We start from the raw sequence: 56788 nt of genomic DNA on the forward strand, positions 1-56788 counted from the left end.
AGGGTCGTCAGGGTGGTGGCGACGACGTCGTCGTCGATCTCCATCTGCTCGAACGCATGACGCAGGCCGCTGCGAGCGGCGCCTGCCTGCGGACTCGACCCCAGATGCGCCATCGACAGGGCGAGGGCGGCGATCTCGGCGGCTGTCAGCGGGGTGGTGAGCTTCATGACGCTAGTCATACCCAGATAATACGTCCGAGCACTGACATTTTTTCGAACCTCCTATCGGGTAAGGCATCTCTACCCGATAGGAAGCCCAGGTCAGCGTGACAGCTGTGACAGGTCGCGCGAGGCACCGGTGGAGGCGGAGGTGGTAAGCGCGGCGTACGCCTGCAGCGCGGCGCTCACCGGGCGCTGGCGCGTCCGCGGCCGGTAACCGCCCAGGTCGGCCAGGAGCTTCTCCCGGCGGGCGGCCAGTTCCTCCTCGGAGACCTTCAGCTCGATCGAGCGGCCGGGGATGTCGATCGTGACGAGGTCGCCGTTCTCGACGAGCGCGATGATGCCGCCCTCGGCCGCCTCGGGGGAGGCGTGACCGATGGACAGTCCGCTCGTGCCGCCGGAGAAACGGCCGTCGGTGACCAGCGCGCAGTCCTTGCCCAGCCCCTTGCCCTTGAGGAAGGAGGTGGGGTACAGCATCTCCTGCATGCCGGGCCCGCCCTTCGGCCCCTCGTAGCGGATCACCACGACGTCGCCGGCCTTGACCTTGTTGTTGAGGATGCCCTCGACCGCGTCGTCCTGCGACTCGAAGACCACCGCGGGGCCCTCGAACCTCCAGATCGACTCGTCGACCCCGGCGGTCTTGACGATGCAGCCCTCGGTGGCGATGTTGCCGTAGAGGACGGCCAGGCCGCCGTCGCGGGTGTAGGCGTGCTCGATGTCACGCACGCAGCCCTCGGACCGGTCGAGGTCCAGCTCCTCCCAGCGGGCGCCCTGGGAGAAGGGCTTCACGGTGCGGGCGTTGCCGGGGCCCGCGTGCCACAGCTCAAGGGCCTCGGGCAGCGCACGCGGCGACTGCGGGTCCCAGGCGTCGAGGTAGTCGCCCAGGGTGCCGCCGTTGACCGTGTAGGCGTCGCGGTGGAGCAGACCGCCCCGGTCGAGCTCGCCCAGGATCGCCGGGATGCCGCCGGCGCGGTGGACGTCCTCGACGTGGTACTTCGCGGTGGCGGGGGCGACCTTGCACAGGCAGGGCACCCGCAGTGAGATCTCGTTGATCTCCTTCAGCCCGAAGTCGACCTGGGCCTCGCGGGCCGCGGCGAGGATGTGCAGGATCGTGTTGGTCGAGCCGCCCATCGCCACGTCCAGCGCCATGGCGTTCTCGAACGCGTCCTTGGTCGCGATGGCGCGCGGCAGGACCGTCTCGTCGTCCTGCTCGTAGTAGCGGCGGGTGATCTCCACGAGCCGGCGTCCGGCGTCTTCGAACAGCTTCCTGCGTGCCTTGTGCGTGGCCAGGATCGTGCCGTTGCCCGGGAGCGCGAGGCCGATGGCCTCGGCGAGGCAGTTCATCGAGTTGGCGGTGAACATGCCGCTGCACGAACCACAGGTCGGGCAGGCGTTCTCCTCCATCTCCAGCAGCTCCGCGTCGGAGACGGCGTCGTTGGCCGCGGCGATCATCGGGTCGATCAGGTCGAGCTTCCCGTTGGGGGTCTTGCCCGCCTCCATCGGACCGCCGGAGACGAAGACCGTGGGGATGTTCAGCCGGAAGGCGGCGAGCAGCATGCCCGGAGTGATCTTGTCGCAGTTGGAGACGCAGATCAGCGCGTCGGCACAGTGCGCGTTGACCATGTACTCGACCGCGTCCGCGATCAGTTCGCGGCTGGGCAGCGAGTACAGCATGCCGCCGTGACCCATCGCGATGCCGTCGTCGACCGCGATCGTGTTGAACTCGCGAGGGATCGCCCCCGCCTCGCGGATCGCGCCGGCCACGACGTCGCCGACCTCGCGCAGGTGGACGTGCCCAGGGACGAACTGGGTGAAGCTGTTGGCCACCGCGATGATCGGTTTCCCGAAGTCCTCGCCGGCCACGCCCGTCGCCCGGAGTAGGGCCCGGGCCCCGGCCATGTTCCTGCCGTGAGTGACCGTACGAGACCTGAGGGCGGGCATGAGGCTTCTCCCATCATCGAAACCGTGGTCTATGAATGGTACGGCCACCGCTCAGCGCGTGAGACGACTGCCCATGCCATGAGACATCGGGTTCGTGACCACAGGTTCCGCGAACACCGCCGCTTCGCGGACACCGTGTGGGAGAGCCGGTGAGGACGGCCGAGGTCAGTTCTCCGGGTAGCGCGCGGGCAGGACCTGCGCGGCGACCTCGTAGATTCTGTCGATCTCGGTGTCGGTGAGTGAGCGCTCCCGCTTGGTGATCCATTTACGGACACGACTGCCGTCGAATACGTCGACCTCGCGGACGTTGAGGACCTTCCAGGGGATGGCCGGGCCGTAGATCGCCAGGGACGGCACGATCGCGATCTCACGGCCGAGCTCCGCACCGATCAGCTCGGCGGCCTGGGACGCCTCCCAGCGCGCCTCGTCGAGACGGGGCTTCTGGTTGAACGGGCCGTGGAACAGCTTGCGGTGCGACTGGACGCGGACGGGCAGGCGCTTGTCCCACTTCTCGGAGTCGACCGCGTAGACACCGGTGGGACCCACGACCAGGTGGTCGATCTGGGCCTCGCTGCCGGGGATCGCGCGGGCGTGCAGGGTGCGGTAGCCCCCGCGCTCCAGCCGTTTCAACTGCATCTCCGTCCGCCGTTCCGCGACCGAGGAGCGCCGCCAGGCGGGCACCGACGAGTTGGAACGGGCGTGAAGCGCCGTGTCGACGATCGCGGCCACCACGGCGGCGGTGAAGCCCAGCTGCCAGCTGGCCAGCAGGATGGCCGCGAGCACGCCCACACCGACCGCGACGAGAACGCGTCGGCGCAGGTGGCGGTACTTGGGGTGATCGAGCAGGCTGCGCAGCGCGGCGCGCTCGACGGGTGCGTACGTAGACGCTGGTGCGGTGGGTCGAGACGTCGGCCGATCCTCGGCCTGTCGGTCACTGACCCAAATCGGTGACGTAGTGTTACCGTCTTCTGGTACCTGACCGGAATCCACGTAACTCACGGTAGCTGACGTCCTCGGGGGGTGCCTAGTATTGCGTATCTCATACTTTTGTGACCGCCGTCACCCGCTTGGCGCTGCTATGAACCGGGTATCTACGGGCTTCCACTCTGGATAACCGCGCGCTCTGCGCCTACTGTGCGGGGCGTGGCTCACATTCACGATCTTAACGCTCTGGAGCAGGCGGCAGCCGTGCGGCGCAGGGAGGTCTCGCCCGTCGAGATCACCGAGCACTACCTCGACCGGATCGCCCGCCTGGACCCCCAGATCGGCGCGTACGTAACGGTGACCCCCGAACTCGCCCTGGAGCAGGCGCACAAGGTCGAGGCGAGGGTGCTCGCCGGAGACGATCCTTCGCCCCTGGCCGGGGTGCCGATCCCGATCAAGGACCTCAACCTCGTCAAGGGCGTGCCGATCCACTTCGGTTCGGCCACCTACGAGGACTTCGTCGCGCCGGTGGACGACAGCGTGGTCGAGCGGCTCAGGGACGCCGGGACGATCATGCTCGGCAAGACCGCGACGCCCGAGTTCGGGCTGCCGTGCTACACCGAGACCGCCGTCTCGGCGCCCAGCCGCACCCCGTGGGATCTCTCCCGGTCGGCCGGCGGGTCCAGCGGCGGCGCGGCGGCGGCGGTCGCCGCGGGCCTGGCCCCCGCCGCGCAGGGCAGCGACGGCGCCGGGTCGATCCGCATCCCCGCCTCGGTCTGCGGGCTGTTCGGTATCAAGCCCTCCCGGGGCAGGATCAGCTTCGCACCGATAGTTCCCGACCTGGCCGGCCTGTCGACCAACGGCCCGATCACCAGAACCGTCGCCGACGCCGCCGCGCTGCTCGACGTGATGGCCCACCACAATCCCGGCGACCTCTATCACGCGCCGCCGCCGGAACTCGGCTCCTTCCACGCGTACGTGGGCCGCGACCCCGGTCGCCTGCGGATCGCCCGCTACGCCGAGCCGCTGGTCCCCGGCGTCGTGGTGGACCCCGAGGTGCTCGCCGCCTACGAGCACGCCTCGGCGGAACTGGCGGCACTCGGACACGAGGTGGTCGACATCGCCCCGCCGTTCGGGCCGGACACGGTGCCGCAGTTCGTGACGCTCTGGTACGCGTTCTCGTGCATGCACCCGGTCGATCTGACCAAGCAGGACAGGCTCCGGCCGCTGACCGCCTGGCTGCGCGAGCGCGGCTTCGCCACCCCGGCCCCCGACTTCCTGCAGGCCCAGTCGGCGCTGCAGCTTGCCACCCGGTTCGGCCTGCTGGCGACCGACCCATTCGACGCGGTGCTCACCCCGACCGTGACGCAACCGCCCAGGCCCGTGGGCTGGTTCGAGGACGTCGAGGGCCCCGAGGAGACCTTCGAGCGGATGAAGCGGTTCGCCGCCTTCCCCGCCGTCTACAACGTCAGCGGCCAGCCCGCGGTCAACCTGCCGCTGCACTGGAGCGCGGACGGCCTCCCGATCGGCGTGATGCTGGCCGGCAGGTTCGGCGGCGAGGGCACCCTGATCTCCGTGTCGTCGCAGATCGAGGCCGCTCGCGGGGGTTTCTGGGGTGAGCGCAGGCCCACCACCTGGTAGTCCTCGACGGGCCGTCGGCCTGGGGTTACTTTTGAGACATGGACAGCGCGATCGAGGTCCTGGGCTTTCTCATCGGGGTCTCCGGTGGCCTGTTCCTGCTCATCGTCCTGCTTGTGACGATGCCCGGCAGGATGCGCGACAGGGCCGCGAGGAGCACATCGGCGGGTGCGGTCTGGCTGGGGGGACCGTTCGGCAGCGAGCGCGGGGTCAGCGATGCCGTCCTGGTGCTGACGGAGCGGCCTCCGAGCCTGCCTGCGGCGCCTGAGGCAGACTGGGTCTCGCTCGCGGAGACCGCCGAGCCGGGGCGGCACACCGGTGGAGCGTCGGCGGCCTGGTGAGGCCCGGCGAGGGCCGGCGAAGGCGAGGTACGGAGATGCTGACCCTGACCTCGACAGAGGGGGACGACGTCCGCGGGGCCCTGCGCACCGCGGAGCGGCTCACCGGACTGCGCTTCGCCGCCTACCTCGGGCCGGCGATCGGCCCGCGCCGTCACTTCTCGGAGCGGCTGCACGCCGCGCTGGGAGAGGAGGCCGACAGGGCGGTGCTCGTCTTCGTGGACCATCGCGGGAGGGCGCTGGAGATCGTCACAGGTCCGCGGGCCAGGGCGTGGCTGCCCGACGCCGAATGCCGCGCGGCCGCGATGTCGATGGCCGCGATCCTCGGCCTGGGCGACCTGGTGGGCGGGGTGGTCACCGGAGTCCTGCTGCTGGCGGACCGGGCGTCGCGGCGCGGATGATCCGTTCGCGCTGAGCGAAGATGATTTTCCCGGATAATCGGCTCGTGCTGAGGATCAGGTGGGACGCGCTGCTGGGTCGCTCTTCCAGGGGGTTCACGGCGGCGCGGGAGCCCGACATGATCATCGGCTACGTGCAGGAGGCATTCGCCGATGTCCGGGCGAGGGTCCGCAGGGAGGATGAGACGGCGGTCATCCTGCTGGTCACGACGGGCGCGGCAGCCGGTGCCGTCGTCGTCGGGCTGCTGAACGGGTACTGGAGGCCCGGCGAGCTGTCCAGCAAGATCGAATGGCTCTGGTGGACCGGCATGTTCTTCTGGCTGATGGGGATCCTCATGCTCGTCGGAGCCCTCTACCGCCGTACCGCGAGGCTGGCGGGCAGGACGCTGGAGAGACGCCGGTTCTATCCCGGGGGGTTCGGCGGCGAGGTACGGCCGGGATCGAGGCCCGGCGACAGGGTCGACCTGCTCGTCCTGGAGATCAGGAGGCTCAGCGCCGTCGGAGACGCCAAGCAGCGCTACATCCGCCGGGGCGTCTGGCTGATGCTGCTCTCCATCGCCTGCTGCGCGCTGTCGGTGTTCGTCAGCCGGTTGCTCTGATCCACCCCGCCATCAGCGTCGGTTCAGGGCCGGTTCAGGGCCGGTTCAGGAATGGAGAAGCCGCACCAGGTGGCTGCTGATGTCCGTCAGCAGCGTCGAGGGCGTCACCGGGGCGCTCGCGACGGCGGAGAACAGGGCCGGCAGCCCCGGCAGGGGGAAGCCGTCGTCACCGGACGCCTCGGCGCCCACCTCGTTCTTGGCCAGGATGGTCCGGCTGCGCTCCCAGGCCTCGATGACCTCCTCGGGAGAGGGCACGCCGAACCCGTGGCCCACCGGAGCGGCGTGACGCAGCCGCACCAGCGGGGTCTCGGCGAAGGCCAGCGCCACACCGGCACGCAGGGCGAGGTCGTCGCGGCGGTCCGCTCGCACCCAGTCCATCGCGGTGCAGGGGTTGCGGCAGTCGGCCACGCAGGTGGCCAGCGCCCCGGCGACCTGGCTGTGCTGGCGGTCGAAGTAGGCGCGCCACCCCTCGGCGGGCTCTCCCGCCACGCGCAGTGTCCGGTTGACCGCCGACTGCTCGGCCTTCGTGTGATCGCACTCGCGGTCGCCGATCACCCCGAACCTGCTGTCCGGCGCGGTCAGGCCCTCCGGCCAGCGCGCGGGATCACCGGCGTTGCCGAGTACCGGCTCGAATGCGAGCAGCGGGAGATACTCGCTGGCGATGTGGATGGCGGCGACCATGGGGCTCAGCTCGCGACGGTGCCACCTGACCGCGATGACCTCCAGCAGCAGCCCGTACGCGGGCCGCAGCGACTCCAGCGCGCCGCGTGGCTGCTCGCGGGGTGTCTGCGGCATCGTGCAGGCCCGAGCCCGCCGCCGCAGGTCACTCGGTACGGCCCGCGCCTCGGCGGCGAAGTCCTCCGCGTCGAGTGAGAGCAGCCGCTGGCCGAACTCGCACGCCGCCTCGATGTCGCCCGCCTTCTCCACGACACCGGAGGCGAGGGCTCCGACATCACCAAAGGCGTACCTCCTGGCCAGGGAGATGAGCAGATCACGTGCCGATTCCACGGGGATGCCCTCTCTTGACTTCGCTTTCCGGGGCCGGAGCCCGGAGTCCTCACCCCCGGCGAGATCTCGATGACCGGACGGAGCCGGACATGGGGTGTTTCTTGCGGTTGACACCTATCTCTACCAGCGTTCGCCCCGAGGTGCTCAGGGCCGCCCGGCCTCAGCGGCCCGTGACGGCGCACCGGACGGACACCCCTCGCCCGTCCTGGTGGGGAGTGTCCGTCCGGTCTCAGCGGCGAGGTCAGCCCGTGGAGGCGTCCTTGGCCTGGGCGCGCAGGGCGCGGCCGATACCGTCGGCGCCCTCGAGCAGCAGGCGCCGCAGGGCGTGCGGCGGCTGGTCGGCCGAGATGAAGTCCTGGGTCCTGGCGACCGTCTCGGGGGAGATGACCAGAGCCGGGTAGCAGCCGTTGGCGAAGTTCTGAGCGCTGTCGGAGGTCCAGGACTTCCAGATCCTGCCGATCTCCTCGAAGTACTTCGCCGCGTACGGCTCCAGCAGCTCCGGGTGGCGTGCGTCCATGAAGCCGAGGATCGTCGAGCGGAGCAGCGCGCCGCTCAGCTTGCCCTCGATGATCGCGGCCCAGGCGTTCGCCTTGCCCTGGACCGTCGGGATCGAGGCACGGGAGAGCGCGGCGGAACGCTCGCCCGTCGCGGTGGCGTCGCGCAGCAGTTCCTGAGCGATGTCCTCCTCGCCGAGCAGGCCGCCGGAGACCAGGGCGCCGGTCAGTGTCCAGCGCAGGTCGGCGTCGACGGTGAGGCCGTCGAGCACGGTCTCACCGTCCAGCAGCCCCTTCAGGAACGCCAGGTCCTCGGTTGAGGTGGCGGTGGCGGCCAGCGCGTTCAGGTAGGCGAGCTGGTAGTCGGAGCCGGGAGCGGCACCGGTGACCAGGGCGCGCAGCGCGGAGGTCAGCCGGGCCATGCCCTGGGCGCGCCAGGCGGGATCGGCGTACTGCTGGAGGGCCAGGCGGGTCTGGCGGAGCACGGTCTGGGCGACCGTGATGTCGGTGATCGACTTGATCCCGGAGACGACCAGGGCGAGATAGTCGCGGGCGGACATCTCGGCGTCCCGGGTCATGTCCCAGGCGGCCGACCAGCACAGCGCACGGGGCAGGGACTCGGTGAACTTGCCGATGCCGCCGTTCACCACGGTCTGCAGCGACCGCTCGTCGAGCCTGACCTTGGCGTAGGTCAGGTCGTCGTCGTTGATCAGGATCAGGTCCGGCTGTACCTCGCCGACCAGCTCGGCCACCGCGGTGCGCGCGCCGACCACGTCCAGCTCGACTCGCCTCACCCGGACCAGCCTGTCGTCCCGCAGGGAGTACAGGCCGATGGCCACGCGGTGCGAGCGCAGCGTCGGGTAGTCGGCGGGGGCCTCCTGGAGCACGTCGAACTCGATGAAACGGCCCTCGGGGTCGGTGGTGAACGACGGGCGCAGCGTGTTGACCCAGGAGGTCTCCAGCCACTCCTTCGACCAGGAGGACAGGTCGCGCCCCGAGGTGCGCTCCAGCGCGCCGAGCAGGTCCGCGAGCGTGGTGTTGCCCCAGGCGTGCTCGCGGAAGTAGTCGCGTACCCCGGCCAGGAAGTTGTCCAGCCCCACGTAGGCGACGAGCTGCTTGAGGACCGAGGCGCCCTTGGCGTACGTGATCCCGTCGAAATTGACCTCGACCGCGTGCATGTCGACGATGTCGGCGGCGATCGGGTGGGTCGAGGGCAGCTGGTCCTGGCGGTAGGCCCAGGACTTCTCGACGTTGGCGAAGGTGGTCCAGGCGCTCTGGCCCCAGCGGGTGGCCTCGGCCTGGCAGAGCACCGAGGCGTAGGTGGCGAACGACTCGTTCAGCCACAGGTCGTCCCACCAGCGCATGGTGACCAGGTCACCGAACCACATGTGCGCCATCTCGTGCAGGAGCGTCTCGGCGCGGCGCTCGATCATCGCGCCGGTGACACGCGAACGGAAGACGTAGTCCTCCAGGAAGGTCACGCAGCCCGCGTTCTCCATCGCCCCGGCGTTGAACTCGGGGACGAAGAGCTGGTCGTACTTCCCGAACGGGTAGCGGACGCCGAAGATCTCGTGGAAGAAGTCGAAGCCCTGCCTGGTCACCTCGAAGAGGTTCTCCGGGTCGAGGTGCTCGGCGAGCGAGGCCCGGCAGTACAGGCCCAGCGGGATGCCGTCGTGCTCGGAGGTCACCTTGTGGTACGGCCCGGCGCACAGCGCGGTGATGTAGGTCGACATCACCGGGGTGGGCGGGAAGTGCCAGCGCTTGGCCGCCTGGAGCGCACCGTGCTTGCCGTGGTGCTCCGCCAGCTCCTCGGCCGAGTCGGGCGCCGCGTTGGAGATGACCTCCCAGTGGGACGGTGCGAGCACGGTCAGCTCGAAGGTGGCCTTCAGGTCGGGCTGGTCGAAGCACGCGTACATCCGGTGCGCGTCGGCCGTCTCGAACTGGCTGTACAGATAGACGCTCTTGTCGACCGGATCGACGAAGCGGTGCAGGCCCTCGCCGGTGCGGGTGTAGGAACAGTCGGCGTCCACGCGCAGCTCGTTGGTCTCGGCCAGACCCGGCAGCGGCAGCCGCCCGGTCTCCAGGTCATAGCCGCTCACGTCCAGCTCGACGCCGTTCAGGACCGCCTTGCGCACTTTCGCGCCGGCCAGGTCGACGAACGTCTCGGCACCCGGGCGGGTGCTGGTGAAGCGGACCGTGGTGACGCTCTCGAAGCGCTCCTCACCCTCGGTCAGGTCGAGCTCCACCGCATAGGACTGCACACTGAGCAGCCGTGCGCGCTCGCGCGCCTCATCACGGGTCAGATTGCCTGCCACTACCGCTCCCTCTTCACAGCTTCCCCCGCTCCGTTGCTAGGGGGTGACTGAATCCTGCCATGTAAGGCCGCGACGCGCGGCGTTGGCACAACCTGTGGGCTGATCATTAAATTTGAGAATAAAGCCACATGTAAAGGTATTAATTCGCCCATGGAATAGGGAACTCGGCTGTCCGGGTTGTCGCTGTCGACGAAGTCTTACGATCAGGAAGCCGAGAAGATGACTGAGCGAGTCCCCGTTGACCTCTGGTTTGACCCCTTCTGCCCGTTCGCGTGGATGACCTCTCGCTGGCTGCTGGAAGTGGAGAAGGTGCGGCCGATCGAGCCGCGCTGGCACATCATGAGCCTCAACGTGCTGAACGAGGACAAGGAGGTCCCCGACAGCTACCGCGAGATGATCGCCAAGGCCATCGGCCCGGTCCGAGTGGTCACCGCGGTGCAGGAGAAGTACGACTCCGAGACGGTGGGCCGCCTCTACACCGAGCTTGGCACCCGCTTTCACAACCAGGGCAGGGTCAAGGAGCTCGACACGCTCCGCGAGACCGTCGAGGAGGCCCTGGAGGCCGCCGGGCTCGACCGCGCGTTCGCCGACGCGATGGACTCGACGGAGTTCGACGAGGCACTGCGCGCCTCGCACAACGACGGCATCGACCGGGTCGGCCAGGAGGTCGGCACCCCGGTGATCTCGGTCGAGGGCGTCGCCTTCTTCGGCCCGGTCATCTCGCCCGCGCCCAAGGGCGAGGACGCGGGCAAGCTCTGGGACGGGGTACGGCTGGTCGCGGCCACCGACGGCTTCTTCGAGCTCAAGCGGTCCAGGGACCGGCGTCCGATCTTCGACTGATCCGCGGCTCCGTCCTTTCCCCAGGCCCGCCGGGCGTGACCGCGGCGGGCCGGGGCCGGGCACGCCCGGCCTCCCCGGAGCCGTGGTCCGCCGGGCCGGTGGAATCGCGGTTATGTCCCCGTACAACGATGATCTCTGTGTGATCGCGGTACCCGCCGCACCCTCGCGAAACAGGGGCACGCGCGCAAAGATGAGGGGCATGCGTCACCTTTATCTGAATGGAGCCTGGCAGCCCTCCGCGTCGGGCGAGAGCATTGACGTGATCAACCCGGCGACCGAGGAGCTGATCGACAGGGTGCCCGCCGGGACGCCCGCCGACGTCGAGGTCGCCGTGGCCGCCGCCCGTGAGGCCTTTCCCTCCTGGTCGGCGACGGCTCCCGCCGAGCGAGGCCGGATCCTCGCCGCCGCCGCCGGGCTGATACGAGAACGCTCCGACCAGATAGCCAGGATCATCGCCACGGACATGGGCGCGCCGTACGGCGTGGCGATGAGGGTGCAGACGCTGATGCCGGCCGGGGTGCTGGCCTCCTACGCCCAGCTGGCCGAGACCTACGACTTCGAGGGCGGACAGGTCGGCAACTCCCGCGTCTTCAGGGAGCCGGTCGGGGTGGTCGCCGCCATCACCCCCTGGAACTACCCCCTTCACCAGGTCGTCTGCAAGGTGGGCGCCGCGCTCGCCGCGGGCTGCACCGTCGTGCTGAAGCCCAGCGAGGTGGCTCCGCTGGCGGCCTTCGCGCTCGCCGGGATCTTCGACGAGGTCGGGTTGCCCGCCGGGGTCTTCAACATGCTCAGCGGTTACGGCCCGGTGGTGGGTGAGGCCCTGGTCACCCACCCGGAGGTGGACATGGTGTCGTTCACCGGTTCCACCGGGGCCGGGCGCCGGGTCGCCTCGCTCGCGGCCGAGACGATCAAGCGGGTGGCCCTGGAGCTCGGTGGCAAGTCCGCCAGCCTGGTCCTGCCGGACGCGGACCTTCCGGCGGCGGCCAAGGCGACGGTGGCCAACGCCTTCCTCAACTCCGGCCAGACCTGCTCCGCCTGGACCCGCATGATCGTCCACCGGGACCAGTACGACGAGGTGGTCCGTCTCGTCGTCGACGCCGCGCGGAAGTACACGGTCGGCGATCCCTTCGACGAGGCGACCCGGCTCGGCCCGCTCGTGTCGGCGGCCCAGCGTGACCGGGTGATCCGCTACATCAACCGAGGCCAGGAGGAAGGTGCCCGGCTGGTCACCGGAGGCACCGACCGGCCGATGGAGCGCGGTTTCTACGTGGAGCCCACGGTGTTCGCCGGGGTGGAGCCGGGGATGGTGATCGAGCAGGAGGAGATCTTCGGCCCGGTCCTCACGATCATTCCCTACACCCGGGGTGAGGACGAGGCCGTCGCCATCGCCAACGGCACCCCGTACGGCCTGGCCGGTGCGGTGTGGGCGGGTGGCGAGCAGCGCGCGGTCGAGGTCGCACGACGGCTGCGCACCGGCCAGGTGGCGATCAACGGCGGTCAGTTCAATCCGCGAGCCCCCTTCGGCGGCTACAAGCAGTCGGGCCTCGGCCGCGAGCTGGGCGAGTTCGGCCTTGAGGAGTATCTGGAGATCAAGGCGATCCAGCTCTGAGGGCGCCGGGCGCGGCTGTCCGCGCCCGGCCGGCCCCGCCGGATCAGGGCGCCTGGAGCAGGACCTTCCTGGCGGCGTCCTTGGCCAGCCGGTCCACGTAGAGCATGCCGTCGAGGTGGTCGGTCTCGTGCTGGAAGCAGCGTGCCAGCAGGCCGCGGGCCCTGAGCCGGATCGGCCGCCCCAGCCGGTCCAGGCCGCTTACCGTCACGCCGGCGGCCCGGGGCGTTCTGGCGTAGAGCGGGGTGCCGGTCTCGCGGCTGGGAACGGACAGGCAGCCCTCCTCGTCGAGGACCTCGGAGTCGTCGTCCACGGTCAGCTCAGGGTTGATCACGTGCCCCTTGCGGTTGCTGCAGTCGTAGACGAAGATCCTTTTCGACACGCCGATCTGCGGGCCCGCCAGGCCGACGCCCTGCGCGGCGTACATCACGTCGAACATCTCGTCGATCATGCGCCGCAGGTCGCGGTCGAACTCGGTGATCGGCTCGGCGGGCGTGCGCAGGACGGGGTCACCGACCACTCGGATGTCACGCATGTGGAGTTCTCTCTTGTAAGGGTTGAGTGAGCATAGGGACTATTACTCTAGCCGGGGCCGGGTAAAGCCGCCCGCGCACACCTGCGAAACTGGGTGGGTGCGCGTCTACATCGGTGCCGACCATGCCGGCTATGAGCTCAAAAACCACATCGTCTCCTGGCTGAAGGAGCACGGCCACGATGTCGTGGACTGCGGTCCCTTCGTCTACGACGCGGAGGACGACTACCCGCCGTTCGTGCTGCGCGCGGCCCAGGGCGTCGTGGACGACCCGGGCAGCCTGGGGGTCGTCATCGGTGGTTCGGGCAACGGCGAGCAGATCGCGGCCAACAAGGTACGCGGCATCCGCGCCGCCCTGGCCTGGAGCGAGGAGACCGCCAGGCTCGCCCGCGAGCACAACAACGCCAACGTCGTCAGCGTCGGCGCGCGGATGCACCCGGAGGAGGAGGCGACCCGGTTCGTCGAGGTCTTCCTCAACACCTCGTACTCCGGGGCCGAGCGCCACAACCGCCGGATCGCACAGCTCACCTCGTACGAGACCATCGGCCAGCTCCCGCCGCTGCCGTAGTCCTCACCGCCTGCGCGTGGGCTCCTTGCGGGGCGCCTCGTCGCGCAGCGGGCGGCGGTCCGCGCTGTCCTGCTGCTCCTGTGTCGGGCGCGAGACATCTCGCGCCCGCATCGCGGTGATCGCGTTGATCTGCAAGCTCTGCAGTGCCATGCCGCAACCATAACCCGCCCGGCCCGTCCGGGCGGGTCCACTCCGGGCCCGGCCCGATCTGCGGGCTGGGCGGCCGTGGTCAGAAGATCATGCCGCCCCAGGGGGCGGGACCCCACGACATCGCGGTGGACAGCTCCCGCAGGGCCCCCGCGCGCGACTCGCGTACCACCCCCGCCGCCAGCAGGGCCGCCAGCGGGCGCCCGCCCAGGTAGGCCGCGCCCAGCACGGAGACCGGCAGTGCCAGGTCGGCCGGATCGTCGCAGGGCACGCAGCGGGCGGCGGAGGTGTCGGCGGTCAGCCGCCAGCGGCGCGCGTTCCATGGGCAGACGTCGTCCTCGACGTCGATCACCACGTCCACGGGCGCGGAGTAGCGGCGGGCCGGAAGGGCCCGCTCGACGTCCACGACGCGGATCCACAGCTCGTCCAGCCAGCGCGCGTGGAGCATCCGAGGTTCGGCCAGCAGGTGGATCAGCGGGTCGTCCGAGGGACGGTTCCTGGCGGTGACGTGCGAGACCAGGTCGCGGTCCAGGACGTGCCGCCAGAGCAGTGCGTAGGCGGCGGGATCGAGACCGAACAGCTCCTTGATCTGCAGTTCGCCGTCGGGGACGTCATCCTCGGTCCAGCTCTGCCTGATCCTGAAGAGCGCGTAGCCCCGCGGACCGGCGTCGTCCTCGACGATCACGGCGCGCAGCGGTCCGGCGCCGCCCTGGTCGGCCTCGTGGTCGCTCAGCGCCGTGTCCCAGCGCCCGGGCGTGCGGGCGTACAGTCCCGGACGCTCGCCGAGCACCGACTCGTAGACCTTCTCGAAGGTGGCCCTGGCGTCCTCGGGCCTGACGACGCGCAGCCGCAGGCCCGGATCGACGGGGGCGTGCCGGGTGAAGGCCGCCTTCGCCGTGGGGATCCGGAAGACCAGGCTGTCCGCGGCCCTGCCGTAGCCGTAACGTCCGTAGATCGCGGCCTCGGAGGCGTAGAGCGCGGCGACCGCCTCACCCCGCTCGTGCAGGTCGGACAGCTGGCGGGTCATCAGCGAGGAGAGGACTCCCCGGCGGCGATGGGAGGGCAGCACGCCGACGGCGGTGATGCCGCCGACCGGGATCGGGCCGCCGGGCACGGTCATGGTGAAACTGCACACCGCCGTGGTGCCCACGAGCAGATCGCCGTCGAACACCCCGAGCGAGCGGTCGAACTCGGTGACACCTCTGTACAGCTCCGCCCGGTGCGGGGGGACGGGAGCGCCGAACGCCTCCTCGTCGACGGTCATCCAACCTGACCACTCGGCTTCGGTGATCGGACGCAGGCTAAGAGTCATTTTTCACACGGTAGATGGGACAAACAGTTCCGGCCAGCTAATATCCACGCTTAGTGATCAAGGCATTGGTCAAGTCGGCTGCCCAAATGGGGGATAGCCAGATACAGTCAGGCGCATCATGAGTTCCCGTCCGGTGCCGCTGCTTCCCCCGGCGCTCCGTGCGTTCCTGGTCCGCATCCCGCTTCTCGTCCCCATCGTGCGTCTGCTGCGCCGGGGCCCTCTGGCGCGCGACAGAAACCTGCTCATCACGCTGATCCTGCTGACCCTGTTGATCGGTGTGCTGGCCGCGAGGGTCTCCATGGAGTGGTTCTCCCCGGCGCTCATGATCCCGATCACCCTGGTGGCCGGGCTTCAACTCCGGCTGAACAGCCTTGTCAAGCTGCTGTGCGCGGTCGCGGCCTCGCTGATCTACGTGGCCGTGGTGCGAGGGGTGGACTACATCGGCCCCGGCCTGCTGGTCACCTTCGGTTTCACCGCCGTGCTGGCCGCGCTGATGGCCCGTACCCGGGGCAAGCTCGGCGTGCAGGGCCTGCGCGGCGACGCGATGCTGCTGGAACTGCGCGACCGTCTCAAGAGCCAGAGCGACCTGCCCTCGCTGCCCAAGGAGTGGGGCTCCAAGGTGGTGCTCAAGCAGGCCGGAGGATCCTCCTTCGGCGGTGACTTCCTGGTCTCCATCCGCGAGGGCGACACGATGGAGCTCGCCCTGGTCGACGTGTCGGGCAAGGGCGTCGACGCGGGCACCCGGGCACTGCTGCTGTCGGGCACCTTCGGCGGGCTGCTCGGCTCGGTCGACGACTTCCTGCCCGCCTGCAACACCTACCTGCACCGCCAGCGCGAGGCCGAGGGTTTCGTCACCGCGGTCCATCTGCGGCTCAACCTCGCGACGGGCGAGTACGTCATCACCTCGGCCGGTCATCCCCCGGTGGTCAAGTACGAGTCGGGCGCGGGAACGTGGCGGGTCTCCACGGCCAAGGGCGTCGTCCTCGGCGTCGTGCCCGACCTGCACTGCGAGGCGGACCAGGGGATGCTCCGCAAGGGCGACGCGCTCATGCTCTACACCGACGGCCTGATCGAGCAGCCGGGGCGCGACATCGACGCGGGCCTCGACCGCCTGCTGGGAGAGGCCGAGCGTCTGGTGCCCTCCGGGTTCCGCGATGGTGCCCGTAACCTGGTCACCTCCATGTCGGCAGGGCACAACGACGACTGCGCCCTCATCCTCATCTGGCGCCCCTGAGGTGTGAGAGGCGTCAGAGCCAACCGGAGTCGGCGGCGATGCGCACGGCGTCGAGACGGTTGCGGGCCTGGGTCTTGCACATGATCCGTGACAGGTGGTTGCGGACCGTTCCCACGGAGAGGAACAGCTGGTCGGCGACCTCGCCGGACCTGGCGCCCCGCGCGACCAGCCGGAGCACGTCGAGCTCCCGGCGGGTCAGGGGGTTGTCCGCCGACCTCAGGGCCGCCACCGCGAGTTCGGAGTCGACCGCGCGGCGGCCGGCCGCGACCCGGCGGACGCCGTCGGCCAGCTGCCCGGGGTCGGCCTCCAGGCTCATGAAACCGAGCGCGTGGGCGGCGAAGGCGCGGCGGACCTGGCCCGGGTTCGGGGCGCGGGAGAGCAGCAGGACACTGCAGCGGGGAGCCTCCTCGTACAGCCGGAGGGCGGTGGTGAAACCGTCGGCCCCCGGCAGGTCGAGGTCGATGACCGCGGCCTCGGGCGCGTGCCGCAGAACGGCGGGGACGACCTCCTCGCCGTCGGCCACGTCGGCCACCACCCGCATGTCGCTCTCGCCCTCCAGCGACGCCACCAGCCCGCGCCGTATCAGGGGTAGGTGTTCGGCAACCAAAATTCCGATCAAAACGCTCCGATCTCTCGTCCTCACCATCATCAAAGAGTGATTGTGTGATCGCTTAATGTCAATGAAATGTGGCCGATCGGCAAAGTGCCCGCACGTGACTCGATGAGGAACGGGACCGTGAAGGCCGGATACTTCGGCTAATCTCTTATGGGGCATTGTCGGTGAAACCGCGATGGGAGTATGAACCTGTGAGCTGGCTCTCCGTGGTCGGAGTCGTTGTGTTCCTGGTGGGACTGATGGTGTCGATCGGGTTGCACGAGATCGGCCACCTGGTGCCGGCCAAGCTGTTCGGCGTCAAGGTCACCCAGTACATGGTCGGTTTCGGTCCGACGATGTGGTCGCGCCGCAAGGGCGAGACCGAGTACGGGATCAAGTGGCTCCCGCTCGGCGGCTACATCCGGATGATCGGCATGCTGCCGCCCCGGCCCACCGACGCCCCGGGCAAGGTGCGCTCGGTCTCCACCGGGCCATGGCAGGGCCTGATCGAGAACGCGCGTGACGTGGCCCTGGAGGACGTGCAGCCGGGCGACGAGAACCGGGTGTTCTACCGCAAGCCCTGGTGGCAGAAGGTCATCATCATGTCCGGCGGTCCGGCGATGAACTTCGTGCTGGCGTTCATCCTGTTCGGCGTCGTGCTCATGGGGTTCGGCATCCCCGTGCAGAAGACCGAGATCGCCTCGATCCCGCAGTGCGTGAAGACCGCGGCCGACTACGCCAAGAACCAGGAGTGCACCGCGGTCGACAGGCCCAGCCCGGCCAGCGTGGCGGGGCTGAGGCCGGGGGACGTCATCGTGGCCGTGGCGGGCAGGCCCGCCGCGAGCTGGGACGCCGCGACGCGGGCCATCCGCGACCACGGCGCGGGGCCGATCGCGATCGGTATCAGGCGCGGGGAGCAGGAGCTGACCGTCAACGCCACCCTCATCGCCCAGGACCGCGAGTCGCTCGACGAGCCCGGAAAGATCGAAAAGGGTGTCGGATACCTCGGGGTCAGCCCGAAGATCGCCATAGAGCAGCAGAGCTTCGGCGCCGTGACCGAGCACATGTGGGACCTCACCTCGGCCACCGCCTCCGCGCTGCTCAGGTTCCCCGAGAAGATGGTGGGCGTCTGGAACGCCGCCTTCTCCGGTGACGAGCGTGACAAGAACGGCCCGATCGGCGTCATCGGCGTCAGCCGCATCGGCGGTGAGATCGCCGCCTCCGCGATCCCGCTGGAGAACAAGATCGTCGTCTTCATCAACCTGCTGGCGGGCTTCAACCTGGCGATCGGCCTGTTCAACCTGATCCCGCTGCTCCCGTTGGACGGCGGCCACGTCGCCGGTGGCCTCTGGGAGGGTCTCAAGCGCGGCTTCGCGCGCGTCGCCCGCCGCCCCACCCCCGGCCACGTCGACATCGCCAAGGCGCTTCCGCTCACGTACGCGATCGCCTTCCTGATGGTCATCATGGCGGGCCTGCTGATGTACGCCGATCTGGTCAACCCGGTCCGCCTGGCCGGCTGACCGTCTTCTGGCGGGGGCGCCCGTCGCCCCCCGCAGGCGTTAGGGTGGCGCCGTGAACGAGGGGACGCCCGGAGCGGTGATCGATGTGGCCCTGTTTCGGCTCCGCCGGATCTGGTCGCGGCCACTGCGCGCGCGCAGGGCCGAAGAGCCGCAGCGGCCGGTGCACATGTCGAACGTCATGGTTGTGCACGCCGTGCACAAGCTGAGCCTGGACGTGCCCGAGGTGACCGTGGGTGCCGTGGCCGAGCAGTTGGACGTCGATCCCTCCACCGCCAGCAGGCTGGTCAACGACGCGATCGGCGCGGGGCTCGTGGAGCGCGAGGAGTCGGCCGTGGACGCCAGGCGGGCCAGGCTCGTGCTGAGCGAGCGGGGCCGCCGCGTGCTGGAGGTGGTGGTCCGCCACCGGCGCACCTACCTGGACGGCCTGATGGCCGACTGGGACGAGCAGGACCGCGAGGTCTTCGCCCGGCTCCTGGCCCGTTTCGCCGATGCCGCCATCGCCCGTCCGGCGAGCCCGGCCAACCTCGACCGGCTGATCGCCGAGACGCTGGCGGAGACCCCCGCCCCCAGCTGAGCCGCCCGCTGCCGGTCCGCCTGGTTTCCGGCAGGCCCTGCCTACTCCCCGGCGACCCCGTCGATCCGCTCGCGGATGATGTCGGCGTGGCCGTTGTGCCGGGCGTACTCCTCGATCATGTGGACGAGGATCCAGCGCAACGACACGTCATGGCCGTGGCGTTGCGTCTTGCCCACGGTGTCGATGGGGAGCCCGGCGGACACCTCGCGAGAGTGGGCGATCTCCTCCCGCCAGCGGGCGAAGGCCTGCTCCGTCGTGGTCGTCTCCAGGGTGTCGAAGTCGCCGTCGGGATCGTCGTCGGAATAGTAGAACGGGCCGATGCCCTCACCGTTGAGGACGTTGCGGAACCAGTTGCGCTCGACCTCGGTCATGTGGCGGACCAGACCCAGCAGGGAGAGCGTGGACGGCTCGGCGGAGCGCAGGCGAAGCTGCTCGTCCGACAGCCCGGCGCATTTCACCGCCAGGGTCTCCCGGTGCCAGTCCAGCCAGGAGTGCAGCATGGTGCGCTCGTCGGCGATGAAGGGGGTGTCAACGCGCGTGTCGGTCATGGGGCCCAATCCTTTCGCCGCAGGTGGCCGTTGTCATGAGTTTTTCGCAGCCCGGCGGGCGCACGCCGGGTCCGCGAAGGTGCCGGCGACGAGTCGTGACGAAGGGGAGGGCTTGTCCCGGATGTAATCGTTTAATCGTAAGGTGACTCCGGTGAAGGCGATCGGGGGATACGAGCTCAGGCGTGAGCTGGGCCGGGGCGGTATGGGCGTGGTGCACCTCGCCACCACCCCGACCGGTGGCCTGGCCGCGGTGAAGGTGATCCACCCGGAGCTGGCCGGTGACCCGGCCTTCCGGCGGCGCTTCGACCGCGAGGTCACGGCGGCGCGCAGCGTGGCCAGGTTCTGCACCGCTCCCGTGCTCGACGCCGGGATCGAGGAAGGTGCCGCCTACCTCGTCACGGAGTACGTGAGGGGACCCGACCTGGCGCAGGCCGTACGCGAGCAGGGGCCGCTGACCGGCGCCAACCTGGAGGCTCTCGCGGTCGGGATCGCCACGGCGCTGCACGCCATCCACGGGGCGGGGGTGATCCATCGCGATCTCAAGCCGTCGAACGTGCTGCTGTCGCCGCTCGGCCCGCGCGTGATCGACTTCGGTATCGCCCAGCTCGTCGACCACCAGAGCCTGACCAGCCAGACGATCATGGGTACGCCCGCCTTCATGGCCCCCGAGCAGGTGCGCGGCGAGCCGCTGACGCCCGCGATCGACGTCTACGCGTGGGGCGGGATGATCGCGTTCGCCGGCACGGGACGGTTGCCGTTCGGCGGCGGTCCGCCGCCGGAGGTCCTCTACCGGATCCTCAACGAGGGGCCGAATCTCGACGGCCTCGACGAACGCATGCGCGCCGTCGTCGAGCGGGCCATGGCCAGGGATCCCGCGCGGCGGCCGAGCGCCCAGCAGTTGCTGGACGAGCTGATCGGCGGCCGGCCGACCCCGGCGGCGGCAAGCCAGGTGGTCGAGCGTGCCTGGGCCGTCACCGGTGCGCCGGGCGCACCCGAGGGACCGGTCACCGCAGAGACACGGCCCGGAAGGGGCACCCGGCGGTGGCCGTGGATCGCGGGCGCCATCGCGCTCGTGGCGCTCCTGGCAGGCGGATGGACCGCCTACGCCGGCCTCGGCACACCGGCGCTGCCCTACCACGCGGACTTCGCCGAATCCTGGGCCGTCGGCGTGTCCGACGGTGGCAGGGCCGAGCAGGACGGTGGGTCCTACCTGCTGACCGCGAACCCCGGCTGGCGGCTGTGGAAGTCGGCGCCCTTCTCCGCCGAGCCCGCCGAGCCCGCCGAGGGCATCGTGGTCAGCTCCAGGATCCGGCTGGAGCGGGGCTCGGGGGAGTTCGGCGTCTGGTGCCACGGCGACGCGAGTACCGGTGACCGCTACGACTTCGCGGTCACCGGTTCGGGCAGCGCCTCGATCGCCAAACGGCACGGCGGGCAGAGCACGGTCCTGCACGGGCCCGTACGGGTGAAGAAGTCAGCCGACAACCGGATCGTCGCCCAGTGCGAGCAGCGGGGGGACCGGGTCGCCCTGAGCATGTGGCTCAACGACGAACTGGTGAGCGAGGCCGCCGACACGCGGAACCCCTACGGCCCGGGGGACACCGGCGTCTACGCGGCGCCGGACACGGCCGAGCCCGTCCAGGTCAGGTTCCGCTCGTTCGAGCTTCGCCCGGCGAAGGGCTGAGCGGTGCGGTTCGGCGTGCTGGGACCGCTGCGGGTCCTTGACGGCGACCGTGACCTCACGCCCGGACCCGCCAAGCACCGGGCGCTGCTGGCCGCGCTGCTGCTGCGGCGAGGGCGGGTGCTGACCGTCGACCGGTTGATCGCCGAGGTGTGGGGCGAGGAGCCGCCGGCTTCGGCCGAGCCGGTGCTGCGGGTGTACGTGAGCGCGCTGCGCAAGGTGGTGGACGGGATCCGGACCGTGCCCGGAGGCTATCTCCTCGACGTCGACCCCGACCAGGTGGACGCGCACAGGTTCGAGCGCCTGGTGAGCGCCGGCAGGCGGGCCAGGGACGCGGGCAGGATCGCCGAGGCGGCCGACGAGCTGCGCGCCGCCCTGGCGCTCTGGCGGGGACCCGCGCTGGCCGGCATCGACTCGGGGCCGCTGCGGCTGGCCTATGCCGTACCACTGGAGGAGTTGCGGCTCACCGCGCTCGAAGAGCGCGTCGAGCTGGACCTGGCGCTCGGCCGCGGTGCGGAGCTGACCGGGGAGCTGCGCGCGCTCGTGGCCGCGTACCCGCTGCGGGAGCGGGCATGGGGGCAGCTCATGCTGGCGCTCAACCAGGCGGGACGCAGGCCGGAGGCGCTGAGCGCCTACCAGGAGGCGCGGCGGCTGCTGGTCGACGAGCTCGGCCTGGAACCCGGCGCCGAGCTGCGGGAGGCGCACGAGCGGGTACTGGCCAAGGACGCGTCTCCGAGAGCCGTGCCGAACGAGATGCCGCCGGACGTCGTCGATTTCGCCGGGCGAGAGCGCGTGCTGGACTGGATCCGCGGGGCGGTGCCCACGGCCGGTAGCGCGCCCGTCCACCTGGTGCTGCACGGCCCGGCGGGAGCGGGCAAGTCCGCGATGGCGATCCACGCGGCCACCGCGCTCGAATTCCCCGACGGACGGCTTTACGCCTCGCTCAGGGCCAGGACGCCGGGCGCGGTGCTGGAGGACCTGCTGCGCTCGCTCGGCTGCCCGCAGGGGGCCGTGCCCATCGAGCCGGCCGAGCGGGCCCGTCTCTACCGCAGCATGGTGAGCGGGCGGCGGCTGCTGGTGGTGCTGGACGACGCGGTCGACGAGGCACAGGTGCGCCCGCTGCTACCCACCGGGCCCGGCTGCCTGACGCTGGTGACCAGCCGCTCGCCGTTGCTCGGCCTGGAGGCGGCGCGCGCCTGCGAGCTAGACGTGTTCGATCCCGGCGAGTCCGTGGCGATGCTGGCCAGGGTGGTGGGCGAGCAGCGCGTGCGGGCCGAGCCGCAGGCGGCGGCGCGGATCGCGGCGCTGTGCGGCGGGCTGCCGCTGGCGCTCAGGATCGCCGGGTCCAGGTTGGCGCGGCGGCCGGACTGGACGCTGAAGCACCTGGCGGGACGACTTGAGGACGAGCGCGGCCGCCTCGACGAGCTCAGCGCGGGCGATCTGGCCGTACGGAGCAGCCTGGCGCTCGGCTACCACGCGCTCTCGGATCGGGAACGCCTGCTGCTGCGCCGCCTCGGTGCGCTGTCCGCGCCCGACTTCGCCCCGTGGGCGGCCTCGGCGATCCTCGGCGCGCCCGCCGACCGGTTGCTGGAGGCGCTGGCCGAGGCGGGCCTGCTGCAGGTGCGCGGGCTCGACGCGACCGGCCAGGAGAGATACGGATGGCACGATCTGACCAGGCTTTATGCCGCCGAGCGCCTGGACGAGGAGGGCGAGCCCGGGCAGGTCCTCGCCGTGGCCGGACGGGAGATCCTTGACCGCACCCGGCGGGCCAGGGCACTGCTCCTGCCCGCGGAGCCGGGCTCGGGCCAGACCCTGGCCCATACGGCGGAGCAGGTCATGGCCCTTGCGACCACGCAGTTCAGGGAGTCGGCCCGCTGGCTGGCCGCCGAGCGGGGGTTCCTGGTCGCGGCGGTCGCCGACTTCCAGCGGGCCGGCCTGGACGAGGCGGCCTGGCGGCTGGCCTTCTACCTGACGCCCTTCTTCGAGCTCGGCGCGCACCACGAGGACTGGCACATGGCCGCGGAGATCGGCCTGCGGGCCGCGAGGCGGATGGGCCACCGCCACGGCGAGGCGCTGCTGTTGCGGTCCACGGCAGATCTGCACCGGGTGCGGGGCCACCTGGTGGCGGCGGCCGAGGCCCTTCAGCGGGCGCTTTCGCTGGCGGAGGCGGGAGAGGTGGCACGTACCCGGCACCGGCTCGGCCTGGTCCACCTTGCCAGGGGGCGGTCGCAGGAGGCGGAGGCGTGTTTTGTGGCCTGCCTGACCGCGTTCTCGGCCGCGGGCGACCAGCGCGGCAGGGCCGATGCGTTGCGCGCCCTCGGCGGGTTGCGGCGTGCGGAGGACCTGCTCGTCAGGAGCCTCGCGGCCTATCGCGAGCTGGGTGATCCGCGCGGCGAGGCGGCCGTCTCGCTCGACCTCGCCGGGCTCCATCTGGACCAGCGGCGCCCCATCGAGGCGCGTGAGCGGGCCGAACGCGGTCTCGGTCTGCTCAGGCGGCTGGGGGATCGGCTGCCCGAGGCCGCGGGGCTGGTGATCCTGGCCAGGGTGGCCATGGCGGAGGGCCGGCCCGACGTCGCCCGCGGGGCCGCGGAGGAGGCGCTCGGTACGTTCCGCGAGCACGCGGACCGCAGGGGTGCCGCGCAGGCGCTACTGACCCTGGCCGCAGCCCTTTTGGACCTTGATGAGATAGATGGTGCAGTTGGTGCGATAACAAGCTCTATGGGAGAGTTTGACGTTCTCGGTGACCGGCATGGCCTCGCCGGGGCAGAAGAACTCGCCGGCGAGGTACGGCGCCGCCGCGGCCTGCGCCTTTAGCGCACTATGCGGATCCTGAAGGTGTCTCGCCTACGGTCGGGTTCGATTCGATCCATGACGGCTACTAGAGGTGGGACGCGTTGAGAAGAGGAATCACGCCGGCGGTGGCCGCGTCCGTGCTGGCGATCGTGCTGGCCGGTTGCGGGGTGCTTCCCGGGCAGCAGCGCGGTGGTGGCGGCGAGGAGAAGCAGGCCACCGGCTCCACCGAGCCCGTCGACTCCGCTGACTCCGCTGACTCCGCTGACTCCGCTGAGCCTTCCGGGTCCGCCGAGCCTTCCGAAGCCGCTGGGGCCGCCGAGCAGAAGGCCGCGCCCGCCGAGCAGGGCGAGGCGATCGCCGATAGGGAGGTCAAAGCCGGTGGTGCCGACCTGACCGTGCAGATCACCGGCCTCAAGCGGCAGGGCCGGCTCTCCACGCTGACCTGGACGGTCACCAACAAGGGCGACGAGCGCTGGCAGATGAGCAGCGACATGGGGGACACCCCCGGTGGCCTCGGCCTGACCGTGGCGGGGATCAGCCTGGTCGACCCGGTCAACGGCAAGCGGTACACCGTCGCGCGCACGGGCAAGTACCCCAGGGCCAAGTGCCTGTGCTCCGACTACGACGTGTTCACCGAGCCGGGTGAGGTGCTGCCGCTGCACGCCACGTTCGCCGCCCCGCCGCCGGACGTCACGAAGATCAATGTGGACCTCAAAGTGCTGGGCGTGTTCACCGATGTCCCGATCTCCTGAGCGTCTCGCGGTCCTCACGCTCGCGTTCACCCTGGTGGCGGGCCCGGCCGCGGTCGCATGGGCGGATCCGGAGGACGCCGTGGCCGGGGTGGAGGACATCCTCGCCCCCGTCGAGGACGTCATCGCCGAGGTGGAGTCGCTCGACGGCGCCGAGAGCGAGTCCAAGCAGGGTGATCAGGTCACCGTGGCGCTCACCAGCGACGTGCTGTTCGCGCTTGACAGGGCCGCGCTGACGCCGCAGGCGCAACAGCGGCTGCGGCGGGTCGCCGAGCGGATCCAGGCCGACTCCGCGGGCGGGGTGGTCAGGATCGAGGGGCACACCGACGACCAGGGGAGCGACGCCTACAACGACGAGCTGTCCCTGCGGCGGGCGCGGGCCGTGCGGCAGGTCCTTGCGCAGCAGCTGTCACGCGTGACCTTTCAGGCCGTGGGCTTCGGCGAGAGACGGCCCAGAGTGCCCAACGCCGTCCAGGGACGGCCGGTGAAGGAGAACCAGGCGAAGAACCGGCGGGTGGAGATCGTCTTCGACGCCAAGCGGTGATCCGAGCCCTGTCCGGCGCATCGGTGCGTCGAGATCCGATCCGTCATAAGCCACGTACCGCCCGGGAAAGGTCACTTGCTGAAACCGGCCGTCAGGCCGCTGAGCAGCTGACGGCGGCCGACCACGTACAGGATCAGGAGGGGGAGCGTGGTCAGCACGACGGAGGCGAGTACGGCGGGCACGTTCACGCTGTACTGTCCCTGGAAGGTCCACAGCGCGAGCGGCAGCGTGCGCTTGTCGGGGCTCTGGGTGAGGATCAGCGGTAGCAGGAATCCGTTCCAGATCGTCAGCGCGTTGTAGATCGTCACCGTCACCACGGCCGGCAGGGTGAGCGGTAGGGCCAGGCGCCAGAGCGTCGTCATCTCGCCCGCGCCGTCCAGCCGCATCGACTCGAACAGCTCTTTGGGCACGTCACGGATGAAGTTGGCCAAGACCAGCACCGACAGCGGGATCGCGAAGGCGATGGACGGGAGGATCAGCGCCGCCAGCGAGTCGTAGAGGCGCAGCCGGATGATGATCAGGTAGATCGGGATGATGGTCGCCTGCAGCGGGATGGCCAGCCCCATGAGAAAGAGCGAGTTCACCCCGCGCAGGAAGCGGTGGGCGCCGCCCCGGACGATCGCGTACGCCGCCATGAACGCGACCGTGACCGCCGGGACGACCGCGCCGACGGTCACGATGAGGCTGTTGAGGAAGTACAGCGGGAAGTCGGACTCGATGACCATCTTGTAGTTGCTGAGGGTCGGCTCGGTAGGCGGCGCCAGCGGGTTGGTGGCGTAGTAGGTGCTCTGTGCCTTGAAGCTGGTGATGAGGATCCAGTAGATCGGCACGATCACGATCGCCAGCCACAGCCAGCCCGCGGCCCCGCCCAGCCAGTTGGGGCGTTCGCCGCCTGGACGCGGTCGGCGCCGGCGCGGTTCCGTTTCGGCCGCCGGGGTCCGCTTGAGCCCGGTCGTGTGGGTCAAGCCCATGGTCAGGCCCCTTCCATCTGGCTGGCTCCTGCGTCGCCGCCGCCGAGCCGGCGCAGGAGCAACGCCAGGGCCAGGCCCACGAGGACGAGGATGACGGCGATGGCACTGGCCGGTCCCATGAGGTTGGCCTGGAACCCGCGCTTGTACATGTCCAGGGCGAGCACCCGGGTGGCGTCGCCAGGACCGCCCGCGGTCAGCACGAAGATCAGGTCGAAGAAGGTCAGGGACCCGACGACCATGAGGGTGGAGGACGTGATGATCGTGTACTTGAGCTGCGGCAGCGTGATGCTGAAGAACTTGCGGACGCGGCCCGCGCCGTCCAGTTCGGCGGCCTCGTACATGGAGCGCGGGATCTGCCGTACGCCGCCCTGGTAGATCAGCGAGTGGAAGGGGATGAACTGCCACGACACCACGAAGATCACGACGCTGAAGGCGAGGAAGGGCTCGCCGAGCCAGTCCTGTGCGAGCAGCCCGATGTGCAGCCCGGCACCGAGCCCGAAGTTCGGATCGAGCAGCGCCTTGTAGGCGATGGCGACGGCGGCCGAGCTGAGCAGCAGTGGGATGAAGTACAGCACGGCCAGCAGCGCGCGATAGCGCTGGTGCCCGGCCAGGAACACCCCGATCAGGATGCTGATCGGCGTCTGAACCGCCCAGGAGGCGGCCATCACCAGCAACGTCACCCACAGCGCGTGCAGGAGGCCGGGGTCGCTGAGCACGGCCCACCAGCTGGTGAGCCCGGACATCTGGATGTCGCCGAGCCCGTCCCAGGACGTGAAGCTGAGGAACAGGACCCCGACCAGTGGAATTACCCCGAAGGCGACGAACACCGCCAGAGCCGGCACGGCCAGCCACGGGAGGACGCCGCCTCGGGCCTCTCGCGTGGCGGCCGGCGGCGTCCCCCTCCGCACGGGGGTGGCGAACGCGCTCAACTGCCGATGACCGCGTTCATGTTGGACACGAACTGCTGCGGCGTGATCGACAGCTGGAACAGCTTGGCGATGTTGTCCAGCAGCACCTCGGCTGCGGTGGGGCTGAGCGCCTGGTCCCAGGACTGGGCGAACGACTTGGCGTTGCTGGCGATGCCGTAGACGAACTTCAGGAAGTCCGCGTCCTTGGCGGTGGCGAACGCGCTGTCGGCGCCGTTGACGATCGGCACCGCGCCCGTGCTGGCCCACTCCTTGACCTCCTCGTCACTGAGCACGGCGGTGGCGAAGAACTTCTTGGCGATCTCCTTCTGCTCGGCGGTCGCGTTGGACGAGATCGACAGGTATTGGCCCGGGTTGCCGACGGTGTTGCTGGGGTCGCCCTTGCCGCCCTCGACCGGCGGGAAGTTCATGTAGCCGAGGTGGCCGCCGGAGACGAAGTCACCGCCGTCGGTCGACATGCTGCCGTACGTCCAGCCGCCGTGCAGCATCATCGCGGCCTTGCCGGTGTACAGCAGGGCCTGGTCGGCGTTGGAGTCGGCCGTGATCGAGGAGAAGCCCTTGATGAACCCGTCCGCCTTGACGAGGTCCTGCAGCTTGGTCAGGGCGTCGAGGGCGGCGGGGTGGGACCAGGCGTCCTTCTTGCCGTCGAACACGGCCTGGAACACCTCGGGGCCGCCGATGCGGTCGAAGAGGAACTCCAGCCACATCATGTTCGTCCAGCGGGACTGGCCTCCAAGGGAGAACGGGGCGATGCCGGCGGCGTTGAACTTGGGGACCAGGGCCATGATGTCGCCCCACGACTCCGGCGGCTGCACGCCGACCTGGTCGAAGATTTTCTTGTTGTAGTACAGGACGATGGGCTGCATGGTCTCGCACGGCATCGCGTAGATCTTGCCGTCGATCGTGGCCGCCCCGAAGGAGGAGGGGAACAGCCGGTCCTTCACGGCGGCGTTCTGGTCGAACCACGAGGTGAGGTCCTCCACCTGGCCGGCCTGCACGTACGTGCGCAGGGTCCCGCCGCCCCAACCCCAGATGATGGTGGGGGCCTGGCCCGCCCCGATCGCCGTCTTGATCTTCGTCTTGTACGCGTCGTTCTGGAGGATCGTCCCGGTGATCTGCCCGTTGGGGTTGGCCTTGTTGAACCGCTCCACGGCCCGGGTGCGCACGCCCTCCTGCGGCTGGACCGCCAAGTACCAGTAAGTGGCCTTGGTCCCACCGCCTCCGCCTCCGCCCGCCGCTGTGGGGCCGGAAGTGCCACAGGCCGCCAGCGCGGCTCCCAGGGGGATGCCCATGGAGAGGGTGAGGAAGGTGCGGCGAGATGGTGTCGTTGACTCCACGCTGATCTCCGTATGTCGAATGCCGAGCTGGGCGCGGCTCCATGTGAAACATCAGTGGCGGTGGTCGTCGGTCGTGGATCAGCACCTCCGCTGCCAGGCATCCGCTCTTCTTGAGCCCAGCATGTCGAAACATTTCCGAAACAGGCCGCGTGGCACGCAAATTTAGATTTCCGCTACTTGCCTGTCAAGGGGTGGCCTCATATCGGCATGAGCTTCGTATGTAAGGTATGTAATGTACTCTCATCTGGGACTTTTCCTGGTCATCTCAGGTGCGCCAGGATTCGAGCAGGGCTACCGCAACACGCCGAAAAGTTTCGGAAAGTTGTCCGGGTGAGTTTTTCTTGAGGAGAGAGCAGATGACGGCGCTAGATGGGGCCTCCGCGGCGGGCCGGATCCTCCGTCCGTGGCAGGACCCGGCACTCCCCGTGGCCGACCGGGTCGACGCCCTCCTTGAGGAGATGACCCTGGAGGAGAAGATCGGCCAGCTCGGCAGCCGGTGGCTCGGCAACGACATGCAGGCCGACCAGGGCGGGGAGCCCGAGGGGGAGGCCGAAGGCCCGGCGAACGTGGCCCCGATGCAGGACGTCTTCGCGGCCTCGGGGAGGGTGCCCTTCGAGGAGGCGATCCGCCACGGGCTCGGCCACCTGACGCGGGTGTTCGGCAGTGCTCCGGTGACCGCGGCGGAGGGCGCCGCGGAGGTGGTACGGCTGCAGTCCGAGGTGGTGAAGCATTCCCGGCTCGGCATCCCGGCGCTGGTCCACGAGGAGTGCCTGACCGGTTTCACCACTTACGGCGCGACCGTCTACCCGGCGGCCATCGCCTGGGGCGCGACGTTCGACCCGGACCTGGTAGAGCGGATGGCCGCCGCCATCGGGCGGGACATGCGCGCCGTGGGCGTCCACCAGGGCCTGTCGCCGGTGCTGGACGTGGTGCGCGACTACCGCTGGGGCCGGGTCGAGGAGACCATGGGTGAAGACCCGTACCTCGTCGCGATGCTCGGCGCGGCCTACGTGCGCGGCCTCGAGAGCGCCGGGATCATCGCCACGCTCAAGCACTTCGCCGGCTACTCCGCCTCCCGGGCGGCCCGCAACCACGGCCCGGTGCCGATGGGCCGGCGCGAGCTGATGGACATGATCCTGCCGACGTTCGAGACCGCCATCGTCGAGGGCGGCGCGCGTTCGGTCATGAACTCGTACTCCGACGTGGACGGCGTTCCCGCCGCGGCCGACTCGTGGCTGCTGACCGACCTGCTGCGCGACGAGTGGGGGTTCACCGGGACGGTGGTGTCGGACTACTGGGCGATCCCGTTCCTCGCGACGACGCACCAGATCGCCGCGGACACCGACGAGGCCGGGGTGCAGGCGCTGACCGCGGGCATCGACGTCGAGCTGCCCGACACGCTCGGCTTCGGCCAGCACCTCGCCGGGCGGGTGCGGCGGGGCGAGCTGCCGGAGTCCCTGGTCGACCGGGCCGCCCGGCGCCTGCTCACGCAGAAGGTGCAGCTCGGACTGCTGGACCCGGACTGGACGCCGGAGAAGTCGGTGGCCGGGGCACGGGCCGTGGACCTGGACTCGCCGGCCAACCGGGCACTGGCCCGGGAACTGGCCGAGCGGTCGATCGTGCTGCTCGACGCGGGCACCGCGCTGCCGTTGCTCGGCGAGGGGCGTCCGGGGCCGCGCCGGGTGGCCGTGGTCGGCCCCTGCGCCGACGACCCGCACACGTTCATGGGCTGCTACGCCTTCCCCAACCACGTGCTGCCCCGTCATCCGGGGCTCGGGCTCGGCGTGGCCGCACCCAGCCTGCTCGACGCGCTGCGGGCCGAGCTGCCCGATGCCGAGCTGATCCACGAGCCAGGCTGCGACGTGCGGGGCGACGACCGCTCCGGCTTCGTCGCCGCGCTCCAGGCGGCCCGTGAGTCCGACGTGTGCGTGGCCGTCGTCGGCGACCTGGCGGGGATGTTCGGGCTGGGTACGTCGGGCGAAGGCTGCGACGCCGAAGACCTGCGGCTGCCCGGCGTGCAGGAGGACCTGCTGGCCGAGCTGGTCGCCACCGGCACGCCGGTCGTGGTGGTCGTCGTCTCGGGCCGTCCATACGCGCTGGGCCGGGTGTCCGGGACGGCCGCCGCGCTCGTCCAGGCGTTCATGCCCGGCGAGGAGGGCGGGGCGGCCGTCGCCGGGGTCCTGTCCGGCAGGGTGCAGCCCAGCGGAAAGCTGCCGGTGCAGATCCCACGCGGCCCGGGCGGGCAGCCGGGCACCTACCTGCAGCCGCCGCTGGGCTCCAACAGCCACGGCATCAGCAATCTCGACCCGACCCCGCTGTTCCCGTTCGGGCACGGCGCCTCGTACACCACCTTCGAGATCGACGATCTGCGGATCAGCGACGCCGAGGTGCCCACCGACGGCGAGTTCACCGTGTCGGTGCGGGTACGCAACACCGGGGGCCGGGCGGGCGAGGAGGTCGTCCAGCTCTTCCTGTACGATGTGGTCGCCCAGGTCACCCGACCGGTGCGGCAGCTCACCGGGTTCGCCCGGGTTCGGCTGGAGCCCGGCGCGAGCGCCCTGGCGACCTTCACCGTGCCCGCCGACCGGACCGCGTTCACCGGGCGCGACCTGCGGCGTATCGTCGAACCGGGGGACCTTGAGGTGCTCGTGGGCACGTCGGCGTCCGACCTGCCCTGCCGGGGCCACATACGATTGACCGGCCCGCTGCGTCACGTCGGCCTGGGCCGCCGACTGGTCACCCGCGTGGATGTGGAACCGACACCGGGCTCTTCCGCCACACAGCAGGGAGGAACAGATGCCGGCCAGTCCTAAACGGGCCACGCTGGCCACGGTCGCGGCCTCGGCGGGCGTGTCGGTCGCGACCGTGTCGAAGGTGCTCAACGGCCGAGGTGACGTCTCCCCGGTGACCCGCTCCCTCGTGGAGTCGTTGCTGGAGCAGCACGACTACGTCGCGCCGCCGCAGCGCCGCCGGGGCGACGCGGCCGTGCTGGACACGATCGAAGTGGAGCTGGACGCCGATCTCAACGCGTACTCGACCGAGATCGTCCAGGGCGCTGTGCAGGCCGGGGCCGAGGTCGACGCGGCGATCGTGGTGAGCATCCGGACGAACGCCGACCGCGCCGGAGCCTGGGCGCGCGGCCTGGTCACGGCCGGACGGCGGGCCCTGATCGCCATCACCAGCGAGTTGACCGCCGGGCAGCTCGCCGCCCTGTCCCGCGTGCGGTTGCCACTGGTCGTGATCGACCCGCTGAACCTGCCGCAGACCAGGGGGGTCACCAGCGTCGGCTCGACGAACTTCGCCGGGGGCCTGGCCGCGACGCAGCACCTGCTCACGCTCGGACATCGGCGCATCGCCTACCTCGGCGGCCCGGCCACCGCCGCCTGCAACCAGGCCCGGCTACACGGCTACCGCGCCGCCATGGAGGCCGCAGGCGCTTCGGTTCCTCCGGGTTACGTACGGGCGGGGCACTTCCGCTACCAGGAGGGTGTGACGGGCGGCGCGGCCCTGTTCGACCTGCCTGAGGTCCCCACTGCCATCTTCACCGGCTGCGACGACATCGCGCTCGGCGTGCTGGAGGCGGCCAGGGCGCGAGGGTTGCGCGTGCCCGAGGATCTCAGCATCGTCGGCTTCGACGACACCCAGGTCGCCTGCATGGCCTCGCCCCCGCTGACCACCGTACGCCAGCCGCTGCGAGAGATGGGCGGCGTCGCCGTACGCACGGCCCTGCGCCTGGCGGCAGGCGAACGAGTCGACTCCCACCACGTCGAACTCGCCACCGAACTGGTGGTACGCGGTTCCACCGCCCCCGCCCCACCCGAGGGCCCCACCGGCCGAAACTGACCCGCTTACGACCGCCCACCGGAGGGTGGCGCGTGCCCGTCTCGCCGTCCTTATGGACGTGAAGATGCCGGACATGGGCGGCATCGAGGCGACACGGCGTATCTGTGCCGACCCGGCCGGCGCCGACATCCGCGTACTGATCCTCACCACGTTCGATCAGGACGAATACGTCTACGCGTCGCTACGGGCAGGTGCGAGCGGCTTCCTCCTCAAGCACGCCACGGCGACCGAGCTCCTGGCCGCCATCAAAGTCGTCGCCGCCGGCGAAGCGCTGCTCGCGCCCACCGTCACCCGTCGGCTCATCGCCGAATTCCTGCGACGCCCCCACCCCGCCCCGGCCGCGCGAGACCTCGACGACATCACCCAGCGCGAGCGCGAGGTGCTCGCCCTCATCGGCAGGGGAATGTCCAACTCCGAGATCGCCGAGCACCTGCACCTCACCGTCGGCACGGTCAAGACCCATATCGGCCGACTCCTGGCCAAACTGCACGCCCGGGACCGGGCTCAGCTCGTCATCGCCGCCTACGAAGGCAGGCTCGTCAACCCGTCGCCGCAATGATCACCAAGCTCGCCGGCCCCAGCCGCGGTCAGGCCTTCCCAAACCGTCGGCCTGCCTCTGCGTGATCACCTACCGACACGAACATCATTTCAGCTCGTGTATGCATCTCTTCTAGTACATCGAGATCTGATCCGTCATGATGACTGACCTGCGGCGATCTTTTAGAAGGCGTTCTGATCTGGGCTTTTGGCTTTCGCTGGTTCTCGTCGTTTCGCGCCGCTTCTCGTGCCCATGTGCCCTGGGTGTGCCCTGTGCTTCCCGGTCTGGAGGGCCGCACCGCCGGGTCCGGCCATGCGAAAACTGCTCGATCATGAGACTGAGCGATGGCTACGCTGGCGAGCATCTCGCATTACCTGTCGCTGTCTTCGGTGCTCTTACGGAGCAGGGACGAAACAAGGCAGGAGGCCGGTTCCGTGGCGATTCCTAAGAAGGGCTCAAGGCTGATCAGCGTCGACGGCACCGCCTATCGCTGGCGGATCCGCCACAAGCCCACATACTCCCAGGCAAACAGCTGGGGATCACTGACCTACGCGGTGGAGCTGGCTGAGGGACAGGGGCGGGTTCTCCTGGTGGAGCTCCCCTGTTCTCGACCGGACGCCTGGTTCGGGGAGCGAACGATGACTATACGGCCGGCTCTCGTGGCGGCGACCATACGGAGGGCTCTTGACTGCGGCTGGGACCCCTCACAGGCAGGCAGCGCCTTCACTCTCAATCTTACCGAAGGTGAGCTGAGCGATGTGATGAACGGTCATCCACCCCCTCACGGAATCCCCTTTAGGCCCGTCTGGTCGACTTAAAAGACACCTGCTTTAGGAGAGCGACGCTCCTGTGGTCCGGTGTGCTGGGTGACCTGCGGGATGCTAAGCATCGATAGATGCCGTACCTTGATCATCTCGCGCATGTCCCACACCTGGAGGTTATCGGGAGGGACGGCCCAAGCTTGTGCTGTACGTGCAGCAGCCACTCGAAACGGGATATCTTCTCGCGATGAGTGCCCAGTACGCATGGTCTGAACGCTTCCCTGCAAGGCATCCGATGACCGAGGGTTCTGATCACCCGGCGGTCAGTCCACTCGGCGATCTGTATCCCCCGGCTACCGAAGCAGAGGTCCGCGAGCTTGAAGAGCGGCTGGGTGTGGGGCTGCCGCCGAGTTACCGGCAGTTTCTCCTGTTCGCCAACGGGTGGGGCAGCGACGATGACTGCTGCCTGCTGCGTGTCGAGGAAGTCGGCTGGCTCCGTGATGTCGATCCCTCGATCGCCGAGAGCTGGTCAGCACCCAAGCAGGAGAACTCATGGAGCGTGCCAGACGAGCTCTACTTCGTCTACGGACTGGAGCAGGACTCCATTCATTACAGAGGGGAGTATGTGCCCGACACCTTTCTGGCCGGGTATTGGGATGATGGAGTGGCTCTCCTCAATCCCCACGTCAGCACCGCTGAAGGTGAGTGGGAAGCCTGGTATCTCGCGCCATGGCTGGCTGGCGCTAACCGTTACAGGTCCTTCTGGGACCTCGCAATGGACGAGCTGAGAATGCGATACCCGAGTTGATGTCCCTTTCGTCGTTGAGCTTCGCCGTCTCGGGTCCTTCGTGGCGGTGGTCATGCGCGTGGGCGGCGCTGGCCGCGACCGGCCGGAGAGCCGCAGCGCGGCCAGCGACCGCCCCGACGCGCGCCGACCGCCGCAGGCGGGCAGCCTTGACGACTTAGCCTCATCGGAGGTCTCATCCGTTTCCAAGTGCTACCTGTCAGGTCTCATGATCTGCGCGACAGATCGTGCTCAGGACCTGTGTGACACTTCGCTGAGTGCTGGCGGAGCTGAGCATGGTCGAGCAGCGGTACCAAGCCGTGCTGCAGGTGTCATCCGGGGCGAGCGTCACCGAGGTCGCCCAGCGATTCGAATCCCTTCGGGCGCGCATCTCCCCAGGTGAGCCGAGTCTCGGCTCCAAGATCAAGCCCATCCTTTTCGGTGGACCTCGTGCCGTGCCCGTGCGTCCATGCCCGCTGCGTCGTCGTGAACCAGGCGACCCCGGCACGCGCCAGGCGGTCGCGCACCCGCACCCACTCCGGCGGACCCGCGCCCTCCTCGCCGTACCGTGCGTCGTGCTCCGTCACTGGATCAGCCATGCCGACCGACCCTGGTGATGAGTTGTCGCGCCCGCACCCGTCACACCTACGACGGGACACGACGAGGCGGAAGGATGACGTGATGAGTGCGGATACGCGGCTGGAGGAGCTGGGCGTGAGCGGTCTGGACGAGGTCGACGAGCCGGCGTTCTCGGGACTGGCGGAGCGGCACCGGCGAGAGCTGCACGTGCACTGCTACCGGATGCTCGGGTCGTTCGAGGACGCCGAGGACACCGTGCAGGAGACGTTTCTCCGTGCCTGGCGGCGGCGGGAGACCTTCGAGGGGCGGTCGACGTTCCGGGCCTGGCTGTACCGGATCGCCACCAACGCCTGCCTGGACCTGCTCGCCAAGTGCCGCCCGGAGCCTGCGACCGGCGGCGAGGTGCTGTGGCTGCAGCCCTACCCGGACCGGCTGCTCGACGAGCTGCCCGCGGGCGACGCGGACGAGCCGGAGACCGTCGCCGTCGCGCGGGAGACGATCGAGCTGGCGTACCTGGTCGCAGTCCAGCACCTCGCGCCGCGCCCGCGGGCCGTGCTGATCCTGCGGGACGTGCTCGGCTGGCCGGCGAAGGACGTCGCGGAGCTCCTCGGGGACTCCGTCAACTCCGTGAACAGCGCGCTGCAGCGGGCCCGCGCCGGCATGCGGGAGCACCTGCCCGCCGAGCGGCAGGACTGGACCGGCGGCGAGGAGGACGCCGGGACGCGCGAGCTGGTGCGCCGCTATACCGACGCCAGCGTGGCCACGGACGTCGACGGGCTCGCCGCACTGCTGCGGGACGACGTCCGCTGCTCGATGCCGCCCACGCCGGGCCTGTACGTCGGCCGCGACACGGTGGTGAACGACTGGGTCGAGAGCGGCTTCGAGGGCATGAAGCACCTGCGCGCCGTCCTCACCTCCGTGAACCGGCAGCCCGCCGTCGCCTTCTATCTCTGGCGGAAGCAGGAGGGTGCGTACCTGCCGCTGACGATCGACGTCCTACGCGTCACCGGCGGGGCGATCACCGAGATCGTCACGTTCCACGACGACCAGTTCCCGCGGCTCGGGCTGCCGGAGCGCCTGCCGGCGGACGGCACGGAGTAGTCCCGTGTGGACGCTTGCGCTGCGAGGTGGCGCGCGTGTCGCGGTGGTCGCGGCGGAGTGGTGCGACGCGTTCGGCGTCGTCACCCGCGGGCGGGTGCAGCTGGAGCTGCGCGACGGCGAGCCCGGGCCGGTCCTCGGACGCGACGCCGGGTTCTGGCTCCGCGGCACCGGCGTCCGCGCCCTGCGGAACCCCGGCCGTCGCACGGCGAGGGTGCGCATCGTCACGCCCAGGGCCAGGACCGTCACATGCCAGTCAACACACCCTGTACGCCAGTTACCGAATGACGGAGGAACGACATGAACAGCATGAATGACACCGGGGTCGTCGCAGGCCCGGCATCGGGCCAGACCAGCCACACCCACCGACTCCGCGGGCTCGCCATCACCGGCTTCATTGCCACGCTCGCAGCGATGGTGGCCACCACCCTCGCCGCTGCGCTTGCCCAGGCCGTCGGCGTCGACTTCGAGATCCCCGATGGTGGCGAGACGATCCCGTTGCCCGGGTTCGCCGTGGTGACCGGCTTCTTCTCGGTCGTGGGCGTCGTCATTGCCGCCGCTCTTCTTCGTTGGAGCGCTCACCCCACCAAGCGATTCGTGTGGACGGCAGTGTCGCTGACCGCGATCTCACTGGTCCCGCCCTTCCTCGTCGGGGCAAACACCGCCACCATCATCGCCCTCCTCGGGCTACACCTCGTCCCTGCGGCGGTGATGATCCCCGCCCTGGCGCGGAGCCTCCGCACCCGGACCGATTGACGATCCCGCAACGGGACAACGCGCGGCGCAAGGGCGTGCGCGAGCGCACTAACGTGGCCCCCGGCGCTGCCACCCTCCATTCCAGGTTCCTTTTTTGGTCAATTCGAAAGCTGAGTCGCGTGTGCGAAGAAGCACAGGCCACCTTGCGGGATGAAGACCAAACGCCATCCGCTTCGGTCGGGGCGCACCGGGTACCCCGGTCGCGTTCACCCTGACCGACCCCGCTGTCACGCGCTTCCCACGTGGATTCCGCTCCTGCGCGGCGGCTTGAGCCGGAATCTGCCCCTCTCTCGGGTCGACGTCAGGCTCAAGCCGCGCCAGGACGCGGTCGAAGCTGAGCCCTGACACCTACGCGTTCCGGAGGCTGCCACGCCGTAGCCGGCGGGGCAGGGAGCGCTGTTTGTGACGTGGAAGGCTGGAAAAGGCTCAGTGATCATCCAGGCATGTTCGGCAAAACCGAACTCACCTAGACCAACTCATCCGTCACGCCCATGTCTGCACCCACATGATCCGAACGATGGAAGCCTCCGTGACCGACAGCTCCGCCAACACCGTCGGCGAGCAGTGGGAGCCAACCAAGAGCCCCGGTTAGCAAGGGTGTTAGCAAGAAGCTCCGACGATCAAGAACCGAAGAAGGCCCCTGACGGCGTAACGCCTGTTCAGGGGCCTTCTTGCATGTGTGCGGCCGGAGGTACTCGAAACCCCAACCTTCTGATCCGTAGGGAAGGGCGGCATGCACGTCACGCGACTCGTGTCCTGGTCAGGCGGCAGATGCAGGCCGGTGGTGTGTGATCGCGTAAGACGGTGTTGCTGTACGGCGCTGCTGTACCGACCTCGCCCCACCCAGATTCCTCGTGCCACCATGCCAGGGTGCGAACCGTGGAAGAACTCGTCGCCGTTGACGATCCGGCGTGGCCGGCGCTCCTGGAGGAAGTCGCCACCAGCGACGTGACCACAAGGATGCTGCCATCGGGGGAGGTCGGGCGGGGCCGTACGTGCCTGCATGAACTGCAGGTGTCGGCGCGGTCATGGCTGGGGGCCATGGCCCTGCACTCCGGTGGCCTGCTGATCGACCGCGGGTGGGTGCGCGTGCTGGGAGGCTCTTCGGGCTTGCCCGGCATGCCTGACCTGCTGCGGGCGAACACCCTGCCTGAGACCACTTCCGCGTACACGGCGCCGTCTCTGCTGATCGTCGCCTATGACGTGCTCGGTGGTGTCTTCGCGATCAAAGGCGGTGTCGCCGCTGCCGGTTCGCTGCCGGGTGAGCCCGGTCATGTACTCTATTTCGCTCCGGACTGCCTGGAGTGGGAATCCTTGGAGCTGGGTTATGGAAGCTGGCTCTGTTGGCTGCTGTCCGGCCGGCTGACTGGCTTCTATGAGAGTTTCCGCTGGTCAGGCTGGCAGGAGGAGACGGCTTCCCTCCCTCTCGATCAGGGCGTTTCGTTCGCGCCGCCCCTGTGGTCGGCCGAAGCCCAGCACGACATCGATGCCACCGATCGGCGTCCTGTTCCCTTGACGGAGCTGCTCGATCTGCATCGGGAGGTCTCCCGGCAGTCCGGCCTTTCCAACTCTGGTCCCGCTTGACCTGCGCCCCCCTCATTACGAGTTAGATCACGACCGTCCAGGACCGTCCACCGCCGTCTTCCGGGCCCGGTGAGGCAGGCTCTTTGGGGTTCCTCAGTCCATGGTTGTCCAGGGCTGTCCAGACTCGTTGTTAGCATCCGCGTTAGCAAGACCTGCGGCTCGCACCGCCTCACCCTGGCCAAGTGCTCGCTGCCGGGTCAGCAGGGTGTGGAGTTCATGGGAGGCGTTGGCGACGAACTGACGCTGGGTGCCTGTCGGTAGGCCATGGTTTAGTTCGGAAGTGGCTTCAAACGAGACCCTGTCCTACGCCTCGGTCAGTATTACCCCTCGTCCGCCGCGAGTCATCATCGTGGTCGAAGGTGGCAAGCACTGGAGCTACTGGGTGCGCCGCGCGCTCTATCGGGCGGGAAAAGTCTGGGGCGGTGCTGGCTTCGCGGTTGTCCCGCACCAGGGCGGGCAGGTGAACGCGGTGCTTCTACGGGCGTGTGAGGCATACGACCCCGACTTCGTCGTGACATACAGCCCGACAGTCGCGGATGTCGAGCACTTCCATCCCGGTTTCATCTCCCTTAGAGGAGAGGACGACCAGCCTCTCGAAGGGGCCGACCGCGAGCGATCGCTCGCCATGGTGCGTGCCGACGATGTACCGAGCGCAGAGGACGAGGCGGCCCGGAAACAGGTCATCGCCGCATGTTCGTCCTACCGGTCCCGGCTCACAGGTGATGAGTGGCATGAGCACGTCATGTCACTGGGCGAGGAGTCGAGTGGTCACTTCGCGAACGTCCTCGACATGCCTGGTGCATGGCACGCATCTGTTCTTGCCTGCCCGACAGACTGGGGTGGCGTACTCGGTGCCGCGGTAGCCTCTTATGCCGGGGTTGCCGCCCCGCCGTCACGCGACGCGGAGGAACCTGAGCTTGATGATGATGCCCGGAAAACGCTAACGTCCTGGCTCTTAGGCCAGCCGGACGGCTTGGTGCCCAACGAGCTGGTGTGGCATCCGGGCCTGGCTTTCGGGGTGGACAGACGGACAACGCCGACCGCGCATGAGCGCACCAAGGCACATCTGGTCGAGATCGTCACCGGCCTCGGTTTCCACCGTACGGGGCTCTTGGTGGTGGGCGACAGCGCGGAGGATTTCGCGCTGTCCCACCTTTGGCAACTGACATACGGCAACACCTACTGGCTGCCGTCCATGCTGGGCGCGAATGAGAACACCGTATCGTGGCCCATTGGATACGGCGTGGCGAGGATCGCACGGGACCTCGCTCGGAGCGGCAATCGCCTCGTGATCACGTCGATGTCGCGGTCGAAAGATGATCTAGAGCTTTGGCGTGAACGCCTTCTGGCGGCGTACCCGACGAGAAGCCCGCAGAACGACAACGCCATCCCCGTCATCCTGGGCCCGGAACTGCCGTGGCGGCAGGGTGCGACAGTGGGCCTGGCCGTGCAGGATCAGTGGGACAGCCAGGTCACCGTGCCGATATCCGTGGCGGAAGACGGCACGAGCCACATGGCCGCTCCCTTGCCGGCGCCGGTGCTGGTCAACGGGGAACTGGCCGCGCATGCGGATCTGGAATGGCAAGTCGACGTTCATTGGCAGCCGGGCCACACCGTACGCCGACGTGGGTTGGACAGTCAGGAGATCTTCACCGACCAGCCGCCGTTCATGCCGACATGGGCACGCAGCAGTCGCCATGGCGTGACATATGGATCACGACGGTATGGCCTCGTCCTGACAGGGACCCGACCGGAAAACGCCCTCGCACGTGTCGCACTCCGACACCTCAGCCTCGCCGCCTGGGTCCGAGCGAAAGCAGCCGAGCACGACCTCTCCGCGTTGCCCAGCGACGCCGGACGGCGCACCTCGCTACTGGCCAGCATGCTCGGCGGGCGTCGGCGATACGTCGATCTCTTTGGTGGCCCGTTGCTGCCGGCTCTCCGCGCCATGCTGGCGACTAGCGCCAAAACCAATGAGGCGTACCCCGATGGGGAGGGTGTCTCGCTCTCATCGACCGAAGGTGTACTGGCGTTCGCCGGCATCTGCGCGCGAGTGGCTAATCTGGAATTGTCCGACGTCCGCGAACATGCCGATGCCGCACTCCGCGCCGGAATACTGCGCCGGGGAATGGTACTCAGGTGCGCGACCTGCGAGCAGAAGCAGTTCCAGACGGTCGACAAACTCGGCCAGCGCTGGAGCTGTGTCCGCTGCGACGCGTTGAACGACCTTGATCGGCACGCGTGGAAGCTTCCCGCAGACGAACCGACATGGTTCTACGACCTGCACCCAGTGGGCCGTCATGTGCTGAGCGAACACGGCGAGGTGCCCGCCCTGCTGTCGGCGTACCTGCGGAAGCAGCGCAAGGAACAGCGTGGGATGTTCGACGACCTGGAGGAGGTCGCGTTTCTGCGGGGGAACCGACCGCAAGTTGAGGTGGACCTGGTGGCGTACACCGACGATGTTCTGACCGTGGCAGAGTGCAAGACGCCCGGCGAGCTAACCGGCAAGGAGGGCAGGCGGGAGGTCCTCAAGAAGTGCCGTGCGGCCGCTTGGCTACGCGCCGACCGGTTGCTGTTTGCAACCACAGCAGAGGAATGGACACAGGCCACTCGTGCCCTGGTCAAGAACGCAGTAGCCAGCTTCAGCGACTGGGGCCCTCTCGGCTCACCTCAAGTCGAGTTCGTAGCGCGTCTTGGCAGGGCGGACACCGAAGTCTAAAGGGTGGAGACCTGCCCTAGAGCCTGTACGGAGTTCGGATCTCTAGGCTGGCCGGAGGCTTCGGACCCATAGGACGGCCCCGCGTACACTCCGCCACCTGGAGGCTGGGGACACGTTCGTGAGCGGAGGGCCAACCAGGAAGGGGGGCGACGGGCTACCGCCGCCTTCCTGCGGTCACGTCCAGCGAAGTGGTGTACGAGTTGATCTCCGCGTGATCCTGTTTCTGCAGGTTAAGCCGTAAGTGTCTGCGGGATGGGTTTCTGCTGCGATGTGTCGCTCGTGATGACCCGCATCCGGGTCTTGGCCAGGACATCCAGTCCCATGTAGCGGCGGGCCTCGATCCACTCGTCGGTCTGCTCGGCCAAAACCGCACCGACAAGACGGACGATCGAGCCCCGGTCAGGGAAGATCCCGACCACGTCGGTGCGGCGGCGGATCTCCTTGTTCAACCGTTCCTGAGGGTTGTTCGACCAGATCTGCTTCCAGATCTCCCGGGGGAAGGCGGCGAAGGCCAGCAGTTCCTCTTGGGCGCTGTCCAGGTGCTCGCACGCGGCCGGATACTTGGCCTCCAACGCCTCGATCACCCACGCGTGCTGGGTGCGCACCTGCTCGGCGGTGGGCTGGTCGAAGATGGTGCGCACCAGGGTCGCCACCCACGGCTGCGCCGACTTCGGGACTGTGGTGAGCAGGTTGCGCAGGTAGTGGGTGCGACAGCGCTGCCAGCAGGCCCCCGGCAACGTCGCGCCGATCGCCCCGACCAGACCGGTGTGGGCATCGGAGATGACCAGCTGCACACCGCCCAGCCCGCGGGCGACCAGGCCGCGCAGGAACGCCAGCCAGCCGGCGCCGTCCTCGGCCGAGGTGACCTCCAGCCCGAGGATCTCCCGGTTGCCGTTGGAGCTGACCGCGGTGGCCACCAGCACGTGCACGTTGATGATCCGCCCGCCCTCGCGGACCTTCTGCGTCAACGCGTCCAGCCAGACGAACGCATACGGGCCGGCGTCCAACGCCCGGGTGCGGAAGGCCTCCACCTGGGCGTCCAGGACCTTCGCCATCTCGCTGACCTGGCTTTTGGAGATGTGTTTGATGCCGAGCTGTTCGACCGGTTTGTCCACCCGCCGGGTGGAGACCCCGAGCAGGTAGCTGGTGGCCACCACGCTGATCAGGGCTTGTTCGGCCCGGCGCCTGCGTTCCAGCAGCCAGTCGGGGAAGTAGGAGCCCGAGCGTAGTTTCGGGATGGCGAGCTCGACGGTGCCGGCTCGGGTGTCCCAGTCGCGGCTTCGGTAGCCGTTGCGCCGGTTGGTGCGCTCGTCGCTGCGGGTGCCGTACTCGGCGCCGCACACACTGTCGGCCTCGGCCGACATCAACGTCTCGGCCATGGTCTTCACCATGGATCGCAACAGATCCGGGTCGTGGTGCTCGATCCGCTCCGCCAACCACGAGGCGGGGTCCACACTGTTGTTCACGGCCATCGCTTTCTTCTCCTTCGATCTTGTTACTTCGTACTCGAAGGATCACGCGATGGCCGTCCTTATTTCACGACGCCACGCCCGCTACCTGGGGAAACTCGTACACCACCTCCGTGGACGCAACCCTTCCTGCAGCGGGAACCCTGTCCGGAAGCGGTCACGGCCGAAGGGTGATTTCCCGTGCGTAATCGTCTCTTATGGAGACAAGGCGGCGCACCGCCACCTACCGCTCCAGTTCGAGAGGACCCCCATGGACATCCCGGCCCGAGCCACCCTGATCAACAAGAAGTCCGGGCTCGCCCTCGACATCAAGGAATGCGACATGTCCGACGGTGGCTGGGTGATCCAGTGGACCCCCCACGGCCGGACCAACCAGATCTTCCACCTGGAACCCGCCGATGGCGGCTACAAGTTCATCGCCGAACACTCCGGCAAGGCCCTGGACGTCAGCGTGGCGAACCAGAACTCCGACTTCGCGATGCAGTGGGGCATCAATGGCAGCCCCAGCCAGATCTGGTACCTCAAGGAGCACGAGGCGGGCGTCTACCGGCTCATCGCCAAGCACTCAGGCAAGGTGCTGGCAGTCGCAAACGCCTCCACCGACCCGGGCGCGCGCGTGGTGCAGTTCGAACCAGGTCATGACGAGAACGAACTCTGGCTGCTCAAGGCCGTTCCCTAGCTAGGGGCTGTTTGAAGTTCGGATCATCATGTGGTTGAGGTGAGGAGTCTTAACGACATGATCGAGCCCCGGAGGTAGAGTCCGGCCTCGTAGCTCTCCGGGGCTTTGTCGTAGCGGGTCGCCAGGCCACGCCAGGTCTTGATCTTCTGGAAGCAGCGTTCGACAGTGTTGCGCTGCCGGTAGCGTTCCGGATCGAACGTGACGGGCCGCCCACCGGCCGCCCCCTTCTTCTTCCGGTTGGCTTGCTGGTCACTCTTCTCCGGGATGACCGCGCTGATCCCACGGCGACGCAGATAGGCCCGGTTGGCCTTGGAGGAGTAGGCCTTGTCCGCGGCCACCGCTGCAGGGCGAGTCCGGGGCCGGCCCACCGGCCCGGTCACGCGGATCTCGTCCAGGACGGTGGTGAACTGCGGGCAGTCAGCGGCCTGCCCAGGCGTGAGCACGAAAACCAGCGGCAACCCCGCGCTATCGGCCACGGCATGGATCTTGCTGCTCAGTCCGCCTTGGGATCGGCCGAGCGCGGCCGCCTCCGCCCGAGCTTCACGGCGTCGCCGGATGGCGGCGCGATCGTCCGCCTGTGGCGCGTCGGCATCGGGTGGGGCCTGCGGCGCGTCACCCGCAGCACCGGCGGCTGCTCGGGAAGCGGAGCCCCCTTTTCCTCGGTCAGCGCCTGCTCCAGCGCGTCCAGGGTTTCCCCGGCGACCGCCAGCCCGGCCGAGTCCTGATGCGCCCGCACGATCGTGGAGTCCACGCTGACCAGTTCCAGCCCGACCTGTCCTCGCGATGCGGCCTCGGCGATCAGCGCGTCCATCAGGCCCTGGAACACGCCGCCTTTGGCCCAGGAGTTGAACCGGGAGTAGACGGTGGACCAAGACCCGTAGCGTTCCGGGACGTCACGCCAGCTGGACCCGGTGCGAAACCGCCACAAGATCCCGTTGAACTGGTCGCGCACCCGCCGTGGCAGCGGCCCGGTCGCCGCCAGCGGCAGCTGCGGCTCGATCAAAGCCCACTCGGCATCGGTCACATCAAAGCGTGCCACATCCGAGTTCTACCAGTCACGGCAGCTAACCACCGATCCTCATCTAGATCCGAACTTCAAACAGCTCCTAGTACATCGAGATGTGCGGGTGGTCGTAGTGGTTGGCGGTGATGCCGCCGCGGTTGGACATGGTTCTCCAGCCGGAGCCGTGGTTGATGCGCTGGCGCCAGATCACGTACTTCACTCCGAGCTTGGACTTGTTCTTGATGGCCCAGGCGGCGATCTCGTCGCCGAGCCGGAGGTTGGCGGCTGAGGGCATCGTGCCGCCGGTGCTCATCATGAAGTCGCAGGCGCGGCCGAGGGGGTGCTCGCCGCCGTCGTTCGCGGACCGGTAGCAACCGACGGCGTACGGAAGGTTGAAGCGTCTCTTGACGGCCTCACGCATGATCCGGGTCCGGTCGGTGATGTTGTCGGCGCCGGTGGGGAGTTGCGGGGCCCAGCTGCCGTCGGCGCGGCGCCCGGAGCCGACGGGGGCGAGCTGGTCGAGCCTGTTCTTGATGTCCTTGATCAGATCTTCGACCTCGTCACGCTGGGTCTGCATCTCCTTGGCCTCCTCACCGATTTCGTCGGTGAGCCTGGCGGCCGTCTCGGTCGCCCTCTTCCTACGTTCGAAGCTCTCGGCGAAGCCCTGTAGGTGCGCGCTCTGCTGGGCGGTGAGCTGCTCCATCACCGCTGCTCCACCCATGTCGTCGGCGAACAGCAGCGCGGGCAGCCCTCCGATGCTGCTCTGGTAGCGGAGCTGGACTATGGAGTCGACCTGCTTTTCCGCCCTGGCGTAGAGGTCGGAGGCCCTGGCCAGGTTCTGCTTGGCGACGGCCTCGGCCTTCTGTGCCTTCTTGAGGGACTCGCGCTTGGCCGCGTATGCCTCGATCAGCCCGTCGACCTTCTTGCCGAGCTTGGCCAGCTCGGCGCGGAGTTTGGCCTCGGTCGGCTTGGGCTCCGCGCTTCCCGCGGTGGGGGCACCGAGGGTGAACGTGGCGACCAGGCTCAAACAAAGGGCCAGAGCCGCATGCCGACGGAACGTGGGGGACGGGGCCGCCACGAACTCTCCTCTCCTTCCGCCTACCGGGTTAGCTGACGGGTTCGGGCTGGAGAACGCCCTTCCACCGAAGTGGTTTCACCCCAGGTGCGGTGGTTCCCCGGCTCCCGGGCGATGCGCCTGGGATTAGGCATATCGGCTGTTGCAGCCGATGTGGGAAGGATAGTAGTGGTAAACACAGGGTCACGCGACTTCAAGACGAGACCAATTGGTGATTAGTTCGTGACAACAGAGCGCAGAAGGTGTGCTGCCTCCTCGGGCAGCACGTCGTTCACGAAGGCACCCATGGCCGACTCGGAGCCGGCGAGATATTTCAGCTTGTTCGGTGCGCGGCGGATGCTGAACAGCTCCATGTGCGCGTACGACAGGTCGCGACCGGTGTTGACCGGCGCCTGGTGCCAGGCCGCGATGTAGGGCATCGGCACGCCGAACAGCCCGTCGAGGCGGCGGAGCACGTCGGTGTAGAGCGGTCCGAACGCCGCGCGCTCCGCGGGCTCCAGTCCGACCAGGTCGGGGACCTGCCGGTGGGGGTAGAGGTGAACCTCCACCGGCCAGCGCGCCGCGGCCGGGACGAACGCCGTCCAGTGCTCGTTCGAGGCCACCACCCGGACCCCGGCCTCCCGCTCCGCGGCGAGCACGTCGGCGAACAGGTTGCCGCCGGTCCGCTCCCGGTGGCGCCCGGCCGCCCCGAGGGTCAGCTTGGTGCGCGGGGTCACGTAGGGGTACGCGTAGATCTGGCCGTGCGGGTGGGCCAGAGTGATGCCGATCTCGGCTCCCCGGTTCTCGAAACAGAACACCTGCTCCACGCCCGGCATCGCCGACAACTCCGCCGTACGGTCGATCCAGGCCTCCATGACCAGCTCCACCTGCTCGGGGGGGAGCATCGCGAATGAGGAGTCGTGCTCGGCGGTGAAACAGACCACCTCACAGCGGCCGACCCCGGGGCGGACCTCACTCAACCCGCCGACCTGCTGATAGTCGCCCAGATAGGTGGAGAACGAGGGGAACCTGTTCTCGAAGACCGCCACGTCGTAGGCCGCGGAGGGGATCTCGGTGAGGTTGCCGGAGGTGGAAGGGCAGAGCGGGCACTCGCTGGCCGGGGGCAGAAAGGTGCGGCCCTGGCGGTGTCCGGCCACCGCGATCCACTCCTCGGTCAGCGGGTCGTAACGCAACTCGGAGGCGGCGGGGCGGGGCGGCAGGTCGCGGCTGTCGACCGCTCCGCGGTCGGCGTCGTCGCGGCGGTCGAAGTAGAACAGCTCCCGGCCGTCGGCCAGGTGGGTGATCGTACGCTTCATCGGCCGACGCTCTCGCTCTCCTGCTGTGGCTCTGTGATGATCAGCTCTCCCACCGAGGCGGCGAGCTCCTCGCGGGCCTCCTCGGCCAGGCCGGAGTCGGTGACCACGATGTGGGCCTGGGCCAGCTCGGCGATCGTGCTGATGCCGACCGTGCCCCACTTGGTGTGGTCGGCGAGCACCACCAGGCGGTGCGCGGAGGCGACCAGCTCGCGGTTGGTCTCGGCCTCCAGCAGGTTGGGTGTGGTGAACCCGGCTCGGGCGCTCATCCCGTGCACGCCGAGGAAGAGGGTGTCGACGTGGAGTCCCCGGATCGCCGTGACCGCGACCGGGCCGACCAGCGCGTCGGAGGGGGTGCGGACCCCGCCGGTGAGCACGACCGTGCGATCGGCCCTGGGGGAGCGGTGGAAGACGTCGGCGATCCGGATCGAGTTGGTGATCACGGTCAGCTCGGGCACGTCGGTCACGTGGTGGGCGAGCGTCCAGGTCGTGGTTCCCGCGGAGAGTGCGATGGCGGTGGCGGGCCGGACGAGCCGGGCGGCCTGCTGGGCGATCGTCTCCTTCTCCGCCTGCTGGCGCGCCGACTTGGCGGCGAAGCCCGGTTCCTCGGTCGAGCCGGACCCGGTGGCGGTGGCGCCACCGTGGACCTTCTCCACCAGCCCGCGCTCGGAGAGCACCTCAAGGTCGCGCCGGATCGTCATGTCGGACACGCCGAGCTCCCGGACGAGATCGGCGACCCTGACCCCGCCCCTGCTCCGCACCCTCTCCAGGATCGCCTGCTGCCGCTGCTGGGCGAGCATTGACTCACTCCCTTTAATTCACCAGATTCCACCAAAATACCACGGCGGGTACCGGGAAATACTGTTGAATTATGGTGGTCACCTGCTCACAGCCGCTCAAGCTCCGCCATGATGTTCGCCCGCGCCGGCTCCTCCAGATCGGCGATGTGGAAGATCGCCGTAAGGTCGAGCAGTGAGCGCAGCACCGCGGCCCTGCCGGACCTGAAAGCGTCGTCGGGCACGAAGGCGTACTCCTCGCGCACGGCGGTCGCGTAGGCGGCGTAGACCTCCGGCGACGCGCCCAGGATCGCCAGGTCCGCGTCGGACAGCACGGCCCCGTCCGCGTCGCCCGGTGCGGGGGCGTGCGTGACGGTCAGCCTGACCAGCCGGGCGACCGTGGCCACCGCCTCGGGGGAGAGCCCCATCTCCGGCAGCGCGCGCTCGGCCAGGATGGCGCTCCGCTCCTCGTTGTCGCCGCGCCGCGGGTCGTAGACGGCGTCGTGGAACCAGGCCGCCAGCCGTACCAGGTCCGGGTGCTCGGCATGAGAGGCCAGGGTGTCGATGTGGGCGAGCACGGCCTCCAGGTGGGTGGTGGTGTGATACCTGCGGTGCGGCTCGTCGTACCGGGTGATCAGTTCACGGCCGAGGGGTTCGGCCTCGGGGCCGGACAGGGACAGCCAGCGGGCCATCAGCTTCTCGCGCATGAGGGCGAGCCTAGAACCTGGCCGGAGGGGAGGATCCTCAGGTGCGGGAGGCGCTGATCGTCAAGGTTGGGGCAACGCACCCACCGGAGCGGGGCGGATCGCGGTTCGGGCCTTGTGCGCCGGGCGTCGCAGGAGGAACGTGAAGGTCTGAACCGGTGGCATCGAGTCCCGTACGGGTCCGGAATCACGGGTCCGGAATCACGGAGGCCGGCACTCGCGGGACCTGGAAGGACCTCAGGGAAGGGGTGGTCGGCATGGCCAGAAGATCGCGTAAGGGCAAGGCCCGCAAGAAGCACAAGGCCAACCACGGCAAGCGGCCGACCGCTCGCTAGCCGTACTGATCACAGAGGCCGAGTCCACGGGGACGGGCGGTCACGCGCGGCGGCCCCAGGAGGCCAGCAGCCGGGTCTGCGCGTCGGTGTCGGAGGGCACCTTCCGGTGCTCTCCGGCCTGGTGCTCCCCGACGGCCGCGGTCTGCCGGTAGCCGGGTTCCGCGTCGGCGAACCAGGTGGCGCAGGCCGCGACCAACTCCGGGTCGAGCCGCTCGTCGGCGCCGATGGCGCGGGCCAGGTCCCAGGTGTGGATGAGGGCGTCGGCGAACAGTTCGGTGATGTACTCCCGGCCGGGCACGTCGCCGAAGGGCAGGTGGACGACGCGGTCGAGGACCCGGTGATCGATCGCCGCCTGGATGGCGGGCACGGCCGAGGTGTCGAACGCCTTGATGGGGTCGTCGCCGAGCAGGTCGCCCTCGAAGGCGTCGCCGATCTCCGCGTGGGCCCGCCCGGCCAGCAACTCGGGAGCCCACAGGTTCTCGCCGACCACGTGGTTGACGAGGGAGCGCACGTCCCAGTCGACGCACGGCGTCGGATTCTCCCACTGGTCGGGGCCGATCCGGTGGACGAGAGCGCCGAAGTCGTCCAGCGCGCGACGGTAAGCCTCGGGTACGTCGATGGTCATCATGCCCTCCCGATGCCCTCCCGGGTTCTCTCCCGGCCCTCATCTTGACCGTAACCCCTGGCCCGCCAGTAGTCATCGCGTCAATGGACATGACCGGCACGTCCGGGAGCGCATCCGACCGGACGGCTTCATCTCCCGGTCATCTCGGCGTCAGGGAAGAGTCACGGTATGTCGTGAGGATCTCTCCTATGCGCACCACGACCTTCACCCGAGCGGCCGTCGCCGCGGCCACCGGCCTGATCCTGCTGCCCGCGGCCGTGGCCCCTGCCGCCGCCGAATCCGGCCCCCGAGGCATCGAACTGACCTTCCTCGGCCGCTACACCACCGGCACCGTCGCCGCCGGTGCCTCGGAGATCACCGCGTACGACGCCAAGACCCGCCGGGTGTTCGTCGTGAACGCGCAGGCCGGCACCGTTGACGTGCTCGACATCCGCGACCCGCGCAAGCCTCGCAAGGTCGCCACCCTGGCCACCCCCGGGGCCAACAGCGTCGCGGTACGCGACGGTCTGGTCGCCGTCGCCCAGCAGGCCGCGGTCAAGACCGACCCGGGCACCGTCGCCTTCTTCGACGCCCGGAGCGGGAAGAAGCTCAAGCAGGTGACCGTCGGCGCGCTGCCCGACATGGTGACCTTCACCCCCGACGGGCACCGGGTGGTCGTGGCCAACGAGGGCGAGCCGTCCTCCTACTGCGAGGGGGAGAAGGTCGACCCCGAGGGCTCGGTGAGCGTCGTCGATCTGAAGCGCTGGACGGTGCGGACCGCGGGGTTCCAGAAGTTCGACGCCGAGCGGCTGCGGGCCAAGGGGGTGCGGATCACCGGTCCCGGGGCCACCGCCGCCCAGGACCTGGAACCCGAGTACGTCACGGTCGACGGTGACACCGCCTACGTCACCCTCCAGGAGAACAACGCGCTCGCGATCGTCGACCTGCAGCGGGTGGAGGTCCGCGACGTCGTCCCGCTGGGCCTGAAGGACTGGTCGAAGAGCGGTTTCGACGCCTCGGACAGGGACGGGAAGATCGACATCAGGCCCAGGCCGGTGAAGGGCCTCTACCAGCCCGACGGGATCGCGCACTTCCGCGACCGCGGGCGCACCTACCTGGTCACCGCGAACGAGGGTGACGGGCGTGACTGGGGCTGCCACGCCGACGAGGTCAGGGTGAAGTCGCTGAACCTCGCGATGCCCGACGCGGAGAACCTCAAGAAGGACGGCGAGCTCGGCCGGCTGAACGTGGCCGTCGACTCGCCCAGGGACGCGAGCGGCGCCTACACCGAGCTGCACGCGTTCGGCGCCCGTTCGATCTCGATCAGGTCCGCCTCCGGAGCGCTCGTCTGGGACTCCGGCGACGAGCTGGAGCGGCTCGTCGCCAAGGAGTTGCCCGAGGCGTTCAACGCCGACAACGAGGCGAACGACTCCTTCGACAGCCGCAGTGACAACAAGGGCCCCGAGCCCGAGGGGGTCGCGGTCGGTGAGGTGCGCGGCCGCACCTACGCCTTCGCCGGGCTGGAGCGGGTCGGCGGGATCGTCGCCTACGACATCGACAATCCCCGGGCGCCGAGCCTGGCCGGATACCTCAACACCCGCGACTTCGCCGGCTCGGTCGCGGACGGCACCGCCGGGGACGTAGGCCCCGAGGGCGTGCTGTTCATCTCCGCCTCCGACAGCCCGACCCGCCACGCGCTCCTGGTGGTGGGCAACGAGGTCAGCGGCACCACCGCGATCTACCAGGTGCGCTGAGCCGCACGGCCGCGAAGACACGCCGCACACCAACCGGCCTGTTCCCACGCCGAGCACGTCAACGGCGCGGGAACAGGCCGGTGACGTTGCCGGTCTGACCGGACGACCGTGGGGCGCGGGCAGGACCGGGAGTGATCCCGGCACCGTGCGGCGAAGCGGCGATCCACCCGAAGCCGCACACGCGGCAGGGCGGAGAGGATGTTAACGCAGCCGCTGCTCGATCCAGACGATCTTTCCTTTCGGGGTGAGGCGGGAGCCCCAGCGGTGGGCGAGCCAGTTGATGAGGTGCAGGCCGCGACCGGTGTCGCTGGTGGTGGACGCCTCCCGCATCACCGGCTCGGACGCGGAGCTGTCGGACACCTCGCAGACCAGCGTGGGCCCGCGCAGCAGGCGTAGCTCGACCTCGCCCTGGCCGTGCTCGACCGCGTTGGCGACCAGCTCGCTGACCATCAGCTCGGTGTTGTCGCACAGGGAGTCGAGTCCCCAGCCTCCGAGTGTGGCCCGGACGAAGCGGCGGGCCTGTGCGGCGGAGCGGCGGTCGGCGGGCAGCGACGTCTCGACGAACTCCTTCTCCGTCAGCTCGGACACCCTGGCCAGCAGCAGGGCGATGTCGTCGCGCTCGTGCCCCGGCCGCTGGGCGCCGATCGTGAGGTCGCAGACCTCCTCCAGGTCCTGGTCCTGGCCGGAGAGCAGGCCGCGCAGCGCGCTGATGCCCTCCTCGATGTCCCGGTCGCGGCTCTCCACCAGGCCGTCGGTGTAGAAGGCGAGCACGCTGCCGTCGGGAAGCGTGAACTCCCGCATCTCGGCGGGCTCGTTGCCGATGCCCAGGGGCAGTCCCGGCGGCAGCTCCAGCAGCTCGGTCTCGCCGCCAGGGCGCACCAGAATCGGCGGAACGTGACCCGCGCAGGCTATCGCGCACCGCCGCGTGACCGGATCGTAGGTGGCGTACACGCACGTGGCGATCTGGCTGGCGTCCAGGTCCTGGCTCATCAGGTTGAGCCGGAACAGCACGTCGGCCGGGCTCAGGTCCAGGCTGGCCAGCGTGCGGGCGGCCGTGCGGAGCTGGCCCATGGTGGCGGCGGCCCTGATGCCGTGCCCCATCACGTCGCCGACGACGAGGGCGACCCGGCAGCCGGGCAGCGGGATCACGTCGTACCAGTCGCCGCCCACCCCGACCAGATCGCTGGCGGGCAGGTAGCGGGAGGCGATCGTCAGGCCCAGCGGCTGGGTGAGGTCGACGGGCAGCAGGCTGCTCTGCAGGGTCAGCGCGGTACGGCGCTCACGGTTGTAGAGCCTGGAGTTGTCGAGGCACACCCCGGTCCTGGCCGCCAGTTCCTCGGCCAGGTTGACGTCCTGCTCGTCGAAGGGCTGGCTGGTGGGACGGCGGGTGAAGATGACGAAACCGAGTACCCGGCCGCGCGCCTTCAGCGGCACCACCAGGAACGAGCTGTCCTCCAGCACCTTCGACACCGAGTCGCGCTTCCAGAACCGCCCGATCTCCTCGGCGGTCCGGCGCCCCAGGCGGGGGTAGAGGATCGGGTTGCCGGTGGCCATGCACCGGGCGTAGGGGGTCCACGACTCGTAGACGGCCACCTCGTCCACCGGGAACGCGGCGGCGTACACGCCGGGGGCGGGATCGGCCACGCCGACCGCGATCCGCCGCACCAGCGCCGAGCCGTCGGTGGTCTGCTGGGGGAACTCCCCCTCGGTCACCAACCGGTCCTGTACCAGGATGCCGGCCGCGTCCGCGAAGCGCGGCACGGCGACGTCCATGAGTTCCCTGCCGGTCTCGAACATGTCCAGTGTGCTGCCGATGCGTTTGCTGGCCGCGTTGAGCAGGGACAGCTGCTCGTGCATGGATGCGGGACTGCCCATCCTGAACCCTGGCGTCGCTGGATCTTTGGTGACGAAACGGGACTTCACTCGCTCCACCGGGGTGCGGGAACCGGCGTCCACCAGGTTGCCAGTTCGAGATCTTCTGCGATGGCGTTGGCGCCGTTGTATCCGGGGGCCGCGGAGACCGAGCCGCCGGGGTGGCTGCTGGCGCCACAGAGATAGAGGCCGTCGATGGGGGTGCGGTATCGGCCCATCTCGGGGACCGGCCGGTTGCCGCCCAGCTGGGACGGCTCGTAGGCCCCCACGTGGTGGCTGCCTCGCACCATGTTGACGCAGTGTCGCTCGATGTCGAGCGGTGAGAAGACCCGCCTGCCGAGGACGGCGCCTCCCGCGAGGTTGGGGGCGTACTCGGCCCACTCGGCGAGCAGCCGCTCACCGACCTCCTCGCGCCGACGGTCCCAGTTCGCCGCGTCGCCACCGAGGTCGTACGGGGCCCATGGCCACCAGAAGGCCACGTGTTTACCGTCCGGCGCGTACGAGGGGTCGAACAGCGAGGGGCATGCGCCGTTGCCGGCCAGCCGGTCGGGCAGCTGTCCCTGATGGATCTGGTCGAAGGTGCGGCCGAGCTGCTCGCTGTCGTCGGCGCCGAGCACGACGAGGAAGGCCCGGTCCACGTCGGGCTCGAACTCGGCGGCCCGGTAGCGCGGCGCCTCGTCGAGTGCCAGGTGGAGGGTGACGAGGCTGTGCCCGGCCCACTTGTAGTCCTCGACCTTGGCCGCGATCTCCGGGCCGAAGTTCTCCGGGCCCGCCAGCCGGACGGTCTGCGGGGCGTCCACCGCGCTGGCCACGAACCGGCGGGCGGTGAGAACGTCGCCGCCTGCCAGCTCCACCCCGGTGGCCCGCCCGTCATCGACGAGGATCCGCTCGACATGGGCGCCGGTCACCACGGTGCCGCCGTGCTCCTCGATGACGGCGCGCAGCGCGCTCGCGACGTTCCCCGCACCGCCCACGGGCACGCCGAGCCGGGCGATGCGCGACAGCAGCCGGGGGAAGAATCCGCCGGTGCCCGGCACGTCCTCGATGGAGATGGCGTGCAGGAAGGATTTGAACAGGACCCTGACCTGGTCGCTCTCGAAGTTCCTGTCGACGGCCTCGTACAGCGAGAGCGGCATGTAGCTCATCAGGTCGCGGCCCAGGTCGCCCTTGAGCCGCTCGGCGAGCACAGGGGGCGGTAGCGGGCTGGAGTACAGGAACCCGTTCATCAGCTCCCTGGCCGCCTCGGCGTAGCGCTCGTGCAGCTCCAGCCAGCGCTCGGCGTCGGCCTTGGAGAACCGGGCGAAGGAGTCGGCGGTGCGTTTGGGGTCGGTGTAGACGGTGATCGCCCGGCCGTCCCGGAAGATCGTGGCGTGCTGGGTCTCGGGATAGACGTAGCTCAGGCCGTACCGCTGGAGTTCCAGGTCGGCGGGGACCGGGCCCTCCTCCAGGAAGTGGTAGCTGCTGTGGGTGTTGTGCCGAAACCCCGGGAGGGTGAGCTCCTGGGTGCTGCAACCACCGCCGGCGACGTCGTTGCGCTCGACGACCGCGACCGACAACCCCGCCTTCGCGAGGTAGGCGGCACACGTGAGGCCGTTGTGGCCCCCGCCCACGATGACGCCGTCGAACTCCGACACGTTCCCTCCAGGGCACTCTGACTGCTGGTATGGAGGATTGTAAAGAATGATCTATATGCGAACCCTGTGTTTAACAGAGATTCGTAGATATTTCCACATGGACTAGGACTTAGTGGCGCTTAGCCGACGAAGTGGCCGCACCAGGCCGCACCGGGAACTCCCTGAGTTCCCGGTGCGTGCCGGGCTACAGGGAGGGCAGCCCGGCCAGGGCCGTGTCGATCCGGTCCTGCGGCAGCGAGAGATCCTCAAGCCGCCCCGACAGGTAGCGGTCGTAGCCGTCCAGGTCGAAGTGCCCGTGCCCGCACACCGCGGTCAGCAGGACCTTCTCCTCACCCGTCTCCCTGCACCGCAGTGCCTCGGCGACGACCTCGGCCAGCGCGTGGGCCGCCTCGGGGGCGGGGACGACCCCCTCGGACCTGGCGAAGCGCAGCCCCGCCTCGAAGCAGTCGTTCTGGCCCATGGCCACCGCCTCGAACATCCCCAGTTCGTACAGGTGCGACAGCAGCGGGGACATGCCGTGGTAGCGCAGCCCACCCGCGTGGATGGGATCGGGGACGAAGCCGTGGCCCAGGGTGTGCATCTTCAGCAGCGGGGTCAGCCCCGCGGCGTCGCCGAAGTCGTAGGCGTAGACGCCCCTGGTGAGGGACGGGCAGGCCGCCGGCTCGACCGCCCGGATCACCGGGGCCATCCGCCCGGCCAGCTTCTCCCGCAGGAACGGAAAGGCCAGCCCGGAGAAGTTGGAACCGCCTCCGGTGCACCCCACGACCATGTCCGGTGCCTCGCCGAACGCGGCCATCTGCTCGATCGCCTCCTCGCCGATCACCGTCTGGTGCAGCAGCACATGGTTCAGCAGGCTGCCCAGCGCGTACCGGGTGCCCGGTTCGGCCCCCGCGGCCTCGACGGCCTCGCTGATCGCGATGCCGAGGCTGCCCGGCGAGTCGGGGTCGTGGGCCAGCGCCTCGGCGCCGTACGCCGTCAGTGGGGACGGGCTCGGGTGCACGGTCGCGCCGTAGGCCCGCATCAGGCTCCTGCGGCCGGGTTTCCCGTCGTACGAAACGCGGACCATCCACACCTCGCACTCCAGGCCGTACTGCGCGCAGGCGAACGCCAGTGCCGAGCCCCACTGGCCCGCCCCGGTCTCCGTGACCAGCTTCCCGACCCCCTGGCGCGCGTTGTAGTAGGCCTGCGGGACGGCGGTGTTCGGCTTGTGCGAGCCGGCGGGTGAGCCGCCCTCGTACTTGTAGTAGATCCTCGCGGGGGTGCCGAGGGCACGTTCGAGCCTGCGGGCCCGGATCAGCGGGGTGGGCCGCCAGAGCCGGTAGACGTCGCGGACGCTCGCCGGGATCGGGACGAACCGTTCGGCGCTCGCCTCCTGGTCGATCAGCTCCACCGGGAACAGCGGCATGAGATCGTCCGGCTCGACGGGCCGCGAGGTGGCCGGATGCAGGATCGGTGGCGGCGGGACCGGGAGGTCGGCCACGATGTTGTACCAGTTGTGGGGGATACGGGACTCGTCGAGCAGGATTCGGGTGGCTTCGGTCATCGGGTGCCTCCACGTGTCGGATCCACTCAGTGCCGTTCTCATCACCCACCGTAGTTCAGCTCGCGCGCGACGTCCCGGTTCCTCGCGACACCCGCGCCACCGAGGCCACGACGGCCCGATCGGTTTCCGGCAAGAGAATCCGCGCCCCTGAACACGCCCGCCACGCGGAGAAACCATCATTCATATAACGACTCTGAAAGCGGGAAAAAGCCCCGGGAAAGCAGTAGGGCCAGCTCGCCCACTAGGGGTCTGAGCTGGCCCTAAGCCATTCGGAGCGGACGACGGGAATCGAACCCGCGTAGCCAGTTTGGAAGACTGGGGCTCTACCATTGAGCTACGTCCGCGCGAAGCGGCTTCAGTCTGGTCTAGACTTCATCCGTTCGTCAGGGCGTAAGCGTACCGGAGTTCCGGAGCGTGCGCGCACTCGACCTACCGGGGTGTGGCGCAGTTTGGTAGCGCACCTGCTTTGGGAGCAGGGGGCCGCAGGTTCAAATCCTGTCACCCCGACGCATGCCGGGCATCGGTTCCGACCGGTGCCCGGTTTCTCGTTGTACGGGGGGCGAGTTCTCGGCCAGGCGAGACAGGCAGGGCACATGGATGACGCATGTCTGGAAGATCGCCTCGCGGCGCGGGAGCGCGGTGCGGAACGTCAGCGGTGGGCGCTGAAGAGGGCCCAGACGGCCTTGCCGCCGCAGTTGAGGTAGTCCCAGCCCCAGCCCTGACTGTAGGTCTCCACGATGTAGAGGCCCCGGCCGTTCTCCGAGATGAAGTCCGGCTCCTTGGGGGTCGGAACCTCGTTGCTGGGGTCCATCACGGCCAGGAGCACGTGGGGCGAGAGACGCAGCAGGACGAGCGTGATCGGGGTGATTCCCGGCTGGCCGGGCGGACACAGCGCGTAACGGACCGCGTTGGTGACGAGTTCCGAAACCACTAGCGCTGCGTCATCGCTGAGCTCCGCCAGTCCCCAGTCGCGGAGCGTCGAGCGTGTCACGTCCCGGGCGGTCTTCACCGAGTCGGCCTGGCTGGGCAGAGGGCATGCGGTGGCGTCGGACTGGTTGGCCTCGAGCAGCTCGTCAAAGCTCGCCTCGCGGGTCGCCTG

The 56788-nt window shown here is 69.2% G+C and carries 49 protein-coding genes, 2 tRNA genes, 1 pseudogene and 1 riboswitch (2 of these 53 cut by a window edge); of the genes and pseudogenes, 27 read left to right on the forward strand and 25 right to left on the reverse strand.

The genetic code is table 11. From position 1 onward, the window contains the following. The 3 genes from ACWD3H_RS18205 to ACWD3H_RS18215 form a co-directional block, all read right to left on the reverse strand. On the reverse strand, nucleotides 1–179 hold the 5' end (the start) of the coding sequence (locus tag ACWD3H_RS18205) for a helix-turn-helix transcriptional regulator (RefSeq protein ID WP_350929730.1). The gene continues 304 nt to the left of window position 1, outside the view; the window shows 179 of its 483 coding nt (coding positions 1–179); its start codon is at nucleotides 177–179; its stop codon lies off the left edge, out of view. An 81-nt stretch (nucleotides 180–260) separates the two neighbouring features. Beyond that, a complete protein-coding gene (gene ilvD, locus ACWD3H_RS18210; RefSeq protein WP_355554698.1) occupies nucleotides 261–2099 on the reverse strand; it encodes a dihydroxy-acid dehydratase in 1839 nt (612 codons plus the stop codon). 165 nt (nucleotides 2100–2264) lie between these two features. Continuing rightward, nucleotides 2265–2882 carry a nuclease-related domain-containing protein gene (locus ACWD3H_RS18215; RefSeq protein ID WP_355554696.1) on the reverse strand — a complete coding sequence of 206 codons (618 nt, stop codon included), beginning with the start codon at nucleotides 2880–2882 and terminating at the stop codon, nucleotides 2265–2267. A 360-nt stretch (nucleotides 2883–3242) separates the two neighbouring features. Between ACWD3H_RS18215 and ACWD3H_RS18220 the strand changes: the two genes are divergently transcribed. Genes ACWD3H_RS18220 through ACWD3H_RS18235 form a run of 4 tightly spaced genes read left to right on the forward strand, consistent with a single transcriptional unit; the run spans nucleotide 3243 to nucleotide 5996 of the window. Beyond that, nucleotides 3243–4664, forward strand: coding sequence for an amidase (locus ACWD3H_RS18220; protein WP_451955779.1), 1422 nt, complete (start codon nucleotides 3243–3245; stop codon nucleotides 4662–4664). Nucleotides 4665–4702: 38 nt separating this feature from the next. Further along, nucleotides 4703–5002, forward strand: a complete 300-nt coding sequence (locus tag ACWD3H_RS18225) for a hypothetical protein (RefSeq protein ID WP_451955780.1) — start codon at nucleotides 4703–4705, stop codon at nucleotides 5000–5002. 35 nt (nucleotides 5003–5037) lie between these two features. Next, the gene (locus ACWD3H_RS18230; protein ID WP_355554692.1) at nucleotides 5038–5400 is read left to right on the forward strand and encodes a TPM domain-containing protein; all 363 of its coding nucleotides are present in this window, start codon (nucleotides 5038–5040) and stop codon (nucleotides 5398–5400) included. Between the two features lie 44 nt (nucleotides 5401–5444). Further along, entirely contained in the window at nucleotides 5445–5996 is a 552-nt protein-coding gene (locus ACWD3H_RS18235; RefSeq protein ID WP_355554690.1) for a hypothetical protein, read from the forward strand. Nucleotides 5997–6041: 45 nt separating this feature from the next. Here the strand turns inward: ACWD3H_RS18235 and ACWD3H_RS18240 are convergent, their stop codons facing one another. Both ACWD3H_RS18240 and pepN read right to left on the reverse strand, forming a co-directional pair. Beyond that, a complete protein-coding gene (locus ACWD3H_RS18240) occupies nucleotides 6042–7004 on the reverse strand; it encodes a hypothetical protein (protein WP_451955781.1) in 963 nt (320 codons plus the stop codon). A gap of 241 nt (nucleotides 7005–7245) precedes the next feature. Then, on the reverse strand, nucleotides 7246–9813 hold the full coding sequence (gene pepN, locus ACWD3H_RS18245) for an aminopeptidase N (RefSeq protein WP_451955782.1): 2568 nt from the start codon (nucleotides 9811–9813) through the stop codon (nucleotides 7246–7248). A 219-nt stretch (nucleotides 9814–10032) separates the two neighbouring features. On the opposite strand from pepN, the gene ACWD3H_RS18250 reads away from it, so the two are divergent. Both ACWD3H_RS18250 and ACWD3H_RS18255 read left to right on the forward strand, forming a co-directional pair. Then, on the forward strand, nucleotides 10033–10653 hold the full coding sequence (locus tag ACWD3H_RS18250) for a mycothiol-dependent nitroreductase Rv2466c family protein (RefSeq protein ID WP_355612460.1): 621 nt from the start codon (nucleotides 10033–10035) through the stop codon (nucleotides 10651–10653). Between the two features lie 199 nt (nucleotides 10654–10852). Further along, nucleotides 10853–12262 carry an aldehyde dehydrogenase family protein gene (locus ACWD3H_RS18255; RefSeq protein WP_451955783.1) on the forward strand — a complete coding sequence of 470 codons (1410 nt, stop codon included), beginning with the start codon at nucleotides 10853–10855 and terminating at the stop codon, nucleotides 12260–12262. 43 nt (nucleotides 12263–12305) lie between these two features. Here the strand turns inward: ACWD3H_RS18255 and def are convergent, their stop codons facing one another. Then, on the reverse strand, nucleotides 12306–12794 hold the full coding sequence (gene def / locus ACWD3H_RS18260) for a peptide deformylase (protein WP_350929719.1): 489 nt from the start codon (nucleotides 12792–12794) through the stop codon (nucleotides 12306–12308). Between the two features lie 97 nt (nucleotides 12795–12891). On the opposite strand from def, the gene ACWD3H_RS18265 reads away from it, so the two are divergent. After that, a complete protein-coding gene (locus ACWD3H_RS18265; protein ID WP_350929718.1) occupies nucleotides 12892–13359 on the forward strand; it encodes a ribose-5-phosphate isomerase in 468 nt (155 codons plus the stop codon). A gap of 3 nt (nucleotides 13360–13362) precedes the next feature. On the opposite strand, the gene ACWD3H_RS18270 is transcribed toward ACWD3H_RS18265, so the two are convergent. Next, nucleotides 13363–13509 carry a hypothetical protein gene (locus ACWD3H_RS18270; RefSeq protein WP_350964245.1) on the reverse strand — a complete coding sequence of 49 codons (147 nt, stop codon included), beginning with the start codon at nucleotides 13507–13509 and terminating at the stop codon, nucleotides 13363–13365. A gap of 79 nt (nucleotides 13510–13588) precedes the next feature. Beyond that, nucleotides 13589–14818 (reverse strand): GNAT family N-acetyltransferase, encoded by a 1230-nt coding sequence (locus ACWD3H_RS18275; RefSeq protein ID WP_451955784.1) that lies wholly within the window; start codon nucleotides 14816–14818, stop codon nucleotides 13589–13591. Between the two features lie 118 nt (nucleotides 14819–14936). Between ACWD3H_RS18275 and ACWD3H_RS18280 the strand changes: the two genes are divergently transcribed. Further along, nucleotides 14937–16052: a PP2C family protein-serine/threonine phosphatase gene (locus tag ACWD3H_RS18280; RefSeq protein ID WP_350929715.1), complete on the forward strand. Its 1116-nt coding sequence runs from the start codon at nucleotides 14937–14939 to the stop codon at nucleotides 16050–16052. Between the two features lie 13 nt (nucleotides 16053–16065). Here ACWD3H_RS18280 and ACWD3H_RS18285 read toward each other — a convergent pair whose 3' ends face one another. Beyond that, entirely contained in the window at nucleotides 16066–16659 is a 594-nt protein-coding gene (locus tag ACWD3H_RS18285) for a response regulator transcription factor (protein ID WP_355554677.1), read from the reverse strand. Between the two features lie 200 nt (nucleotides 16660–16859). Here ACWD3H_RS18285 and ACWD3H_RS18290 point away from each other — a divergent pair, with 200 nt between their 5' ends. Both ACWD3H_RS18290 and ACWD3H_RS18295 read left to right on the forward strand, forming a co-directional pair. After that, nucleotides 16860–18167, forward strand: a complete 1308-nt coding sequence (locus tag ACWD3H_RS18290; RefSeq protein WP_451955785.1) for a M50 family metallopeptidase — start codon at nucleotides 16860–16862, stop codon at nucleotides 18165–18167. A 52-nt stretch (nucleotides 18168–18219) separates the two neighbouring features. Next, nucleotides 18220–18741: a MarR family winged helix-turn-helix transcriptional regulator gene (locus ACWD3H_RS18295; protein ID WP_355554673.1), complete on the forward strand. Its 522-nt coding sequence runs from the start codon at nucleotides 18220–18222 to the stop codon at nucleotides 18739–18741. A gap of 41 nt (nucleotides 18742–18782) precedes the next feature. Here ACWD3H_RS18295 and ACWD3H_RS18300 read toward each other — a convergent pair whose 3' ends face one another. Continuing rightward, nucleotides 18783–19289: a DinB family protein gene (locus ACWD3H_RS18300; RefSeq protein WP_451955786.1), complete on the reverse strand. Its 507-nt coding sequence runs from the start codon at nucleotides 19287–19289 to the stop codon at nucleotides 18783–18785. 151 nt (nucleotides 19290–19440) lie between these two features. Between ACWD3H_RS18300 and ACWD3H_RS18305 the strand changes: the two genes are divergently transcribed. The 4 genes from ACWD3H_RS18305 to ACWD3H_RS18320 all read left to right on the forward strand — a co-directional run bounded on the left by ACWD3H_RS18305 (nucleotide 19441) and on the right by ACWD3H_RS18320 (nucleotide 25053). After that, nucleotides 19441–20970 carry a protein kinase domain-containing protein gene (locus ACWD3H_RS18305; protein ID WP_451955787.1) on the forward strand — a complete coding sequence of 510 codons (1530 nt, stop codon included), beginning with the start codon at nucleotides 19441–19443 and terminating at the stop codon, nucleotides 20968–20970. A gap of 3 nt (nucleotides 20971–20973) precedes the next feature. Further along, a complete protein-coding gene (locus tag ACWD3H_RS18310) occupies nucleotides 20974–23781 on the forward strand; it encodes a BTAD domain-containing putative transcriptional regulator (RefSeq protein WP_451955788.1) in 2808 nt (935 codons plus the stop codon). A gap of 80 nt (nucleotides 23782–23861) precedes the next feature. Then, on the forward strand, nucleotides 23862–24512 hold the full coding sequence (locus ACWD3H_RS18315; protein ID WP_451955789.1) for a hypothetical protein: 651 nt from the start codon (nucleotides 23862–23864) through the stop codon (nucleotides 24510–24512). Next, nucleotides 24496–25053 (forward strand): OmpA family protein, encoded by a 558-nt coding sequence (locus ACWD3H_RS18320; RefSeq protein ID WP_451955790.1) that lies wholly within the window; start codon nucleotides 24496–24498, stop codon nucleotides 25051–25053. The genes ACWD3H_RS18315 and ACWD3H_RS18320 overlap by 17 nt, the downstream gene beginning before the upstream one ends. 71 nt (nucleotides 25054–25124) lie before the next feature. Here the strand turns inward: ACWD3H_RS18320 and ACWD3H_RS18325 are convergent, their stop codons facing one another. Genes ACWD3H_RS18325 through ACWD3H_RS18335 form a run of 3 tightly spaced genes read right to left on the reverse strand, consistent with a single transcriptional unit; the run spans nucleotide 25125 to nucleotide 28287 of the window. Next, entirely contained in the window at nucleotides 25125–26024 is a 900-nt protein-coding gene (locus ACWD3H_RS18325) for a carbohydrate ABC transporter permease (RefSeq protein WP_355554661.1), read from the reverse strand. A 2-nt stretch (nucleotides 26025–26026) separates the two neighbouring features. Further along, nucleotides 26027–26953 carry a carbohydrate ABC transporter permease gene (locus ACWD3H_RS18330; RefSeq protein ID WP_451955791.1) on the reverse strand — a complete coding sequence of 309 codons (927 nt, stop codon included), beginning with the start codon at nucleotides 26951–26953 and terminating at the stop codon, nucleotides 26027–26029. Further along, nucleotides 26950–28287 carry an extracellular solute-binding protein gene (locus ACWD3H_RS18335; RefSeq protein ID WP_451955792.1) on the reverse strand — a complete coding sequence of 446 codons (1338 nt, stop codon included), beginning with the start codon at nucleotides 28285–28287 and terminating at the stop codon, nucleotides 26950–26952. Before ACWD3H_RS18335 ends, ACWD3H_RS18330 begins: the two co-directional genes overlap by 4 nt. Nucleotides 28288–28643: 356 nt before the next feature. On the opposite strand from ACWD3H_RS18335, the gene ACWD3H_RS18340 reads away from it, so the two are divergent. The 9 genes from ACWD3H_RS18340 (at nucleotide 28644) to ACWD3H_RS18380 (ending at nucleotide 40949) form a co-directional block, all read left to right on the forward strand. Continuing rightward, nucleotides 28644–31100, forward strand: coding sequence for a beta-xylosidase/alpha-l-arabinosidase (locus ACWD3H_RS18340; RefSeq protein WP_451955793.1), 2457 nt, complete (start codon nucleotides 28644–28646; stop codon nucleotides 31098–31100). Continuing rightward, nucleotides 31084–32130, forward strand: coding sequence for a LacI family DNA-binding transcriptional regulator (locus ACWD3H_RS18345; protein ID WP_451955794.1), 1047 nt, complete (start codon nucleotides 31084–31086; stop codon nucleotides 32128–32130). Before ACWD3H_RS18340 ends, ACWD3H_RS18345 begins: the two co-directional genes overlap by 17 nt. Nucleotides 32131–32182: 52 nt before the next feature. After that, complete coding sequence (locus ACWD3H_RS18350) at nucleotides 32183–32689, forward strand: LuxR C-terminal-related transcriptional regulator (protein ID WP_451955795.1); 507 nt, start codon at nucleotides 32183–32185, stop codon at nucleotides 32687–32689. Nucleotides 32690–33676: 987 nt separating this feature from the next. Further along, nucleotides 33677–34237 carry an SMI1/KNR4 family protein gene (locus ACWD3H_RS18355; protein WP_451955796.1) on the forward strand — a complete coding sequence of 187 codons (561 nt, stop codon included), beginning with the start codon at nucleotides 33677–33679 and terminating at the stop codon, nucleotides 34235–34237. A gap of 657 nt (nucleotides 34238–34894) precedes the next feature. Then, the gene (locus ACWD3H_RS18360) at nucleotides 34895–35893 is read left to right on the forward strand and encodes an RNA polymerase subunit sigma-70 (RefSeq protein WP_451955797.1); all 999 of its coding nucleotides are present in this window, start codon (nucleotides 34895–34897) and stop codon (nucleotides 35891–35893) included. 4 nt (nucleotides 35894–35897) lie between these two features. Continuing rightward, a complete protein-coding gene (locus ACWD3H_RS18365; RefSeq protein WP_350914192.1) occupies nucleotides 35898–36194 on the forward strand; it encodes a hypothetical protein in 297 nt (98 codons plus the stop codon). Nucleotides 36195–36199: 5 nt separating this feature from the next. After that, entirely contained in the window at nucleotides 36200–36646 is a 447-nt protein-coding gene (locus tag ACWD3H_RS18370; RefSeq protein ID WP_451955798.1) for a DUF6069 family protein, read from the forward strand. 879 nt (nucleotides 36647–37525) lie between these two features. Further along, nucleotides 37526–38230, forward strand: coding sequence for a DUF2625 family protein (locus ACWD3H_RS18375; RefSeq protein ID WP_451955799.1), 705 nt, complete (start codon nucleotides 37526–37528; stop codon nucleotides 38228–38230). 280 nt (nucleotides 38231–38510) lie between these two features. Continuing rightward, the gene (locus ACWD3H_RS18380; protein WP_451955800.1) at nucleotides 38511–40949 is read left to right on the forward strand and encodes a hypothetical protein; all 2439 of its coding nucleotides are present in this window, start codon (nucleotides 38511–38513) and stop codon (nucleotides 40947–40949) included. 230 nt (nucleotides 40950–41179) lie between these two features. Here ACWD3H_RS18380 and ACWD3H_RS18385 read toward each other — a convergent pair whose 3' ends face one another. Next, entirely contained in the window at nucleotides 41180–42421 is a 1242-nt protein-coding gene (locus ACWD3H_RS18385; RefSeq protein WP_451955801.1) for an IS256 family transposase, read from the reverse strand. A 247-nt stretch (nucleotides 42422–42668) separates the two neighbouring features. On the opposite strand from ACWD3H_RS18385, the gene ACWD3H_RS18390 reads away from it, so the two are divergent. Beyond that, the gene (locus ACWD3H_RS18390) at nucleotides 42669–43097 is read left to right on the forward strand and encodes an RICIN domain-containing protein (RefSeq protein WP_345681519.1); all 429 of its coding nucleotides are present in this window, start codon (nucleotides 42669–42671) and stop codon (nucleotides 43095–43097) included. Nucleotides 43098–43123: 26 nt separating this feature from the next. Here the strand turns inward: ACWD3H_RS18390 and ACWD3H_RS18395 are convergent. The 5 genes and pseudogenes from ACWD3H_RS18395 to ACWD3H_RS18415 form a co-directional block, all read right to left on the reverse strand. Next, nucleotides 43124–44136: pseudogene (locus ACWD3H_RS18395) on the reverse strand (IS5 family transposase). Between the two features lie 67 nt (nucleotides 44137–44203). Then, nucleotides 44204–45127, reverse strand: coding sequence for a coiled-coil domain-containing protein (locus ACWD3H_RS18400; RefSeq protein WP_355554651.1), 924 nt, complete (start codon nucleotides 45125–45127; stop codon nucleotides 44204–44206). Between the two features lie 54 nt (nucleotides 45128–45181). Continuing rightward, nucleotides 45182–45318, reverse strand: a riboswitch (cyclic di-AMP (ydaO/yuaA leader). A gap of 72 nt (nucleotides 45319–45390) precedes the next feature. After that, on the reverse strand, nucleotides 45391–46470 hold the full coding sequence (galT, locus tag ACWD3H_RS18405; RefSeq protein WP_451955802.1) for a galactose-1-phosphate uridylyltransferase: 1080 nt from the start codon (nucleotides 46468–46470) through the stop codon (nucleotides 45391–45393). After that, entirely contained in the window at nucleotides 46467–47267 is an 801-nt protein-coding gene (locus tag ACWD3H_RS18410; RefSeq protein WP_350929697.1) for a DeoR/GlpR family DNA-binding transcription regulator, read from the reverse strand. Before ACWD3H_RS18410 ends, galT begins: the two co-directional genes overlap by 4 nt. Nucleotides 47268–47353: 86 nt before the next feature. Continuing rightward, a complete protein-coding gene (locus ACWD3H_RS18415; RefSeq protein WP_451955803.1) occupies nucleotides 47354–47950 on the reverse strand; it encodes an HD domain-containing protein in 597 nt (198 codons plus the stop codon). 254 nt (nucleotides 47951–48204) lie between these two features. On the opposite strand from ACWD3H_RS18415, the gene ACWD3H_RS18420 reads away from it, so the two are divergent. After that, entirely contained in the window at nucleotides 48205–48282 is a 78-nt protein-coding gene (locus ACWD3H_RS18420) for a 50S ribosomal protein bL37 (protein ID WP_386323758.1), read from the forward strand. Nucleotides 48283–48322: 40 nt separating this feature from the next. Here ACWD3H_RS18420 and ACWD3H_RS18425 read toward each other — a convergent pair whose 3' ends face one another. Beyond that, entirely contained in the window at nucleotides 48323–48910 is a 588-nt protein-coding gene (locus ACWD3H_RS18425; protein ID WP_355554643.1) for a TIGR03086 family metal-binding protein, read from the reverse strand. A 185-nt stretch (nucleotides 48911–49095) separates the two neighbouring features. Between ACWD3H_RS18425 and ACWD3H_RS18430 the strand changes: the two genes are divergently transcribed. Then, on the forward strand, nucleotides 49096–50640 hold the full coding sequence (locus tag ACWD3H_RS18430) for a choice-of-anchor I family protein (RefSeq protein ID WP_451955804.1): 1545 nt from the start codon (nucleotides 49096–49098) through the stop codon (nucleotides 50638–50640). 201 nt (nucleotides 50641–50841) lie between these two features. Here the strand turns inward: ACWD3H_RS18430 and ACWD3H_RS18435 are convergent, their stop codons facing one another. The 4 genes from ACWD3H_RS18435 to ACWD3H_RS18450 form a co-directional block, all read right to left on the reverse strand. After that, complete coding sequence (locus ACWD3H_RS18435) at nucleotides 50842–52515, reverse strand: ATP-binding SpoIIE family protein phosphatase (RefSeq protein ID WP_355554639.1); 1674 nt, start codon at nucleotides 52513–52515, stop codon at nucleotides 50842–50844. 44 nt (nucleotides 52516–52559) lie between these two features. After that, nucleotides 52560–54146: a phytoene desaturase family protein gene (locus ACWD3H_RS18440; protein WP_355554637.1), complete on the reverse strand. Its 1587-nt coding sequence runs from the start codon at nucleotides 54144–54146 to the stop codon at nucleotides 52560–52562. Nucleotides 54147–54330: 184 nt separating this feature from the next. After that, the gene (locus ACWD3H_RS18445; protein ID WP_355612528.1) at nucleotides 54331–55689 is read right to left on the reverse strand and encodes a TrpB-like pyridoxal phosphate-dependent enzyme; all 1359 of its coding nucleotides are present in this window, start codon (nucleotides 55687–55689) and stop codon (nucleotides 54331–54333) included. 273 nt (nucleotides 55690–55962) lie between these two features. Continuing rightward, nucleotides 55963–56033 (reverse strand) — tRNA-Gly (locus ACWD3H_RS18450). An 89-nt stretch (nucleotides 56034–56122) separates the two neighbouring features. Between ACWD3H_RS18450 and ACWD3H_RS18455 the strand changes: the two genes are divergently transcribed. Next, nucleotides 56123–56196 (forward strand) — tRNA-Pro (locus ACWD3H_RS18455). A gap of 142 nt (nucleotides 56197–56338) precedes the next feature. Here ACWD3H_RS18455 and ACWD3H_RS18460 read toward each other — a convergent pair. Next, a protein-coding gene (locus tag ACWD3H_RS18460; protein WP_451955805.1) for an ATP-binding protein crosses the window boundary here: on the reverse strand, nucleotides 56339–56788 show its 3' portion. The gene runs 60 nt beyond the window's last position; the window shows 450 of its 510 coding nt (coding positions 61–510); the start codon falls outside the window, past its right edge; its stop codon occupies nucleotides 56339–56341.

This window comes from Streptosporangium sp. NPDC002607, assembly GCF_053592655.1.

Bases quoted from the DNA above. Each gene is read 5' to 3' on its own strand.
- ilvD (WP_355554698.1), bottom strand. From the start codon at position 2,099: ATGCCCGCCCTCAGGTCTCGTACGGTCACTCACGGCAGGAACATGGCC.
- ACWD3H_RS18225 (WP_451955780.1), top strand. From the start codon at position 4,703: ATGGACAGCGCGATCGAGGTCCTGGGCTTTCTCATCGGGGTCTCCGGT.
- ACWD3H_RS18230 (WP_355554692.1), top strand. From the start codon at position 5,038: ATGCTGACCCTGACCTCGACAGAGGGGGACGACGTCCGCGGGGCCCTG.
- ACWD3H_RS18250 (WP_355612460.1), top strand. From the start codon at position 10,033: ATGACTGAGCGAGTCCCCGTTGACCTCTGGTTTGACCCCTTCTGCCCG.
- ACWD3H_RS18255 (WP_451955783.1), top strand. From the start codon at position 10,853: ATGCGTCACCTTTATCTGAATGGAGCCTGGCAGCCCTCCGCGTCGGGC.
- def (WP_350929719.1), bottom strand. From the start codon at position 12,794: ATGCGTGACATCCGAGTGGTCGGTGACCCCGTCCTGCGCACGCCCGCC.
- ACWD3H_RS18270 (WP_350964245.1), bottom strand. From the start codon at position 13,509: ATGGCACTGCAGAGCTTGCAGATCAACGCGATCACCGCGATGCGGGCG.
- ACWD3H_RS18275 (WP_451955784.1), bottom strand. From the start codon at position 14,818: ATGACTCTTAGCCTGCGTCCGATCACCGAAGCCGAGTGGTCAGGTTGG.
- ACWD3H_RS18280 (WP_350929715.1), top strand. From the start codon at position 14,937: ATGAGTTCCCGTCCGGTGCCGCTGCTTCCCCCGGCGCTCCGTGCGTTC.
- ACWD3H_RS18300 (WP_451955786.1), bottom strand. From the start codon at position 19,289: ATGACCGACACGCGCGTTGACACCCCCTTCATCGCCGACGAGCGCACC.
- ACWD3H_RS18320 (WP_451955790.1), top strand. From the start codon at position 24,496: ATGTCCCGATCTCCTGAGCGTCTCGCGGTCCTCACGCTCGCGTTCACC.
- ACWD3H_RS18325 (WP_355554661.1), bottom strand. From the start codon at position 26,024: ATGGGCTTGACCCACACGACCGGGCTCAAGCGGACCCCGGCGGCCGAA.
- ACWD3H_RS18340 (WP_451955793.1), top strand. From the start codon at position 28,644: ATGACGGCGCTAGATGGGGCCTCCGCGGCGGGCCGGATCCTCCGTCCG.
- ACWD3H_RS18345 (WP_451955794.1), top strand. From the start codon at position 31,084: ATGCCGGCCAGTCCTAAACGGGCCACGCTGGCCACGGTCGCGGCCTCG.
- ACWD3H_RS18350 (WP_451955795.1), top strand. From the start codon at position 32,183: ATGGACGTGAAGATGCCGGACATGGGCGGCATCGAGGCGACACGGCGT.
- ACWD3H_RS18355 (WP_451955796.1), top strand. From the start codon at position 33,677: ATGAGTGCCCAGTACGCATGGTCTGAACGCTTCCCTGCAAGGCATCCG.
- ACWD3H_RS18360 (WP_451955797.1), top strand. From the start codon at position 34,895: ATGAGTGCGGATACGCGGCTGGAGGAGCTGGGCGTGAGCGGTCTGGAC.
- ACWD3H_RS18370 (WP_451955798.1), top strand. From the start codon at position 36,200: ATGAATGACACCGGGGTCGTCGCAGGCCCGGCATCGGGCCAGACCAGC.
- ACWD3H_RS18385 (WP_451955801.1), bottom strand. From the start codon at position 42,421: ATGGCCGTGAACAACAGTGTGGACCCCGCCTCGTGGTTGGCGGAGCGG.
- ACWD3H_RS18390 (WP_345681519.1), top strand. From the start codon at position 42,669: ATGGACATCCCGGCCCGAGCCACCCTGATCAACAAGAAGTCCGGGCTC.
- galT (WP_451955802.1), bottom strand. From the start codon at position 46,470: ATGAAGCGTACGATCACCCACCTGGCCGACGGCCGGGAGCTGTTCTAC.
- ACWD3H_RS18410 (WP_350929697.1), bottom strand. From the start codon at position 47,267: ATGCTCGCCCAGCAGCGGCAGCAGGCGATCCTGGAGAGGGTGCGGAGC.
- ACWD3H_RS18415 (WP_451955803.1), bottom strand. From the start codon at position 47,950: ATGCGCGAGAAGCTGATGGCCCGCTGGCTGTCCCTGTCCGGCCCCGAG.
- ACWD3H_RS18420 (WP_386323758.1), top strand. From the start codon at position 48,205: ATGGCCAGAAGATCGCGTAAGGGCAAGGCCCGCAAGAAGCACAAGGCC.
- ACWD3H_RS18425 (WP_355554643.1), bottom strand. From the start codon at position 48,910: ATGATGACCATCGACGTACCCGAGGCTTACCGTCGCGCGCTGGACGAC.
- ACWD3H_RS18430 (WP_451955804.1), top strand. From the start codon at position 49,096: ATGCGCACCACGACCTTCACCCGAGCGGCCGTCGCCGCGGCCACCGGC.
- ACWD3H_RS18435 (WP_355554639.1), bottom strand. From the start codon at position 52,515: ATGGGCAGTCCCGCATCCATGCACGAGCAGCTGTCCCTGCTCAACGCG.
- ACWD3H_RS18445 (WP_355612528.1), bottom strand. From the start codon at position 55,689: ATGACCGAAGCCACCCGAATCCTGCTCGACGAGTCCCGTATCCCCCAC.